Origin of the sequence: Kitasatospora sp. NPDC058190, from assembly GCF_042883685.1 — a bacterium.
Taxonomy (GTDB): Bacteria; Actinomycetota; Actinomycetes; order Streptomycetales; family Streptomycetaceae; genus Kitasatospora.
Genome location: NZ_JBHVVI010000005.1, coordinates 1 through 56437 on the forward strand (window position 1 = coordinate 1; position 56437 = coordinate 56437).

55 protein-coding genes (1 of these 55 cut by a window edge) are annotated in these 56437 nt (G+C 72.0%); 39 read left to right on the forward strand and 16 right to left on the reverse strand.

The window, feature by feature from the left end; translation table 11 throughout:
- Window positions 1-168: 168 nt before the first annotated feature.
- Complete coding sequence (locus tag ACFVWU_RS03255) at window positions 169-1470, reverse strand: ABC transporter substrate-binding protein (RefSeq protein WP_387614841.1); 1302 nt, start codon at window positions 1468-1470, stop codon at window positions 169-171.
- A gap of 173 nt (window positions 1471-1643) precedes the next feature.
- On the opposite strand from ACFVWU_RS03255, the gene ACFVWU_RS03260 reads away from it, so the two are divergent.
- Together ACFVWU_RS03260 and purU are read left to right on the forward strand one after the other, a co-directional pair.
- Window positions 1644-2159, forward strand: coding sequence for a hypothetical protein (locus ACFVWU_RS03260; protein WP_387614844.1), 516 nt, complete (start codon window positions 1644-1646; stop codon window positions 2157-2159).
- A 113-nt stretch (window positions 2160-2272) separates the two neighbouring features.
- On the forward strand, window positions 2273-3139 hold the full coding sequence (gene purU / locus ACFVWU_RS03265; RefSeq protein ID WP_387614847.1) for a formyltetrahydrofolate deformylase: 867 nt from the start codon (window positions 2273-2275) through the stop codon (window positions 3137-3139).
- Window positions 3140-3145: 6 nt separating this feature from the next.
- Here purU and ACFVWU_RS03270 read toward each other — a convergent pair whose 3' ends face one another.
- Together ACFVWU_RS03270 and ACFVWU_RS03275 are read right to left on the reverse strand one after the other, a co-directional pair.
- Window positions 3146-4339 carry a zf-HC2 domain-containing protein gene (locus ACFVWU_RS03270; protein ID WP_387614850.1) on the reverse strand — a complete coding sequence of 398 codons (1194 nt, stop codon included), beginning with the start codon at window positions 4337-4339 and terminating at the stop codon, window positions 3146-3148.
- A gap of 78 nt (window positions 4340-4417) precedes the next feature.
- Window positions 4418-4987, reverse strand: a complete 570-nt coding sequence (locus tag ACFVWU_RS03275) for a sigma-70 family RNA polymerase sigma factor (RefSeq protein WP_387614852.1) — start codon at window positions 4985-4987, stop codon at window positions 4418-4420.
- Window positions 4988-5542: 555 nt separating this feature from the next.
- On the opposite strand from ACFVWU_RS03275, the gene ACFVWU_RS03280 reads away from it, so the two are divergent.
- On the forward strand, window positions 5543-6016 hold the full coding sequence (locus ACFVWU_RS03280) for an ATP-binding protein (protein ID WP_387614855.1): 474 nt from the start codon (window positions 5543-5545) through the stop codon (window positions 6014-6016).
- Window positions 6017-6407: 391 nt separating this feature from the next.
- Here the strand turns inward: ACFVWU_RS03280 and ACFVWU_RS03285 are convergent, their stop codons facing one another.
- Window positions 6408-7409, reverse strand: coding sequence for a GlxA family transcriptional regulator (locus ACFVWU_RS03285; RefSeq protein ID WP_387614858.1), 1002 nt, complete (start codon window positions 7407-7409; stop codon window positions 6408-6410).
- Between the two features lie 123 nt (window positions 7410-7532).
- Here ACFVWU_RS03285 and ACFVWU_RS03290 point away from each other — a divergent pair, with 123 nt between their 5' ends.
- The 4 genes from ACFVWU_RS03290 (at window position 7533) to ACFVWU_RS03305 (ending at window position 11149) form a co-directional block, all read left to right on the forward strand.
- The gene (locus ACFVWU_RS03290) at window positions 7533-8864 is read left to right on the forward strand and encodes an MFS transporter (RefSeq protein WP_387614861.1); all 1332 of its coding nucleotides are present in this window, start codon (window positions 7533-7535) and stop codon (window positions 8862-8864) included.
- Window positions 8865-8967: 103 nt separating this feature from the next.
- A complete protein-coding gene (locus tag ACFVWU_RS03295; protein WP_387614864.1) occupies window positions 8968-9495 on the forward strand; it encodes a GNAT family N-acetyltransferase in 528 nt (175 codons plus the stop codon).
- Window positions 9496-9674: 179 nt separating this feature from the next.
- Window positions 9675-10019, forward strand: coding sequence for a DUF4229 domain-containing protein (locus tag ACFVWU_RS03300; protein WP_387614867.1), 345 nt, complete (start codon window positions 9675-9677; stop codon window positions 10017-10019).
- 128 nt (window positions 10020-10147) lie between these two features.
- The gene (locus tag ACFVWU_RS03305; RefSeq protein ID WP_387614870.1) at window positions 10148-11149 is read left to right on the forward strand and encodes a LacI family DNA-binding transcriptional regulator; all 1002 of its coding nucleotides are present in this window, start codon (window positions 10148-10150) and stop codon (window positions 11147-11149) included.
- A gap of 106 nt (window positions 11150-11255) precedes the next feature.
- Here the strand turns inward: ACFVWU_RS03305 and ACFVWU_RS03310 are convergent, their stop codons facing one another.
- Window positions 11256-12464 carry an MFS transporter gene (locus ACFVWU_RS03310; RefSeq protein ID WP_387614873.1) on the reverse strand — a complete coding sequence of 403 codons (1209 nt, stop codon included), beginning with the start codon at window positions 12462-12464 and terminating at the stop codon, window positions 11256-11258.
- A gap of 449 nt (window positions 12465-12913) precedes the next feature.
- On the opposite strand from ACFVWU_RS03310, the gene ACFVWU_RS03315 reads away from it, so the two are divergent.
- Window positions 12914-14263, forward strand: coding sequence for a dicarboxylate/amino acid:cation symporter (locus ACFVWU_RS03315; protein ID WP_387614876.1), 1350 nt, complete (start codon window positions 12914-12916; stop codon window positions 14261-14263).
- 217 nt (window positions 14264-14480) lie between these two features.
- Here ACFVWU_RS03315 and ACFVWU_RS03320 read toward each other — a convergent pair whose 3' ends face one another.
- Window positions 14481-14684, reverse strand: coding sequence for a cold-shock protein (locus ACFVWU_RS03320; RefSeq protein WP_188301247.1), 204 nt, complete (start codon window positions 14682-14684; stop codon window positions 14481-14483).
- Between the two features lie 375 nt (window positions 14685-15059).
- Here ACFVWU_RS03320 and ACFVWU_RS03325 point away from each other — a divergent pair, with 375 nt between their 5' ends.
- The 7 genes from ACFVWU_RS03325 to ACFVWU_RS03355 all read left to right on the forward strand — a co-directional run bounded on the left by ACFVWU_RS03325 (window position 15060) and on the right by ACFVWU_RS03355 (window position 22841).
- Window positions 15060-15962 carry a menaquinone biosynthetic enzyme MqnA/MqnD family protein gene (locus ACFVWU_RS03325; protein ID WP_387614879.1) on the forward strand — a complete coding sequence of 301 codons (903 nt, stop codon included), beginning with the start codon at window positions 15060-15062 and terminating at the stop codon, window positions 15960-15962.
- 212 nt (window positions 15963-16174) lie between these two features.
- Window positions 16175-17863 carry a serine/threonine-protein kinase gene (locus tag ACFVWU_RS03330; protein ID WP_387614882.1) on the forward strand — a complete coding sequence of 563 codons (1689 nt, stop codon included), beginning with the start codon at window positions 16175-16177 and terminating at the stop codon, window positions 17861-17863.
- A 74-nt stretch (window positions 17864-17937) separates the two neighbouring features.
- Window positions 17938-19158, forward strand: a complete 1221-nt coding sequence (gene mqnC, locus ACFVWU_RS03335) for a cyclic dehypoxanthinyl futalosine synthase (protein WP_380611238.1) — start codon at window positions 17938-17940, stop codon at window positions 19156-19158.
- A gap of 10 nt (window positions 19159-19168) precedes the next feature.
- Window positions 19169-19801 carry a hypothetical protein gene (locus ACFVWU_RS03340; RefSeq protein ID WP_387614886.1) on the forward strand — a complete coding sequence of 211 codons (633 nt, stop codon included), beginning with the start codon at window positions 19169-19171 and terminating at the stop codon, window positions 19799-19801.
- 254 nt (window positions 19802-20055) lie between these two features.
- Window positions 20056-20643, forward strand: a complete 588-nt coding sequence (locus ACFVWU_RS03345) for a hypothetical protein (RefSeq protein ID WP_387614889.1) — start codon at window positions 20056-20058, stop codon at window positions 20641-20643.
- Window positions 20644-20711: 68 nt separating this feature from the next.
- Window positions 20712-21407: a demethylmenaquinone methyltransferase gene (locus ACFVWU_RS03350; protein ID WP_387614891.1), complete on the forward strand. Its 696-nt coding sequence runs from the start codon at window positions 20712-20714 to the stop codon at window positions 21405-21407.
- 123 nt (window positions 21408-21530) lie between these two features.
- A complete protein-coding gene (locus ACFVWU_RS03355) occupies window positions 21531-22841 on the forward strand; it encodes a geranylgeranyl reductase family protein (RefSeq protein ID WP_387614894.1) in 1311 nt (436 codons plus the stop codon).
- On the opposite strand, the gene ACFVWU_RS03360 is transcribed toward ACFVWU_RS03355, so the two are convergent.
- The 3 genes from ACFVWU_RS03360 to ACFVWU_RS03370 all read right to left on the reverse strand — a co-directional run bounded on the left by ACFVWU_RS03360 (window position 22838) and on the right by ACFVWU_RS03370 (window position 24743).
- Complete coding sequence (locus ACFVWU_RS03360) at window positions 22838-23224, reverse strand: MazG-like family protein (protein ID WP_387614897.1); 387 nt, start codon at window positions 23222-23224, stop codon at window positions 22838-22840. The genes ACFVWU_RS03355 and ACFVWU_RS03360 overlap by 4 nt on opposite strands.
- A gap of 73 nt (window positions 23225-23297) precedes the next feature.
- Window positions 23298-24008, reverse strand: a complete 711-nt coding sequence (locus ACFVWU_RS03365) for a peptidylprolyl isomerase (protein ID WP_387614899.1) — start codon at window positions 24006-24008, stop codon at window positions 23298-23300.
- Between the two features lie 84 nt (window positions 24009-24092).
- A complete protein-coding gene (locus ACFVWU_RS03370) occupies window positions 24093-24743 on the reverse strand; it encodes a TetR/AcrR family transcriptional regulator (RefSeq protein ID WP_387614902.1) in 651 nt (216 codons plus the stop codon).
- A gap of 590 nt (window positions 24744-25333) precedes the next feature.
- Here ACFVWU_RS03370 and ACFVWU_RS03375 point away from each other — a divergent pair.
- The 18 genes from ACFVWU_RS03375 to ACFVWU_RS03460 all read left to right on the forward strand — a co-directional run bounded on the left by ACFVWU_RS03375 (window position 25334) and on the right by ACFVWU_RS03460 (window position 46702).
- A complete protein-coding gene (locus ACFVWU_RS03375) occupies window positions 25334-25693 on the forward strand; it encodes an NADH-quinone oxidoreductase subunit A (protein WP_030060100.1) in 360 nt (119 codons plus the stop codon).
- A 112-nt stretch (window positions 25694-25805) separates the two neighbouring features.
- On the forward strand, window positions 25806-26360 hold the full coding sequence (locus ACFVWU_RS03380; protein WP_031079294.1) for an NADH-quinone oxidoreductase subunit B family protein: 555 nt from the start codon (window positions 25806-25808) through the stop codon (window positions 26358-26360).
- Window positions 26357-27070 (forward strand): NADH-quinone oxidoreductase subunit C, encoded by a 714-nt coding sequence (locus ACFVWU_RS03385; protein WP_387614905.1) that lies wholly within the window; start codon window positions 26357-26359, stop codon window positions 27068-27070. Before ACFVWU_RS03380 ends, ACFVWU_RS03385 begins: the two co-directional genes overlap by 4 nt.
- Window positions 27070-28434, forward strand: a complete 1365-nt coding sequence (locus ACFVWU_RS03390; RefSeq protein ID WP_387614907.1) for an NADH-quinone oxidoreductase subunit D — start codon at window positions 27070-27072, stop codon at window positions 28432-28434. Before ACFVWU_RS03385 ends, ACFVWU_RS03390 begins: the two co-directional genes overlap by 1 nt.
- Window positions 28431-29186, forward strand: a complete 756-nt coding sequence (gene nuoE, locus ACFVWU_RS03395) for an NADH-quinone oxidoreductase subunit NuoE (protein WP_387614909.1) — start codon at window positions 28431-28433, stop codon at window positions 29184-29186. The genes ACFVWU_RS03390 and nuoE overlap by 4 nt, the downstream gene beginning before the upstream one ends.
- Complete coding sequence (nuoF, locus tag ACFVWU_RS03400; protein WP_387614911.1) at window positions 29186-30547, forward strand: NADH-quinone oxidoreductase subunit NuoF; 1362 nt, start codon at window positions 29186-29188, stop codon at window positions 30545-30547. Before nuoE ends, nuoF begins: the two co-directional genes overlap by 1 nt.
- Window positions 30544-33048 (forward strand): NADH-quinone oxidoreductase subunit G, encoded by a 2505-nt coding sequence (locus ACFVWU_RS03405; RefSeq protein ID WP_387614914.1) that lies wholly within the window; start codon window positions 30544-30546, stop codon window positions 33046-33048. Before nuoF ends, ACFVWU_RS03405 begins: the two co-directional genes overlap by 4 nt.
- Entirely contained in the window at window positions 33045-34388 is a 1344-nt protein-coding gene (nuoH, locus tag ACFVWU_RS03410; RefSeq protein WP_387614917.1) for an NADH-quinone oxidoreductase subunit NuoH, read from the forward strand. The genes ACFVWU_RS03405 and nuoH overlap by 4 nt, the downstream gene beginning before the upstream one ends.
- 6 nt (window positions 34389-34394) lie before the next feature.
- Window positions 34395-34997, forward strand: a complete 603-nt coding sequence (nuoI, locus tag ACFVWU_RS03415; protein ID WP_387614920.1) for an NADH-quinone oxidoreductase subunit NuoI — start codon at window positions 34395-34397, stop codon at window positions 34995-34997.
- Window positions 34997-35890 (forward strand): NADH-quinone oxidoreductase subunit J, encoded by an 894-nt coding sequence (locus ACFVWU_RS03420; protein WP_387615215.1) that lies wholly within the window; start codon window positions 34997-34999, stop codon window positions 35888-35890. Before nuoI ends, ACFVWU_RS03420 begins: the two co-directional genes overlap by 1 nt.
- Window positions 35887-36186, forward strand: coding sequence for an NADH-quinone oxidoreductase subunit NuoK (gene nuoK / locus ACFVWU_RS03425; RefSeq protein ID WP_188309222.1), 300 nt, complete (start codon window positions 35887-35889; stop codon window positions 36184-36186). The genes ACFVWU_RS03420 and nuoK overlap by 4 nt, the downstream gene beginning before the upstream one ends.
- Before the next feature lie 14 nt (window positions 36187-36200).
- Window positions 36201-38096 carry an NADH-quinone oxidoreductase subunit L gene (gene nuoL / locus ACFVWU_RS03430; RefSeq protein WP_387614924.1) on the forward strand — a complete coding sequence of 632 codons (1896 nt, stop codon included), beginning with the start codon at window positions 36201-36203 and terminating at the stop codon, window positions 38094-38096.
- A gap of 34 nt (window positions 38097-38130) precedes the next feature.
- On the forward strand, window positions 38131-39765 hold the full coding sequence (locus tag ACFVWU_RS03435; protein ID WP_387614927.1) for an NADH-quinone oxidoreductase subunit M: 1635 nt from the start codon (window positions 38131-38133) through the stop codon (window positions 39763-39765).
- Window positions 39762-41399, forward strand: a complete 1638-nt coding sequence (nuoN, locus tag ACFVWU_RS03440; protein WP_387614930.1) for an NADH-quinone oxidoreductase subunit NuoN — start codon at window positions 39762-39764, stop codon at window positions 41397-41399. The genes ACFVWU_RS03435 and nuoN overlap by 4 nt, the downstream gene beginning before the upstream one ends.
- A 252-nt stretch (window positions 41400-41651) precedes the next feature.
- Complete coding sequence (locus ACFVWU_RS03445) at window positions 41652-42662, forward strand: polyprenyl synthetase family protein (protein WP_387614932.1); 1011 nt, start codon at window positions 41652-41654, stop codon at window positions 42660-42662.
- A 90-nt stretch (window positions 42663-42752) separates the two neighbouring features.
- Window positions 42753-43415, forward strand: coding sequence for a response regulator (locus ACFVWU_RS03450; protein ID WP_387614935.1), 663 nt, complete (start codon window positions 42753-42755; stop codon window positions 43413-43415).
- 222 nt (window positions 43416-43637) lie between these two features.
- A complete protein-coding gene (locus ACFVWU_RS03455; RefSeq protein WP_387614938.1) occupies window positions 43638-45635 on the forward strand; it encodes a 2-oxoacid:acceptor oxidoreductase subunit alpha in 1998 nt (665 codons plus the stop codon).
- Complete coding sequence (locus tag ACFVWU_RS03460) at window positions 45632-46702, forward strand: 2-oxoacid:ferredoxin oxidoreductase subunit beta (RefSeq protein WP_387614941.1); 1071 nt, start codon at window positions 45632-45634, stop codon at window positions 46700-46702. Before ACFVWU_RS03455 ends, ACFVWU_RS03460 begins: the two co-directional genes overlap by 4 nt.
- A gap of 62 nt (window positions 46703-46764) precedes the next feature.
- Here ACFVWU_RS03460 and ACFVWU_RS03465 read toward each other — a convergent pair whose 3' ends face one another.
- The gene (locus ACFVWU_RS03465; protein WP_387614944.1) at window positions 46765-47145 is read right to left on the reverse strand and encodes a VOC family protein; all 381 of its coding nucleotides are present in this window, start codon (window positions 47143-47145) and stop codon (window positions 46765-46767) included.
- Between the two features lie 179 nt (window positions 47146-47324).
- Here ACFVWU_RS03465 and ACFVWU_RS03470 point away from each other — a divergent pair, with 179 nt between their 5' ends.
- The 4 genes from ACFVWU_RS03470 to ACFVWU_RS03485 are packed head-to-tail and all read left to right on the forward strand — an operon-like array spanning window position 47325 to window position 50361.
- Window positions 47325-47621, forward strand: a complete 297-nt coding sequence (locus tag ACFVWU_RS03470) for a hypothetical protein (protein WP_387614947.1) — start codon at window positions 47325-47327, stop codon at window positions 47619-47621.
- Between the two features lie 26 nt (window positions 47622-47647).
- Complete coding sequence (locus tag ACFVWU_RS03475) at window positions 47648-49243, forward strand: WXG100 family type VII secretion target (protein WP_387614950.1); 1596 nt, start codon at window positions 47648-47650, stop codon at window positions 49241-49243.
- Window positions 49240-49866 (forward strand): hypothetical protein, encoded by a 627-nt coding sequence (locus ACFVWU_RS03480; protein ID WP_387614953.1) that lies wholly within the window; start codon window positions 49240-49242, stop codon window positions 49864-49866. Before ACFVWU_RS03475 ends, ACFVWU_RS03480 begins: the two co-directional genes overlap by 4 nt.
- 12 nt (window positions 49867-49878) lie before the next feature.
- The gene (locus ACFVWU_RS03485) at window positions 49879-50361 is read left to right on the forward strand and encodes a hypothetical protein (protein ID WP_387614956.1); all 483 of its coding nucleotides are present in this window, start codon (window positions 49879-49881) and stop codon (window positions 50359-50361) included.
- 49 nt (window positions 50362-50410) lie between these two features.
- Here ACFVWU_RS03485 and ACFVWU_RS03490 read toward each other — a convergent pair whose 3' ends face one another.
- Window positions 50411-52066: an LCP family protein gene (locus ACFVWU_RS03490; RefSeq protein ID WP_387614959.1), complete on the reverse strand. Its 1656-nt coding sequence runs from the start codon at window positions 52064-52066 to the stop codon at window positions 50411-50413.
- Window positions 52059-52409, reverse strand: coding sequence for a DUF6542 domain-containing protein (locus ACFVWU_RS03495; protein ID WP_387614962.1), 351 nt, complete (start codon window positions 52407-52409; stop codon window positions 52059-52061). Before ACFVWU_RS03495 ends, ACFVWU_RS03490 begins: the two co-directional genes overlap by 8 nt.
- A 418-nt stretch (window positions 52410-52827) precedes the next feature.
- Between ACFVWU_RS03495 and ACFVWU_RS03500 the strand changes: the two genes are divergently transcribed.
- Entirely contained in the window at window positions 52828-53457 is a 630-nt protein-coding gene (locus ACFVWU_RS03500) for a TetR/AcrR family transcriptional regulator (protein WP_387614965.1), read from the forward strand.
- Between the two features lie 66 nt (window positions 53458-53523).
- Here the strand turns inward: ACFVWU_RS03500 and ACFVWU_RS03505 are convergent, their stop codons facing one another.
- Together ACFVWU_RS03505 and ACFVWU_RS03510 are read right to left on the reverse strand one after the other, a co-directional pair.
- Entirely contained in the window at window positions 53524-54228 is a 705-nt protein-coding gene (locus ACFVWU_RS03505; RefSeq protein ID WP_387614968.1) for a hypothetical protein, read from the reverse strand.
- Between the two features lie 194 nt (window positions 54229-54422).
- Entirely contained in the window at window positions 54423-54920 is a 498-nt protein-coding gene (locus ACFVWU_RS03510; protein ID WP_387614971.1) for a hypothetical protein, read from the reverse strand.
- 103 nt (window positions 54921-55023) lie between these two features.
- Between ACFVWU_RS03510 and ACFVWU_RS03515 the strand changes: the two genes are divergently transcribed.
- On the forward strand, window positions 55024-55515 hold the full coding sequence (locus tag ACFVWU_RS03515; protein ID WP_387614974.1) for a winged helix-turn-helix transcriptional regulator: 492 nt from the start codon (window positions 55024-55026) through the stop codon (window positions 55513-55515).
- Between the two features lie 108 nt (window positions 55516-55623).
- On the opposite strand, the gene ACFVWU_RS03520 is transcribed toward ACFVWU_RS03515, so the two are convergent.
- Together ACFVWU_RS03520 and ACFVWU_RS03525 are read right to left on the reverse strand one after the other, a co-directional pair.
- Entirely contained in the window at window positions 55624-56103 is a 480-nt protein-coding gene (locus tag ACFVWU_RS03520; RefSeq protein ID WP_387614977.1) for a CAP domain-containing protein, read from the reverse strand.
- A gap of 151 nt (window positions 56104-56254) precedes the next feature.
- Window positions 56255-56437 carry the 3' portion of a BTAD domain-containing putative transcriptional regulator gene (locus tag ACFVWU_RS03525; RefSeq protein ID WP_387614980.1) on the reverse strand. The gene runs 2742 nt beyond the window's last position, so 183 of the gene's 2925 nt are visible here — the last part of the coding sequence; its start codon lies beyond the right edge, outside the window; it ends in the stop codon at window positions 56255-56257.

A 56437-nucleotide genomic window follows, 5' to 3' on the forward strand; every position in this document is an offset into this window, starting at 1 on the left:
GCCCCGAGCGCCAAGGCGAGCGGGCGAGTCCCGCCCCGAGCCAAAGGGCCGCGCCGGTGCCGAAAGGGAGAAGCGACCAGCGAGGCACGAGCGCCGGAGCGCCGACCGTCGGCATCGGGTCGGAGCGGCCCGGAGGCGAGCGGGCGAGTCAACAGCCGGGTTCGCTGGTCAGGCCGGGGGGCGGCCCCCGGTGAGCACCCAGCGGACGTCGACGAAGCCCGGCTGCTGCAGGGTCATCCGGCCGTTCTTGACCACCTGGTAGGTGACCCAGGTGTTCACCAGCCGCGGCGACTCGGTGCTGGGCAGCATGTTGGTGGTGCCCCAGTTCAGCGGCGGGGTGAGGCCCACGTCGATGCCCTCGCCGCTGTCCAGCAGCGCGGTGATCGACTTCGCGGTGACCGGCTTGCCGGCCGCCGACAGCTTCTCGGACACCGACCGGAACACCTCGTAGGCGACCCAGGTGGTCTGCACGCCGGGGTCGGAGACGTCGATGGGCCGCCCGCCGGTGGTGTCGGAGCGCACCACCCCGCGCAGCCCGTCCCAGACCTTGGCCGACTCCGGCGGGTACCAGCTGGTGACGAACGCGCCGGACAGCGGGCCGGAGTCGCCGCCGGTGGAGTCGACCACCGACTGCTGGACGCTGCCGATCACCGAGGCGATCCGGGTGTTCTTCGGGTTCTGCCGCCGGTAGGAGTCCAGCAGGTTGCCGGTCGGCTCGGCGGCCAGGGCGCTGGTGATGCAGTTGCCCGGCTCGTCCCTGCCGATCGCCTTGCGGACCCACTGGCTGTAGTCCGAGGACTGCTCGGGCGTCTTGACGTCCAGCAGCTTGATCCCGGCCGGCTTGAGCGCGTTGCCCAGGTAGCCGAGCAGGTTGTCACCGGCCGGGGTGTCCGGGCGGACCAGCGAGACGGCCTTGCAGCCGGCGTCGACCAGCTGGCGGCCGCTGCCGGCGATCAGCGCGGGCATCCCGCCGTCCACCGGGTAGGACAGTGGGCTGGAGAACTCGGGCTGGGAGAGGCCGTACCCGCCGATCAGCGGGATGCCGGCGCGCTCCAGCACCGGCATGAAGGCGTCGCCCCACTGGCTGTAGGAGCCGATCACGGCGACCGCCTTGGCGTCCACCGCCTGCTGGGCGCAGGCCTTGGCGCCGTCCGCCCGGTTGTGCTCGTTGCAGGTGATCACGTGCAGCCGGTGGCCGTTTAACCCGCCCTTGATGTTGACGTCCTGGCCGATCGCCTCGGCGAGCGCGGTCATGCCGGGCCGGTCCGCCGAGCCGGTGTCGGACGGGGCCCAGGTCATCACGGTCAACTCGTCGGCACTGCTGGAGGCGTCCGCCGATCCGCCGCACGCGGAGGCCGAGAAGAGAGTGGGGAGCAGCACCGCGGCGGTCACCGCGGCGGCGATCGGGCGCCGACGGCGACGTCGGGCGATCGGGGGACGGGCCCGGAACGAGTCCCTTCGGCTGGTCATCGGTCTTCCCTCTCTGGGCGCCATCCGGCGCACCGGAACCAGCCAAGCCCCGGAGCCACAAGCCGAGAGGGCCGAAATGCGAACGTTCGGCAAACGGGAGCTGAAATCCGAAGAGGTACGCGTGTAGATCGCGAGTGGAGCACGAACAGACGGGGAACGTACGATCGTTCACCATGTCCGCCAGCACAGATTCTTCGCACAGGTCTGCCCGAAACCCTTCTCGTCCGGGCCACCGCTCCAGCACGATGGGCGGCATGCCCCTCAACGACCTGCCCTGGTGGCGCTGGCGAGCGCGACTGCGCTCGGCGCTGCACATGCTGTCCGACCCCGGCTTCCAGCAGGAGACCTGGCTGGCCGGCCGCGAGGGGTACGGGGACGTGACCGACGCCGTCTACCGGCTGGTCGAGGACACCTGGCTGGACCGCTGGTCGGCCGAGAAGTACGTGGGCACGATGTTCCGCGACTCCGCCGAGGCCGCCCTGGTCGACGTCGCGGTGCTGCGCGCGGTGCAGATGCTGCACGAGGTCGGCGCGGACGCCCCGGCCTCCGCCTACCTCGGCCACCCCGGCTGGCCGGAGACCGTCCGGGCCGCCCGGGAGGCGCACGTCGCGCTGGCCGTCGGCGACGGGGACGACCCGGACGCGGCGCCCAAGTCGCTGGACGTGCTGCGCATCCTCACCCAGGTCTGAGGCCGTCCGTCGGGCAGCGCCGTCCCGCAGTTCGGGCAGCGGGGCGGCGACTGTCCAGGATGTGACACGCTGGACCATTCACCCACGTACGACATCAGGACGGGATATCCCCAGTGGAACAGCAGCCGGTCAGCGCCCAGTACGTCCTCACGCTGTCCTGCCCCGACAAGCAGGGCATCGTCCACGCTGTCTCCAGCTACCTCTTCATGACCGGCTGCAACATCATCGACAGCCAGCAGTTCGGGAACGGGGACAGCGGCCTGTTCTTCATGCGGGTGCACTTCTCCGCCCCCGAGCCGGTCACCGCCGACAAGCTGCGGGCCAGCTTCGCCGCGATCGGCGCCTCCTTCGGGATGGACTGGCAGATCCACCCGACCGAGCAGCGGATGCGGATCATCCTGATGGTCAGCAAGTTCGGGCACTGCCTGAACGACCTGCTCTACCGCACCCGGATCGGCGCGCTGCCGGTGGAGATCGCCGCGGTGGTCTCCAACCACACCGACCTGCGGGACCTGACCGAGAGCTACGGCATCCCGTTCCACCACATCCCGGTCACCAGGGACACCAAGGCCGAGGCCGAGCAGCAGCTGCTGGACCTGGTCGCCAAGGAGGACGTCGAACTGGTCGTGCTGGCCCGCTACATGCAGGTGCTCTCCGACCAGCTGTGCACCGAGCTGTCCGGCCGGGTGATCAACATCCACCACTCCTTCCTGCCGAGCTTCAAGGGCGCCAAGCCGTACCACCAGGCGCACGCCCGCGGCGTGAAGCTGATCGGCGCCACCGCGCACTACGTCACCGCCGACCTCGACGAGGGCCCGATCATCGAGCAGGAGGTGGCCCGGGTCACCCACGACGTCAGCCCGGACCAGCTGGTCGCGCTCGGCCGGGACGTCGAGTGCCAGGCGCTGGCCCGCGCGGTCAAGTGGCACAGCGAGCACCGGGTGCTGCTGGACGGCACCCGTACGGTCGTCTTCGCGTAGTCCCGGCTACGGCCGCGAGAGCAGCGGCAGCGCGTGCAGCACCTCGCGCACCGCGGCCCGGTCGCCGTGCTCGCCCACCGGCAGCCGGTCCGGATCGCGGTGCGCGGCGGCCAACTGGCACAGCTCCAGGCCGTCCAGCACCATCGAGGCCACCGGCTCCCCGCCGGGCGGCCCGGCCTCCGGACCGTCCAGCGGCACCAGCCACTCGCCGGCCGCCGGACCGTCCACCACCAGCCGCAGCCGTCGGCCGCCCACCGCGCCGTCGGTCGTCGGGCTCCCGGCCGGCGCACCCGGCCTCCCGGCGTGCTCGGGGCGCGCCGCGCGCAGCCCGGCCAGCGCCCGGGGGAGCAGCCGGACCACCAGCTCCACCATCTGCCGCAGGTGCTGCGGGGCCGGCGGGTCGTACGGGTAGGCGACCGCGCGGGCCACGTCCTCGCCGTGCACGTAGCACTCCAGGGCACGGTCCACGAAGGCGTCGCGCAGCGGCAGCACCGCGAAGCCGAGGTCGACCGGGGCGCTGCCCTGCGGGGCGAGCGCGGCACCGCGCACCAGGTCGTGGGTCTGCCGCCGCCACCTGGAGCGCACCGACTGCGGCGGCAGGCCGGACTGGTCGGCGAGCAGCCGTGCGGCGCGCGCGGTGAGCGCGGTGTACGGGCCGCCCTGCGGCGGGACCCGCGGCGCCGGGACGGCCGTCTCCTGCGGCGGCACCCGGCGCTCGGCGGGCGGGACGGGCGCAGCCGCGGTGGCCGGCACCGGGTCGGGCAGGCCGAGCGCGAGCGCCAGCACGCCGTCCACGGCGGTCAGCCGGCCCAGCACCTCGGCCGGGCGCAGCCGCTCGGTGCCGCCGTGCCACGGCAGTTCGGCCACCTCCTGCCACTCCTCCGGGCCGAGGTCGCGCAGCAGCGCGTCGAGCTTGGCGGTCTCCGCGGTGTACGGCATCCCCCAGGCGGGGACGGGGAGTTCGGCCGGGCGGCGGGCCAGGCACCAGTCCAGCACCTGCTGGCGCAGTGAGCCCGGCTGGTCCAGCGGCTCGTCCAGGGAGAGCCAGCCGGCCGCGTCGCGCAGCCGGGCCGCCTCCCGGGCGCACTCCGGGCAGTCGCGCAGGTGCTGCTCCAACTCGGCGGCCTCGCGCGGCGGGCAGGCACCGAGGGCCCAGGCGCCGAGCAGCGAGCGCTGGGCGTCGTGCTGCTCCTCGCTCATGCCCCCACCTCGCTGCGCTCGGCGGTCGCTTCGCGAGACGGGCACCTTTTGATGGTTCGCTCGCTCCGCTCGCTCACGTCACCTGTTCCCGTCCTCGTCCTGGCGGGCGCGCTCGTCGGCCAGTTCGGTGGCCAGCAGCTCCAGGCCGAGCCGCATCCGCTGCTTGGCGGCCTGCTCGCCGATGCCGAGCATCCGGGCCGTCTCCTGGTAGGTGCGCCCGTCGTAGTACGTCACCGCGATGGTCTCACGCAGGGGTTGCGGCAGGGAGTCGACCACGTACTGCACGCGTGCGGCGGTGGCCACGGCGCGGATCTCCTCCTCGGCCGCGCCGGAGCCGCCGCCCCCGGTCCACTCGGCGGCGCGCCGCGCCCGCAGCCGCTCGACCGCGCGGCGGTGGGTGAGCGCGCCGAGCCAGGAGCGCAGCGAGCCCTGGGCGGGGTCGAAGTCCTCGGGGTGTTCCCAGACGTGGGCGAATATCTCCCGGGTGAGCTGGGCGGCGGCCGCCTGGTCGGCGAGTACCCGCCCGGCCAGGCCGTGCACCATCGGCGCGAGCTGGTCGTAGAGTTCGCCGAGCGCGGTCTCCTCGCCGCGGGCGAGGCGCCGCTGCAACTGCTCGTCCCAGCGCGGAGTGCGGTCAGGGGTGGCCATCGGGAACCACCCTCCTGCCCGGTTCGCTGGCGTTACCCAACGGTATCCCGTGGCCGGTTCGTGGCGGGAGGGAATCCGGCAACGTCCGGTGGATCGTCACATGGTGGGACGGTCCGCTCGTGGGACGGTCCGCCGACGGCGCCGTTCGAGATCAGCTGGACATATGTCGCACGGGTGGTTCGCGAGTGGCGGGCGGGGTGCGGGGGGTGTCCGGCGGTAGGTTCCCGCCTGGAGGACCGGCAGGCCGGCCCGGGTCGGACGAGTGCCGGTGCGAGGCTCGCGAGAGTGAACGGGACAGTATGCACTGCCCTGTCCCCCGATCGCCGGAATATGCCCGAAGCGCTTGCTGCGGTCCGCCCGCCCACCCATCCTGAGGCGTATTCGTGTCGCGGCCGGTGCGCGACCGACGAGTTGGCGCGGACGAGTCGGTGCCGGGCGGACGGGGCGGCGAGCGCCCGGGTGAGCCTCGGGTGGCACCGGGCGATGTGCGAGGGCCGCAGGCCGATCCGGCCCGATCGGGACGATGGCCGAACTGCGAGTGCGGGTGGTGGAGCGGTGCAGGTTCTTCAGGTACAGCTTGCGGTGCAGGCGGACCCCGCCGAGGTCGGCCGGGCCCGTCGGTGGGTGCGCTCGCGGCTGCTGAACCACGGCGTGGACCCGGACGAGCCGATCGCCGAGACGGTGGTGCTGGTGGTCTCGGAGCTGGTGACCAACGCCGTGGTGCACACCGGCTGTCCGGCCGTGCTGAGACTCTGTCTGCCGCTGGCCGACGACGCGGCGCAGGACGGTCCGGCCGGCCCGCTACGGGTGGAGGTGGCCGACGCGAGTCAGGCCGCCCCGGCCCCGCGGCACGCCGGGGCGGACGAGGACGCCACCAACGGGCGGGGCCTGGAACTGGTCGAGCTGCTCTGCGAGCGCTGGGGCTGGTACCCGGACGGCTCGGGCAAGCGGGTCTGGTGCGAGATCGGCGCGGACGCCCGCCCGGCCGATCCGCTGGAGGGCGCGGACTGGGCGGCTTTGGCGCAATAGCGGCTTTCGGTGCGGTCCCCGGCCGGTGCCGATCACCGGCCGAAAGGTGACGCAACCATTCCGAATTTCGGACTACCCATTGACGTGACGTATCCGACTGATCACGCTTGGGTGCGGCTCTCCGTTGCGAGGGGACGCCGAGGGGATGTCCGTCCGCCGCCACGGTGCTGCTGTTCAGGGGGATCGCGCCAGCAGGGGGGACCGTGGACCGCCGGTCGCGGGCCTTTCCTCGGCGAGTGCGGAGGCCGCGGCGCGGGTTCAGGGCCCGCGCGTCGCGATCGGATGGCGGCCTGCCACGCTGCGCTCGGGGTGCGCGCGGTCGGCCGCCGTCCGTGGCGCCCTCCGGGAACGGCGAATTCAGGCCAGCCGCCAGTCTTCTCCCAGGCTTCACTCAGGATGCGCGCCGCACCTCCGGTCCCGCCTCGGCCGGGATGGTCCGGAAGGTGCGCCGGTAGGTGCTCGGGGCCACGTCCAGGCGGCCGCGCAGCTGCAGCCGCAGCGAGGCGGCGGTGCCGAATCCGGACTCCCGGGCGACCTGGTCGATCGTCAGGTCGGTGCGCTCCAGCAGCTGACGGGCCCGCTCGGTGCGCTGGGTGGTGATCCACTGGCCGGGGCTGGCGCCGGTCTCCTCGCGGAAGCGCCGGGTGAAGGTCCGTACGCTCATGCCCGCCCGGTCGGCGAGTTGGCGCAGCGGCAGCGGCTCGTCCAGGTGCTCCAGCACCCAGGCGCGGACGGCGGTGGTGCTGAAGCCGCCGGTCTCCACCGGGCTCGGGGCCTCCACGTACTGCTTCTGGCCGCCGTCGCGCCACGGCGGCACCAGGCAGGCCCGGGCCACCGCGTTGGCCACCGCGCTGCCGTGGTCGCGGCGCACCACGTGCAGGCACAGGTCCACCCCGGCGGCCACCCCGCCGGAGGTGAGGAGGTCGCCGTCGTCGGTGTAGAGCACGTCCGGGTCGAGCCTCACCTGCGGGTACATCCGGGCGAAGCGGTCGGTGTAGCTCCAGTGGGTGGTCGCCGGACGGCCGTCCAGCAGGCCGGCGGCGGCCAGCAGGAACGAGCCGGTGCAGATCGACATCAGCCGGGTGCCGGGCCGGATCCGGCGCAGCGCGGCGGCCAGTTCGGGGGTGAGGGCGGCGTCGACGCCGTCCGGGCCGGCGTCGTGGGAGGCCGGGATCACCACCGTGTCGGCCCGCTCCAGCAGTTCGGGGCCGTGGTCGACCGCGATCCGGAAGTCCGTGCTGGTGCCGACCGGCCCGCCGTCCACCGTGCAGGTGGCCACCTGGTAGTACGGCCGCCCCTCGCCGTCCCTGGCGGTGCCGAAGATCCGGGCGGGGATGCCGAGTTCGAAGGCGATCACGCCCTCCAGCGCCAGTACCGCGACCAGGTGCGCCATGCCGTTTCCTTCCGCCGGTCGATGGGTCCGGGCCAGGGTACGCCGGACCGGTGGCCCGATTCTTGCGAAAGCTGTCATTCAGGCCACTCGTTCGGGAACCGGAGGCTCGGGAAACTCTTCCGCGTGACCGAACGCAGCGCCCTCGCCCCCACTCCCGCCGCCGCATCCGATCCCGACCGGCCCACCCCCGCCCAGCGCCCCCGGGTGCACTACGCCTGGGTGGTGGCCGGCGTCGCCCTGCTCGTCCTGCTCGGCTCGGCGGGCTTCCGCTCCACGCCCAGCCTGATGATGGACGCCCTGCACAACGAGTTCGGGTGGTCGCTCGGGACGATCTCCAGCGCCACCTCCGTCAACCTCACCCTGTACGGCCTCACGGCTCCCTTCGCCGCCGCCCTGATGGACCGTTTCGGCGTGCGCCTGGTGGTGGTCTGCGCCCTGCTGACCATCTCGGTCGGCGCCGGACTCACCATGCTGATGCGCCAGCCCTGGCAACTGGTGCTCTGCTGGGGCGTGCTGGTCGGCCTCGGCAGCGGCTCGATGGCCGGAGCCTTCGCCACCACCATCACCGGCCGCTGGTTCCAGGCCCGCCAGGGCCTGGTCACCGGGGTGCTCACCGCCGCCGGCGCCGCGGGCAACCTGGTCTTCCTGCCGGTCGGCGCCTGGCTGGTCGAGCGGCACGGCTGGCGCGCGGCCGTGGTCGTGGTCTCGCTCGCCGCCTGCGCCGTCGCCGTGCCCGTCCTGCTGCTGATGCGCGAGCGGCCCGCCGACATCGGCCTGCTCCCGTACGGCGCGACCGAGGCCCCGCCCGCCCCCGTCAACGACGGCCGCGCGCTGGCCCGTTCGCTGAGGGTGCTGCGCGACGCCGCCCGGACCCGGCCGTTCTGGCTGCTGGCCGGCTCCTTCGCGATCTGCGGCGCCACCACCGCAGGACTGGTCGGCACCCACTTCATCCCGGCCGCGCACGACCACGGCATGCCGGTCACCACCGCCGCGAGCCTGCTCGCCCTGATCGGCCTGTTCGACGTGGCCGGCACCGTGTTCAGCGGCTGGCTCACCGACCGGGTCGACTCCCGGCTGCTGCTCACCGTCTACTACGGGCTGCGCGGCCTGTCCCTGCTCCTGCTGCCGCAGCTGCTCGCCGGCTCGCTCCAGCCGCCGATCCTCGCCTTCGTGGTCTTCTACGGCCTGGACTGGGTGGCCACCGTGCCGCCGACCGTCGCGCTGTGCCGCCGGCACTTCGGCGAGGACGCCCCGATCGTCTTCGGCTGGGTGCTCGCCGCCCACCAGATCGGCGCGGCCGTCGTCGCCGGGCTGGCCGGCCTGGCCCGCGACGCGCTCGGGAACTACGACCTCACCTGGTACGGCGCCGGCGCGCTGTGCGCGATCGCGGTCGGGCTCTGCCTGGCGCTGCGCACCGGGCGGCCGACGGAGCGGGCGGTGCCGGCCCTGTCGTAAGGGGCCGGTCCGCGGCGGCGTGTCCGCGGCGGTCCGTTCGCCGCGGCTCGTTCCCGGAAGCCTGTTCGCTGGTGTGTTCGAGTGGAGGTCTAGGCTCCGCATCATGGCGCTCACCTTCACCCTGGACCCGAAGCTCGACCCCGACCTGCGCACCGCCGTGGTGCGGCTGTGGACGGACGTGACCAACGCCGGCGGCGCGGTCGGCTTCGTGGCGCCGGTCACCGAGGACGAGGTCTGGGACACCGCCGAACGCCAGTTCGCCGGGGTCGCCCCGGAGGGCCCCGACCGGCTGCTGGTCGCGCACGAGAGCGCGACCGGGCGGCTGGTCGGGGTGCTGTTCTTCGCGTCGATGCGCTTCGAGCTGATGGAGCACTGGCGGATGCTCAAGCGGGTCATGGTGCATCCCGACTTCCAGGGCCTCGGCCACGGTGCCCGGCTGCTCGCCGAGGCCGAGCGGGTCGCCCGGGAGTGGGGCCTGCAGTCGCTGCGGCTGACCGCGCGCGGCGGCCAGGGGTTGGAGGGTTTCTACGGCCGCAGCGGCTACCGCGAGGTCGGCCGGGTGCCGGCCGCGATCCGGGTCGCCCCCGGCGACGACCGCGACGACATCACCATGTGGCTCGATCTGCGCTGACCCGGCCCCGGGCGGGGCGCGACGGCCGTGGACGGCGGACCCGCCCTCCTTGCCCGCCTTCGGGCGGGAGGGGCCCAGCCTTGCCCGCCTTCGGGCAGGAGGGGCCCAGCCCGCGCCGGCCGTCAGGCATGCTTGACTGGAAGACCCGCCCCGGCCCGAACCCAGAAGGATGTGTCCCAGTGAGCAGCAACGGCCCGCAGAAGTCGCACGCCACGCTCCGCTACACCTCCATGCGGGTCAGCATCTTCCTGGGCTGCCTGCTGGTGGCCCTGCTGCTCGGGCACTTCCAGATCATCCCGGTCAGCGGGCAGGCCGGGACGATCTTCCTGTTCCTGCTGGCCGCGGTGGCCTCCGCGCCGCTGAGCTACGTGCTGCTGAGCAAGCAGCGCGACGAGATGTCCACCCAGATCACCACCAAGGTCGCCGGGATGCGCAGCCGTACCGCCGAGCGGATCGCCGTGCAGAACGCCGAGGAGGACGCCGCGGACGAGGCCGCCCGCGCGGCCGCCGCCGGCAAGAACTGACCCCCGCCCTGAGACCGCCGTCCGCCGTGCCCGCCGATCCCCGCGCCGCCGCCGACCGGCCCGCTGACGCCGATCGGCCTGACGCCGATCGGCCCGCCGGGAGTGGGAGCGGGACCTGGCCGGCCCCCGTGCGCCGACCCACCGGGCGGGACGTGGCCCGGCTCGCCGGGGTCTCGCAGGCCACCGTCTCACTGGTCTTCTCCGGAGCGGAGGCCGGCCGCCGGGTCTCCGAGGCCACCCGGGCGCGGGTCCGGGAGGCCGCCCGCAGCCTCGGCTACCGCCCGCAGGCGGCCGGCCGCCAGCTGCGGCTGGGCCGCAGCGGGATGATCATGCTGGCCGTGCCCAATCTGCAGGGGCCGTTCTTCGGCCGGGTGCTGGAGGGCGTCCACCACGAGGCCGGCCGGCACGGCCTGGCGGTCGTGGTCAGCTCCGGCTGGGGCAGCGCCACCCTCGCCGAGGCCGCCACCGCCGGCCGCTTCGACGGCCTGCTGATCTGCTCCCCGGACGACAGCCAGCTCGGCGAGCTGCCCGCCGACACCCCCGCCGTCTTCCTGGACGCCGACCCCGGTACCGACCGGGCGCGCCCGACCGTGGAGCTCGACGTGGCCGGCGGGATGCGCGCGGCCGTGGAGCACCTGGCCGCCCTCGGCCACCGCCGGATCGGTCACCTGCGCTCCACCCACGCCGCGTACACCTTCCGGGTCCGGCAGGCCGCCTTCGAGCAGGCGGTGCGCGAACTGGGGCTGGACGTCGTGGAGTTGGGCGTGAGCCTGAACGAGGGGTATGCCGCCGCGCGGAGCGTGGCCGGTGAGCTGCTGGAGCGGGCGGACCGTCCGCGCGCGGTGATCTGCGACGACGACGTGGTCGCCTCCGGGGTCTACCAGGCCGCCGCCGAGCGGGGGTTGCGGGTGCCGGACGACCTGTCCGTGGTCGGCATGGACAACGTCGCGGTCTCCGGACTGCTCGCCCCGCCGCTGACCACCGTCGACCTGCCCGGCGAGGAACTGGGCCGGGTGGGCGCGGCCGCGCTGGCCGGACTGCTGCGCGGGGAGCGGGCGGAGCCGGTCGCGCCGCTGGCCACCTCGCTGGTGCTGCGTTCCTCGACCGCCCCCGTGCCCGCCGCGTCCTGACGCGACGTCGGGGCCCTGGTCGTACCGGGCCGATCGGGTACGCCTGCGGCGAAAGGACTGCGCCCGCCGGCCAGACCCCGGCGGGCGCAGTCGTTCGTGGGGTGGGTCAGCCCACCGGGACGGGCTGCGGGGGTGCGGCGACCGGGGTGGTGCGGAACCAGCCCCGGGCGCCGAAGAGCAGCAGGCCGCCGAGGGCGATGCCGCCGGCCGCGCAGAGGGCCACGGAGCGGAGGGAGTCTTCGGCGAGGTGGCCGGAGACGGCGTAGCCGAGTGAGTTGCCGGTGGCGAAGAGGGTCACCAGCCAGGCGAAGGCCTCGGTCACGGTGCCGGTCGGTGCCAGTTCGGCGACCAGGACGAAGGCGGCCGCGAGCAGCGGGGCGAGCACGATCCCGGAGAGGAAGGCCAGGGCGGCCATCGGGTACGGGCCGGGCAGTGTCACCAGCGGGAGGTAGGAGGCGGCCATCGCGAGGGCCATCATCCAGGTGCGGGTCGCGGTGGTCCGGCGCCAGTCGATCACGCCGTAGGCGAGCGCGCCGAGCAGGCCGCCGAGGGCGGCCAGTGCCAGCAGGGTGCCGCCGCCGCCCGGCAGTTCGCCGGTGTGCTGTTCGGCGTAGGCGATGAAGAGCACGTTCTGCGCGCCGACCGCCCAGCCGGCGCCGGCCAGGCCGATCAGCAGCAGGACCAGGCCGGGGGAGCGGAGCGGTCCGAGCAGTCCGGCGGACTGTTCGCGGGCGGGGGCGCGCCAGGCGCGGGCCGGTGCGGCGGTGGCGACGATCAGCGCGCCGGCCAGTCCGAGTCCGGCGGCGACCCAGAGTGCGGCGACTGGGCTGAACAGGCCGGCGATGCCGGCGACGGCCAGCGGTCCGGCCACGTAGAGGATCTGCTGGGAGGCGGAGTCGAAGGCGTACGCGGTGTCGAGCTGTTCCTCCTCGACCACGTCCGGCCAGAGCGAGCGCAGGCAGGGCTCCAGCGGGGGCATGGCGAGGCCGGCTATGGCGGCGCCGAGGGGCGCGGCGACCGGGGAGCCGGGGTCGAGGGCGAGCAGCGCGTACCCGCCGCCGGCCACCACGGCGGAGGCGAGCAGGACGCGGGGCTGTCCGGTGCGGTCCACGATCCGCCCGAGCACCGGTCCGCCGACGGCGGCGGAGATCGCGTAGGCGGCGGTGGCCAGGCCGATCCGGCTGTACGGGACTCCGGCGTCGCGCAGGGCGAGGGCGATCACCAGGGCGGTCATTCCGGCGGGCATGCGGCCGAGCAGGGTGCCGAGCAGGAGTCGGGTGACGTGCGGGGCTCGAAGCAGGGCGAGGTAGCCCATCGGTGCTCTTCTCCGGTCAGGGCAGGGGAGGGCGGGGACGCTGTCAAAGTTATACGTATAACTGCCGTGCGGTCAATCCGGCCGGAGGGTGCGCCTGATGGGGTGTCAGCGTCGTTCGTGTCCGGAGCTCGTCCTCGCGGCATGTCGAGGGGTGGCCCGATCTCAAACAACTACTTTGAACATCTCAAACCTTTACTGCTAACGTGTCGACCGTGACCACCTCAGACGCACTGCGGATGCACGGCCCGGGCCCGCTGCCCGGCGCCGCCCGCCCGTGCGCTCTGACCGGTGCTGTGGACAGCCCGCGCCGTTGTCGCGCCATGAGCTGTATTCCGGCGGCACGCCCCTGAACGGGGTCCGTGACCTCCTCACATCCGGCCCCGTGTCGTGCCGCCTCCTCCGCCCCACACCCCACCGTCAGCAACGCCCTCCCCCGGAGCCGCACCCCCATGTCCACAGCGCCCGAGGCGACCTCGTCGCCGTCCGTGCTCGCCCGCATCCGCAAGACACCGTTCTGGGTGCAGATCGTCGCCGGCCTCGTGCTCGGCGTCGGCCTCGGCTACCTGGCCCGTGCCGCCGACATCTCCTGGCTGGCCACCACCCTGGAGACGATCGGCAAGATCTTCGTCCAGCTGCTCAAGCTGGCCGTCCCGCCGCTGGTGTTCACCGCGATCGTGGTGAGCGTCGCCAACCTGCGGGGCGTCACCAACGCGGCCCGGCTGGCCACCCGCACGCTGCTCTGGTTCATGATCACCTCGCTGATCGCGGTCGCCATCGGCCTGGGCCTGGGCCTGCTGACCAACCCCGGCCAGGGCACCAACCTGAAGACCGAGGGCCTCAAGGCGCTCGACTCCAAGGGCACCTGGGTCGACTTCCTGACCGGGATCTTCCCGACCAACATCGTCGACGCCTTCGCCAAGGTGAACGTGCTGCAGATCGTCTTCATGGCGGTCGTGGTCGGCGCCGCGATCATCAAGCTCGGCGCCAAGGCGGAGCCGGTCCTCAAGCTCAGCGAGTCCGTGCTGGAGCTGACCCAGACCGCCCTGTGGTGGGTCATCCGGCTCTCGCCGCTCGGCACCCTCGGCCTGATCGGCAAGTCCGTCGCCAAGTACGGCTGGGACCTGCTCAAGCCCTTCGCCACGCTGACCCTGGACATCTACGTCGGCTGCGCGCTGGTGCTGTTCGTCGTCTACTCGCTGCTGCTGCGCTTCGCCGCCGGCCTCAACCCGCTGCACTTCTTCAAGGGCGCCTGGCCCGCGATCCAGCTGGCCTTCGTCTCGCGCTCCTCGGTCGGCACCCTGCCGGTCACCCGCCGCGTCACCGAGCGCCTCGGCGTCCCCGGCGAGTACGCCTCCTTCGCCGTCCCGTTCGGCGCCACCACCAAGATGGACGGCTGCGCCGCGATCTACCCGGCGGTCGCCGCGATCTTCGTCGCCCAGGTCTACAACATCGAGCTCGGCATCAAGGACTACGTCCTGATCGCCTTCGTCTCGGTGGTCGGCTCGGCCGCGACCGCGGGCCTCACCGGTGCGATCGTCATGCTGACGCTGACCCTGTCCACCCTGGGCCTGCCGCTGGAGGGCGTCGGCCTGCTGCTCGCCATCGACCCGATCCTGGACATGATGCGCACCGCGACGAACGTCGCCGGGCAGGCGCTGGTGCCGGTGCTGGTCGCGGCGCGGGAGAAGATCCTGGACACCGACGCGTACAACAACCCCTCCGGTGACCTGTACGGGGAGGACGCGCCGTCGGCCGCCGCCCCGGCGCAGGCCGGCGCGAAGGCTCCGGTCGCGGCCTGACCGCAGTCGTACGAAAAGGGCCTGCCCCCGCACCGGAAGGTGTGGGGGCAGGCCCTTCGCCGTGCTCTCCCGGCGGGGGAGGGTGCGGGGAAAAGGCAGGGGGCCCGCCGCGATGGGCAGGCCCCCTTGGGTGTTGCTCTTGTGCTCATGGTGACGGCTGTCGGGAGCCGCCGGCGGACCCGTAGGGGTCCCGAGCGATCAGAACATCAGAGGATGCTCAGACAGCGGTGACGTTCTCTGCCTGCGGACCCTTCGGGCCCTGGGTGACGTCGAAGGTGACCGTCTGGTTCTCCTCCAGCGAACGGAAGCCGTTCGCGTTGATGGCGGAGTAGTGGACGAAGACGTCGGGGCCGCCGCCATCCTGGGCGATGAAACCGAAGCCCTTCTCAGCGTTGAACCACTTGACGGTTCCCTGAGCCATGCCGTTCTCCTTGCGATGCGTGTCGGGGGCCACACCGTGTGGCACCCGGTCCGCTGCGCTGATCGCCCTGCCTCCGGACGAGTCCGAAGTTTTTCGATATTGCTGAAAAACTACAAAAAGCCCGCGGTTACATGCTCCGCAGGCTTCAAGTACTGCAAGGGGAATCAAACTGCAACTGAGGGCAACGCTAGCATGCGGTCGCTGTGACGACCAGGGGTCGCTTGCGGTGCGGACGGGGCGTGTCGTGAGGGCTGCGAGCGGGCGCGCGAAGGCCTGTTGAGGGCGCGAGTGCGCGTGTCGGGTGGCCGGTGCGAACCGTCGTGAACAGCGGGCATACGCTGCGGGGAAGCGCACGAACAGCAAGGGAGCGGCGCAGTGGCAGCGGACGCGCAAACGCGGGAGCCCCAGGAGAACACGCCGGTCAGGCCGCGGGTCGGCCATATTCAGTTCCTGAACTGCGTTCCCCTCTACTGGGGTCTCGCCAGGACCGGCAATCTGCTCGATCTCGACCTCACCAAGGACACCCCGGAGAAGCTGAGCGACCAGCTCGTCGGGGGTTCCCTGGACATCGGGCCGATCACCTGCGTGGAGTACCTGCGCAACGCCGCCGACCTGCTGGTCCTGCCCGACATCGCGGTCGGCAGCGACGGCCCGGTGATGTCCTGCCTGATCGTGAGCAAGGTGCCGCTCGCCGACCTCGACGGCCGCCGGGTCGCCCTCGGCTCCACCAGCCGCACCTCCGTCCGGCTGGCCCGGCTGCTCCTGGAGGAGCGCGAGGGCGTCCGCCCGGACTACTTCAGCTGCCCGCCCGACCTCAGCGCGATGCTGGCCGAGGCCGACGCCGCCGTCCTGATCGGCGACCCGGCGCTGCGTGCCTACCTCGGGCAGGCCGCCGACCTCGGGCTGACCGTCCACGACCTGGGCGCGATGTGGAAGGAGTGGACCGGCCTGCCGTTCGTCTTCGCGGTCTGGGCGGTGCGCCGGGAGTTCGCCGAGCGCTGCCCCGAGCTGACCGCGGCCGTCCACCGGGCCTTCCTGGAGTCCCGCGACCTGTCGTTGGTGGAGGCCGCCAAGGTCGCCGAGCAGGCCGCCCGCTGGGAGGCCTTCGGACCGGACGTGCTGGAGCGGTACTTCAGCGAGGCGCTGGACTTCTCGCTCGGCGAGCGGCAGTTGGCCGGGGTCGCCGAGTTCGCCCGGCGGGTCGCGCACGACAGCGGCTTCACGCCGGACGTGGCGGTGGAGCTGCTGGAGCCGGTGGCACTGCCGGTCGGGCAGTAGCTCCCCGGGCCCCGGGAGCCGGGCCGAGAGAGACGGGCCCCGGAGAGGAGCCCCGGAGACGGGCCGACCCCCGGGGGTCGGCCCGGCCCGGTACGGTCTGCTCCCGAGGCGCGTCCGGCGGGTGGCCCCGCGGGAGGCGCCCCGGAAGCGGCGTACGCGGCCGGGCACCCGCCCGGGGCCGTGCGTGCGAGTGCGAGGGGAGCGTGCGGGGCATGCGGGCACTGGGGTCGGACGACCCGCGCCAGGTGGGCGCCTACCGGCTGCTGCGGCGGCTCGGTTCGGGCGGGATGGGCCGGGTCTACCTCGGTCGGACGGCCGGCGGGCGGACCGTGGCCGTCAAGGTGGTGCGCTCGGAGCTGGCGGACGACGCCGAGTTCCGCGCCCGGTTCCGGCAGGAGGTGGCCGCCGCCCGGCGGGTCGGCGGCAGCTGGACGGCGCCCGTGCTGGACGCCGACACCGAGGGCGAGCAGCCCTGGGTCGCCACCGGCTACGTGGCGGGCCCCGCGCTCACCGTCGCCGTCCAGGAGTACGGGCCGCTGCCCGAGCCGGCCGTCCGCGCGCTCGGGGTCGGGCTCGCCGAGGCGCTCGTCCACGTGCACGGGCTCGGCCTGGTGCACCGCGATGTCAAACCGTCCAACGTCCTGCTGACCCTGGACGGGCCGCGGCTGATCGACTTCGGGATCGCCCGGGCGCTGGACGCGACCAGCGGGTTCACCCGATCGGGTTATGTGGTCGGCTCGCCGGGCTTCATGGCGCCGGAGCAGGCGAACGGGCGGCCGGTCGGACCGGCCGGGGACGTCTTCTCGCTGGGCGCCGTCCTGGCCTTCGCCGCCACCGGCGTGCACCCCTTCGGCGAGGGGGTCAGCGCCGCCGTCCTGCTCTACCGGGTGCTGCACGAGGAGCCGGACGTCGCCGGGCTGGCCGAGCCGCTGCGGGCGATCGTGCTCGACTGCCTGGCCAAGGACCCGGCCGCGCGGCCCACCCCGCAGCAGCTGGCCGCCCGGCTGGACCCGGACGGGGTGGGCACCGCCCGGCTCTGGGGCTTCCTGCCGCCGGCGCTGGCGGCGGGGGTGGGGCGCAGCGCGGTGCGGCTGCTGGACCTGGAGGGCGAGCCGGAGGAGCCGACGGAAGCGGCCGCGGCCGCACCGGAGGCGGCCGGGGACGAGGACCGGGCCGAGGTGCTGCCGACTCCGACCCTCCCCCCGTGGGTCCACCCGCCCGGGGGATTCGGGCCGGCCGTGACGCCCGCCAAGCCGTGGTGGCGGCGACGGGTCGGGCTCGCGACGGTGGCGGTGCTGACGGCCGCGGTGCTCGGGGGCGTGGGGTACGGGCTGTACGAGGGGCTGCACCGCGACGACCCGGTGGTGCCGGCCGTGGGGCCGCTGCCGGTTCCGTCCGTCGATCCGAGCGACGCGATCGCCTCGCCGGGGGCCTTCGTGCCGGGCGGGACGGACACCCCGTCGGCGTCCCCGTCGACGGCGCCGTCCGCCTCCGCGTCGTCCCCGGCGCCCGCGACGGGCGGGCCGAACGCGGTGCCGGCCGCCTTCCTGGGCACCTGGAGCGGGGACATGGTCACCGACAAGGGCCTGCCCGGCGGCACCACCACGCTCACCGTCCGCCCGGCCGCGATCGGCCAGGAGAGCACCAGCAGCCGCAACGCCCTCTCCGGGCTGATCTCGATCAGCTGCGAGGGCGCCTGGACGCTCAGGTCGGTCTCCGACACCAAGCTGGTGTTCCAGTCCCGGCTGGTGCACTCCTCGATCCCCGGCGCCTGCACCGGCGGCGCCGACGCGGAGACGCTCACCCTGCAGGCCGACGGGACGATCAGGTTCAGCTCCGCCGACCCGGCGGCCGGCAACCCGGTCGGGACGATGCGCAAGGTGAACGGGGCGGCGGGCTGAGGGTGCCCGAAACGCCTGGCGTAGGCTGGTTCGGCCGTACCCGAGTAGCACTTGAGAAGAGAGAAGGCCGCCAGGTGACCGAGCTCGCAGCGACCACCCTCGATGCGTCCAGCACCGACCTGCAGGCCGTGCTCGACCGGGCCGCCGCCGGCGGCCGGATCACTCCGGAGGAGGCGCTGGAGCTGTACCGCTCGGCGCCGCTGCACGCGCTCGGCTCCGCCGCCGACGCGGTGCGCCGCCGCCGCTACGCCGGTACCGAGCACATCGCGACGTACATCATCGAGCGCAACATCAACTACACCAACGTCTGCGTGACGGCGTGCAAGTTCTGCGCCTTCTACGTGCCGCCGAAGAGCGACAAGGGCTGGTCCCGCGAGCTCGACGAGATCCTGCGCCGCTGCGCCGAGACGGTCGAGCTGGGCGGCACCCAGATCATGTTCCAGGGCGGCCACCACCCGGACTACGGCGTGGAGTACTACGAGCGCGCGTTCTCGGCGATCAAGGCGGAGTTCCCGCAGCTGGTGATCCACTCGCTGGGCGCCTCCGAGGTCGAGCACATGTCCCGGATCTCGGGCGTCTCCGTCGAGGAGGCGATCACCCGGATCCACAAGGCCGGCCTGGACTCCTTCGCGGGCGCCGGCGCCGAGCTGCTGCCGGAGCGGCCGCGCAAGGCGATCGCCCCGCTGAAGGAGTCGGGCGAGCGCTGGCTGGAGATCATGGAGATCGCCCACGGCCTCGGCGTGGAGTCCACCTCCACCATGCTGATGGGCACCGGCGAGACCAACGCCGAGCGGATCGAGCACCTGCGGATGATCCGCGAGGTGCAGGACCGCACCGGCGGGTTCCGGGCGTTCATCCCGTACACCTACCAGCCGCAGAACAACCACCTGAAGGGCTCGACCCAGGCCACCGTCTTCGAGTACCTGCGGATGATCGCGATCGCCCGCCTGTTCCTCGACAACGTCGCCCACATCCAGGGCTCCTGGCTCACCACCGGCAAGGAGGCGGGCCAGCTGTCGCTGCACTACGGCGCGGACGACCTCGGCTCGGTCATGCTGGAGGAGAACGTCGTCTCGGCGGCCGGTGCCAAGCACCGCTCCAACCTCACCGAGCTGATCCACCTGATCCGGGCCGCCGACCGCGTCCCGGCGCAGCGCTCGACCACGTACGAGCACCTGCGGGTGCTGGACGACCCGGCGAACGACCCGGTCGACCCGCGGGTCGCCTCGCACATCGCCTCCACGGCGATCGAGGGCGGCACCGCGCACCCCGAGCTGAAGATCCTGGACAACTGAGCCCGCACCGGTGCTGACCCTCCACCGGGCGGCCCTCGTGCTGCCCGACCCGGCCGATCCCACCGCCCCGTCCTTCGCCGACGGGGCGGTGGTGGTGCGCGGCGAGCGGGTCGAGGCCGTCGGGCCGTACCCGGAGCTGGCGGCGGCGCACCCGGCGGCGCGGGTTCGGGACTGGGGCCCGGCGGTGCTCACGCCCGGGCTGCGCAACCCGTACGGGCAGCGGGCGCTGGAGCGGGACTACCACCCGGATCCGCGGGAGGGGATCGGCTCCGAGCCGCTCACGGACGAACTGGTGGGCTGCGCCGACGAGACCCGGTTCGGGGCGAGTGCCCGGCGGGGGCTGCAGCGGATGCTCGGCTTCGGGGTGACGGCGGTGGCCGGGCCCTTCGAGCGGGCCTCGGTGCGGACGGCGGTGGCGCGTTCGGGGCTGGTGGTGCTGCCGGGGCCGGTGGAGCCCGGGGCGGGGCCGCTGGACCCGCTGGCGGTGCTGCCGTTGGCGCGGGCCGTGCACGGGCGGCTGGCGGCCGGTGGCCGGGCCGACTTCGCGGTGTTCGCGGTCGACGACGAGGGGAACTCCGGGCCGCTGCCGGGTGGCGCCCTGGCGACCGTGCTGGGCGGGCGGTTGGTGTACCGGCGGCGCTGAGGCCGCTGTGGCCGCGGGCCGGTGTGACGTACTCATCAGTAGGCGGATCGCCTTGCCGCGTACGGGACTTCCTTCGTGTGCAGTCGAACTCCGGCGTCCACCGTGGGGGGTGATTCCCCCTTCGCCGTGACCTGAGGGCCCGCCAGCGGATACGATCCCGGACAGCTCACTCCGTACCCTCACCACACCACCACCCGTGCCCGCGGGCGGCGGGGCCGTGTCCCAGGCCCCGGAGGCAAGCCAGGACAGGAACCATGCGAACCGCGACCGTCCCCCCGCCGCGCACCCCGCGGTTGGGCCGTGGTTGGTACCTCGCCGCCGTGCTCAGCGCAGTGCTGGCCGTCGGCATGTGCCTGCTCGGTTGGCGCCAGGCCGAACAGGCCGACCGGATCGGGGCCCACCCGGTGAGAGTCGAGGGCGTCGTCACCCAGCTGCCGACCGGCGGCGGCACGTACAGCGCCGTCAGCTACAAGGTGAGCGGCCAGCCGCACACCGCGGCCGCGCTGCCGCTGGCCGACGGCACCAGGCTCGGCGACGCGGTCTGCCTGGAGCACGCGGCCGACGACCCGGGCGCGGTACGGATCTGCGGCGACACCTACCCGCAGCCGGTCGGCGTGGGGCTGGCCCGGTTCAGCGTGCCGGTGGCCGTGGTGCTCTTCATGATCTGCGTGCTGCGCATCCGGCGGCACCGGCGGGCCGTCGCGGTCCGCGCCGGGCAGGGGCGGCTCGCCGCCAACCTCGCGCTGGCCACCGAGGCGCTGGCCGACGGGATGCCCGCGATCACCCACGGCAAGCGCTCCCGCCGCCGACGGCGCGCGGGCGGGCGGCGCGGGTCGCACTGACGCCGGTGGACGGCGCACGGTGTGCCCCGTTGACCGGCGCGTCCGTTCCAGGGTGAACAATGGGGTTCGTGACCCGAGCCTCTCTGGACAAGCAGCCGCACGAAGTCGCCGCCATGTTCGACGACGTCGCGGCCAAGTACGACCTCACCAACGACGTGCTCTCCCTCGGCCAGGCCCGCGCCTGGCGCCGGGCGGTGGCCGAGGCGGTGGCCGCCGGACCGGGGGACCTCGTGCTCGACCTCGGGGCCGGCACCGGCACCTCCTCGCTGCCCTTCGTCGAGGCCGGGGCCAAGGTCGTCCCGTGTGACTTCTCGGTCGGCATGCTCGCCGAGGGCAAGCGCCGTCACCCCGAGCTGGCGCTCACCGCCGGCGACGCCACCCGGCTGCCGTTCGCGGACGACACCTTCGACGCGGTGACGATCTCCTTCGCGCTGCGCAACGTCCACGACACCGAGGCGGCGCTGCGCGAGATGCACCGGGTCACCAAGCCCGGCGGCAAGGTGGTGATCTGTGAGTTCTCCACGCCGACCTGGACGCCGTTCCGCACTGTCTACACCGAGTACCTGATGCGCGCGCTGCCGCCGGTCGCGACCGCCGTCAGCAGCAACCCGGACGCGTACGTCTACCTCGCCGAGTCCATCCGGGTCTGGCCGGACCAGCCCGCGCTGGCCACCAAGCTGCAGCAGAGCGGCTGGTCGAAGGTCGCCTGGCGCAACCTCACCGGCGGGATCGTGGCGCTGCACCGGGGCTACAAGCTCGTCTAGCGGGCGCGGCAGGGCGCGGGCGGGCGCGGCAGGGCGCGGGGGGTCTCCGGCGGTGTGAGCGGAACTAGACTGCCGGAGACAAAAGCCGCCGTTCCCCCGCCGCAGCACCAGGAGTGTGTCCACGTGTCCGAGACCGCAGCCGATCTGACGAAGCCGGACAGCACGGTCGAGAGCACCGCCGACGTCATCGTGGTCGGCGCGGGCCCGGCCGGCTCCACCACCGCGTACTACCTGGCCCAGGCCGGGCTGGACGTGCTGCTGCTGGAGAAGACCGCCTTCCCGCGCGAGAAGGTCTGCGGCGACGGCCTGACCCCGCGCGCCACCAAGCAGCTGGTGGACATGGGCATCGACGTCTCCACCGAGAACGGCTGGCTGCACAACAAGGGCCTGCGCATCATCGGCGGCGGCGTCCGGCTGGAGCTGGACTGGCCCGAGCTGTCCTCGTTCCCGGACTACGGCCTGGTCCGCAAGCGCGCCGACTTCGACGAGCTGCTGGCCCGTCAGGCCGAGAAGGCCGGCGCCCGGCTCTACGAGCGCTGCAACGTCAGCGGGCCGGTCCTGGACGACCGCACCGGCCGGATCGTCGGCGTCACCGCCAAGCTCGGCGAGGAGAAGCGGCCGGTCACCTTCCGCGCCCCGCTGGTGGTCGCCGCCGACGGCAACTCCACCCGGCTCTCGCTGGCCATGGGCCTGCACCGGCGTGAGGACCGCCCGATGGGCGTCGCCTACCGCACCTACTTCAACTCGCCCCGCCACGACGACGACTACCTGGAGTCCTGGCTGGAGCTGTGGGACACCCGCGACGGACAGCGCAAGCTGCTGCCCGGCTACGGCTGGGTGTTCGGCATGGGCGACGGCACCTCCAACGTCGGCCTCGGCATCCTCAACTCCTCCTCGGCGTTCGGCGAGCTGGACTGGCGCGAGGTGCTCAAGGCCTGGTGCGCGAGCATGCCGGAAGAGTGGGGCTACACCCCCGAGAACATGACCGGCCCGATCCGCGGCGCCGCCCTGCCGATGGCCTTCAACCGGCAGCCGCACTACACCCGCGGTCTGCTGCTGGTCGGCGACGCGGGCGGCATGGTCAACCCGTTCAACGGCGAGGGCATCGCCTACGCGATGGAATCCGGCCAGATCGCCGCCGGGGTCATCACCCAGGCCCTGGCCCGGGTCACCGTCGGTGGCCGCGAGCGCGCCCTGCAGGCCTACCCGCGCATCCTCAAGGACGTGTACGGCGGCTACTACACGCTGGGCCGCGCCTTCGTGAAGCTCATCGGCAACCCCAAGGTGATGCAGCTGGCCGCCCAGCACGGCCTGCCCCGGCCGCTGCTGATGCGCTTCACCCTCAAGCTGCTCGCCAACCTCACCGACCCGCAGGGCGGCGACGCGATGGACCGCGTGATCAACGGCCTGACCCGGGTCGCGCCCAACGCCTAACGCGCGTCCGGCTCGGCGGTCTCGGCTGCCGTCGCCGCCTCCCGCTCCGCCGCCTCCGGGACGGAGCGGGAGGCGGCGGAGCGCTGTTCGACGTAGGCGAGGCGCTCGGCGAACACCCGGGCCGCGTCCGGGGTGAGCGTCCGCAGGGCCACCAGGGCGCTGAAGACGACGTCGCAGAGCTCGTGCTGGACGTCCTCCCAGCTGTGGGTGACGCCCTTGCGCGGGTTCTGGCCGGTGGCGCCGATCACCGCCGCGCCGACCTCGCCGACCTCCTCGGAGAGCTTGAGCAGTCGCAGCAGGCGTTCCTCCTGCGGCGACTGGGTGCTCTGCTCGTCCAGCCATGCGACCAGGTGGTCGACGCTCTCCCAGATCCGGCTGTCCATGCGGTGCTGCTCCCCTTGGTCCCCTGCGGTGCGGTCGGTACCGCAACCGTACGGGAGCCGCACGGCGCCGGTGTCAGCGCTTGGTGATCTTCACGTGGCGGATGTTCACCGGGGCGTTCGGGAAGCCGTCGCCCGGGCTGTTCTGGTCGTCCTCGCCGGCGGCGGCGATCTTCTGCAGGACGTCCAGGCCCGAGGTGATCCGGCCGAAGGGCGTGTAGGCGGGGGAGAGCTTGGTGTCCTTCCAGACGAAGAAGAACTGGCTGCCGTTGGTGTTCGGACCGGCGTTGGCCATGGCCACGGTGCCGGCCGGGTAGGTGGCGCCGGTCAGGTTCTCGTCCGGGAACGAGTAGCCCGGACCGCCGCTGCCCGTGCCGGTCGGGTCGCCGCACTGCAGGACGTAGATCCGCTGGGTGGTGAGCCGGTGGCAGTGGGTGCGGTCGAAGTAGTCGTGCTCGGCGAGGAAGCGGAACGAGAAGGTGGTGCAGGGTGCCTTGTCGGTCAGTGCCTCGAAGGTGATCGGGCCCTGGTTGGTCCGCAGGGTCGCGCGGTAGGGCTTCGCGGCCTTCTCGGCGTCGAACACCGGGATGCCCTTGAAGTTGTCGGCCGGGACGGCCGGTGTGTAGGTGCAGCCGGCGGCGGGGGCGGCGCCGGTCGCCGGGGCGTCCGCGATGGCGGTGCCGGTGCTCGCCACGAGCGGGAGGACGGTCGCGGCGGCGACCAGCGCCCAGTGCTTGCGCTTCACGTGACGGGCCTTCCGGGGGGTGGTGGACGGCTGGATTGTCATGGAGGAATCATCCACGGCCGGGTGGGGATGCGGTAGGGGGTGGGACGGCCGAGGGTCCTGGGGCCGCAACGTTGTGATGGTTTGTCAGTTCTGTTCCGGGGTGGTCGGGTTGGATGTGAACAGCCCGGCGCGGGCGGCGAGGGCGGCGGCGTCGGCGGCCCGCTCGGCGGTGCCGGCGTCCAGCGGCTCGCCGGAGACGAACAGCCGGTAGTAGAGCGGCGCGGTGGCGGCCCGGACCACCTCGGCGCCGTCCGTTCCGGCGGGCAACTCACCCCGGGCGGCGGCCCGTTCGGCGACTTCGGCGGCCTGGCGGTGGCGGGCCGCGAAGAAGGCCCGCAGGGCGGCCGCGCCGGTGTCGGAGCGTTGGGCGGCGGAGATCAGCGCGGTGGGCGTGGGGCCGAGCTCCGGGTCGGTGAAGACGCTGAACACCTCCCGCGTGATCCGGCGGAGGTCCTCTCGGAGGTCTCCGGTGTCGGGCAGGGGCCAGGGCCGGTCGGCGGAGGCCGCCAGGGCGTCGGCGACCAGGCCGTCCACCCCGCCCCAGCGCCGGTAGAGGGTGGCCTTGTGGGCGCCGGAGCGGGTGGCGACCGCCTCGACGGTGAGGTTGTCGTACCCCTTCTCGGTGACCTCGGCGAGGGTGGCGGCGACCACCTCCGCCCGGACCCGGGCGCTACGGCCGCCCGGGCGCGGGGTGGGGGTGCGGGGCTCCGGCGCGGGGTGGGTGGCTCCGGTCAAAGTCGACTCCAGTCGCGTCAAGGCTTGCTGCGGGATGGCGGTCGCGCCATGCTCATCGTAATGCGACATAAGTCGCATTACGAGCGGATGCCGAGGCGGACATGGGGACCGGGGAGCAGGCTCACCCGGGACGGCGGGGAACCCCGCCCGGTGCCGACCTCGCGCGCTTGTGAACGAAGGGTCAAGCGGACGTTCAAGCCTCCGCCACCCCTGCGAGTGAGCCGCCATAACACGTCAACATGGCGCCCGGAAATTTGCCTCACGAGACGCATAGTTGATATAGGAACCTGCCGCTGACCAGCCACTTCAAAGGTGAATGCGACTGGTTGTGATCGTTTGACTCCTTTGTGTCGACAATTCTGGGCATGTTCACATTCGCCACCATTCACATGGTGTCGTAGATCACAAAGATGGCGACGAACTGCGTGTCGCAGATCACAAGCCGACGGGCATAGGATGCGCTCACTCCAAGGCTTTGTGAACTGCCTCACATGAGGTGGATCTCGGGAACTGGAGCGCGGGTTCACCTCAGCGTGACCCGCCGGTTCCGATCTGCAGTCAAGGACGACTGGACGGAGGGAGCGGGGGCTATGAATGCCTACGCGCCGATCCTCGTACTCGGTGCCATCGCGGCGGCGTTCGCGGTCGGCTCCGTCGTGATGGCCTCACTCACCGGCCCCAAGCGCTACAACCGGGCCAAGTTGGAGGCGTACGAGTGCGGCATCGAGCCGACCCCGCAGCCCGTGGGCGGCGGTCGGTTCCCGATCAAGTACTACCTGACGGCGATGCTCTTCATCGTCTTCGACATCGAGATCGTCTTCCTCTACCCCTGGGCGGTCACCTTCGACGCTCTGGGGATCTTCGGGCTGGTCGAGATGCTCCTGTTCATCGCCACCGTCTTCGTCGCGTACGCCTACGTGTGGCGCCGCGGCGGCCTGGAGTGGGACTGAGCGCGGAGTGGTCGCCCCACCCGTCGACCGGCGGTGCGACCGCTTGTGAACGAGCGGACAAGCCGGAACCGGCCGACCTTCCAGACGACTTGAGGGCATTGAGAGGGATCTGATGGGAATCGAGGAGAAGCTGCCGAGCGGCTTTCTGCTCACGACCGTGGAGACGGCCGCCGGCTGGGTGCGCAAGGCGTCACTCTTCCCGGCCACCTTCGGTCTGGCCTGCTGCGCGATCGAGATGATGACCACCGGCGCCGGCCGCTACGACCTGGCCCGGTTCGGCATGGAGGTCTTCCGGGGCTCCCCCCGGCAGGCCGATCTGATGATCGTCGCGGGCCGGGTGAGTCAGAAGATGGCCCCGGTGCTGCGCCAGGTGTACGACCAGATGGCCAACCCCAAGTGGGTCATCTCGATGGGCGTCTGCGCCTCCTCCGGCGGGATGTTCAACAACTACGCGATCGTCCAGGGCGTCGACCACATCGTCCCGGTGGACATCTACCTGCCCGGCTGCCCGCCCCGCCCGGAGATGCTGATGGACGCCATCCTGAAGCTGCACGACAAGATCCAGCACGAGCCGCTGGGCGTGAACCGGCGCCGCGCCGAGGAGCTCGGCGAGGCCCTCGCCCTCAAGGCCACCCCGATCAGCGAGATGCGGGGGCAGCTGCGATGAATGAGCAGGTACCCGAGACCCGCCGCGAGCAGCCGGTCCGCGAACTCCCGGTCGAGGTGGTCGGCCGCCGCCAGGGCATGTTCGGCGCCCAGGGCAGCGGCGACACGTCCGGCTTCGGCGGCCTGTCCGCCCCCGTCGCACTGCCCGGCCCGAGCGAACGCCCGTACGGCGGTTGGTTCGACGAGGTCGCCGACGAGCTCGAAGGCGCCCTGGAGGAACAGGGTCTCGACCCGGCCGAGGTGATCGGGAAGACCGTGGTCGACCGCGGCGAACTCACCTTCCACATCGAGCGCGACCACCTGCTGAGGACCGTCCGCATCCTGCGCGACGACCCGGCGCTGCGCTTCGAACTGTGCCTGGGCGTCAGCGGCGTGCACTACCCCGGCGACAAGGGCCGCGAACTGCACGCGGTCTACCACCTGCGCTCGATCACCCACGGCCGGCTGATCCGGCTGGAGGTCACCGCGCCGGACGCCGACCCCCGGATCCCCTCCGTGGTGAGCGTCTACCCGACCAACGACTGGCACGAGCGCGAGGCCTACGACTTCTTCGGTCTCGTCTTCGACGGCCACCCGGCGCTCACCCGGATCATGATGCCGGACGACTGGCTGGGCCACCCGCAGCGCAAGGACTACCCGCTCGGCGGCATCCCCGTCGAGTACAAGGGCGCCCAGATCCCGGCACCCGACCAGCGGAGGTCGTACAGCTGATGAACGCTCAGCACTACGAAGAGGCCCACGAGGAGACCCTCGGCTCGACCGAGGAGGCGCAGGCCCGCGAGACCACCGAAGGCCGGGTCTTCACCGTCACCGGCGGCGACTGGGGCGAGGTGGTCGAGGCGGTCGGCCGGGCCGACGACGAACGCATCATCGTCAACATGGGCCCCCAGCACCCGTCCACCCACGGCGTGCTGCGGCTGATCCTGGAGATCGACGGCGAAACGGTGAAGGAGGCCCGCTGCGGCATCGGCTACCTCCACACCGGCATCGAGAAGAACATGGAGTTCCGCAGCTGGGTCCAGGGCACCACCTTCGTGACCCGCATGGACTACCTGACCCCGCTGTTCAACGAGACCGCCTACTGCCTGGCGGTCGAGAAGCTGCTCGGCATCACCGACGACATCCCGGAGCGGGCCGACGTCATCCGGGTGATGATGATGGAGCTCAACCGGATCGCCTCGCACCTGGTCTGCCTGGCCACCGGCGGCATGGAGATCGGCTCCACCACCCTGATGATCTACGGCTTCCGGGACCGCGAACTGATCCTGGACGTCTTCGAGCTGGTCACCGGCCTGCGCATGAACCACGCGTACGTGCGCCCCGGCGGCCTCGCCCAGGACCTGCCGCCCGGTGCCGTCGACCAGATCCGCGAGGCGGTCAAGGTCTTCCGCTCCCGGATGCACGAGTACGACAAACTCGCCACCGGCAACCCGGTGTTCAAGGCCCGCCTGGTCGACGTCGGCTTCCTGGACCTGCCCGGCTGCCTGGCGCTCGGCGCCACCGGCCCGATCCTGCGCGCCACCGGCCTGCCGCACGACCTGCGCAAGACCGACCCCTACTGCGGCTACGAGAACTACGAGTTCGAGGTCGCCACGGCGGACAGCGCCGACTCCTACGGCCGCTTCCTGATCCGCCTGGAGGAGATGAAGCAGTCGCTGCGGATCGTCGAGCAGTGCCTGGACCGGCTGCGCCCGGGCCCGGTCATGGTGGCCGACAAGAAGATCGCCTGGCCCGCCCAACTCGCCCTCGGCCCCGACGGGATGGGCAACTCGCTCGACCACATCCGCAAGATCATGGGCACCTCGATGGAGGCCCTGATCCACCACTTCAAGCTGGTCACCGAGGGCTTCCGGGTCCCGGTCGGCCAGGCGTACGCGGCGGTCGAGTCGCCCAAGGGCGAGCTGGGCGTGCACGTGGTCAGCGACGGCGGGACGCGCCCGTACCGGGTCCACTTCCGGGATCCGTCGTTCACCAATCTGCAGACGATGGCGGCGATGTGCGAGGGCGGCCAGGTGGCCGACGTGATCGTCGCGGTGGCCGGGATCGACCCGGTGATGGGAGGCGTGGACCGGTGACCAACGTCGAACTCGGACTACCGGCGCTGCCGGCCCCGCCGTACCCCGAGGAGGTGCGCACCCGACTGGCCGCCGACGCCGCCGAGCTGATCGGCCGCTACCCGCAGGCCCGCTCGGCGCTGCTGCCGCTGCTGCACCTGGTCCAGGCCGAGGAGGGCTTCGTCAGCCCGACCGGGATCCGCTTCTGCGCCGAGCAGCTGGACCTCACCACCGCCGAGGTCACCGCCGTCGCCACCTTCTACACCATGTACCGGCGGCGCCCGGCCGGGACGTACCACGTCGGGGTCTGCACCAACACCCTGTGCGCGGTGCTCGGCGGCGACCAGATCTTCGCCGAACTCCAGCAGCACCTGGGCATCCGCAACAACGAGACCACCGAGGACGGCGAGGTCTCGATCGAGCACATCGAGTGCAACGCGGCCTGCGACTACGCCCCCGTGGTGATGGTCAACTGGGAGTTCTTCGACAACCAGACCCCGGAGAGCGCCAAGCAGCTGGTCGACGACCTGCGGGCCGGCCGGGAGGTGCGGCCCACCCGCGGCGCCCGGCTGTGCGGCTTCAAGGAGACCGCCCGGATCCTGGCCGGCTTCCCCGACGAGCGCCCCGGCGCCAACGACGAGTCCGGCGCCGGCGGCGCCCCCTCACTGGCCGGGCTGCGCCTGTCCAGGGGCGAGGCCCTGCCCGGCACAGGCGGCACCAAGGTGGTCTCCCCGCGCCACGAGGAGCCCGGCCAGGAAGGGACCGAAGCGTGATGACCTCCGCCGAGCCGGCCGAGAAACTGCTCACCCCCGTCCTGTCCGACTCCTGGGACGACAGCCGCCCCTGGACGCTCGCCACCTACCGCCGCCACCAGGGCTACGAGGGCCTCAAGGCGGCCCTGGCGATGCCCCCGGACGACGTGATCGCCCTGGTCAAGGACGCCGGCCTGCGCGGCCGCGGCGGCGCGGGCTTCCCCACCGGGATGAAGTGGCAGTTCATCCCGCAGAACGACGGCAAGCCGCACTACCTGGTGGTCAACGCGGACGAGTCCGAACCGGGCACCTGCAAGGACATCCCGCTGATGTTCGCCAACCCGCACGCGCTGATCGAGGGCATGGTCATCGCCTCCTACGCGATCCGCTGCGACCACGCGTTCATCTACCTGCGCGGCGAGGTCGTCCCGGTGCTGCGCCGGCTGCACGCGGCCGTCGCCGAGGCGTACCAGGCCGGGCTGCTGGGCCGGAACATCCTCGGCTCCGGCGTGGACCTCGACATCACCGTGCACGCCGGCGCCGGCGCGTACATCTGCGGCGAGGAGACGGCGCTGCTGGACTCGCTGGAGGGCCGCCGCGGCCAGCCGAGGCTGCGGCCGCCGTTCCCGGCGATCGCCGGCCTGTACGCCTGCCCGACGGTGGTCAACAACGTCGAGTCGATCGCCTCGGTGCCGCCGATCCTGACCCGGGGCAAGGAGTGGTTCAAGGGCCTGGGCACCGAGAAGTCCCCCGGCTTCACGCTCTACTCGCTCTCCGGCCACGTCACCAACCCCGGCCAGTACGAGGCCCCGCTCGGCGTCACCCTGCGCCAGCTGCTGGACCTCAGCGGCGGCATCCGCGCCGGGCACCGGCTGAAGTTCTGGACCCCGGGCGGCTCCTCCACCCCGATGTTCACCGACGAGCACCTCGACGTCCCGCTGGACTACGAGGGTGTCGGCGCGGCCGGCTCGATGCTCGGCACCAAGGCGCTGCAGGTCTTCGACGAGACCACCTGCGTGGTGCGGGCGGTCACCCGCTGGACCGAGTTCTACGCCCACGAGTCCTGCGGCAAGTGCACCCCCTGCCGCGAGGGCACCTACTGGCTGGTCCAGCTGCTCGAGCGGATCGAGGCGGGCGAGGGCGTCGAGGGGGACCTGGAGAAGCTCCTCGACATCGCCGACAACATCAACGGCAAGTCCTTCTGCGCGCTGGGCGACGGCGCGGCCAGCCCGATCGTCTCCTCGCTCCAGCACTTCCGGGCCGAGTACGAGCAGCACCTCGCCGAACGCCGCTGCCCGTTCGACCCGGCCGCCTCCACCGTCTGGGCCGACGGCCCCCGCCCCGGCCACCAGTCCGCCACCGAAAGGGAGGTGCACGCGTGACGATCACGGAGCCAACCGCCTCCGACACGGCGGTCGAACTGGTCACGCTCACCATCGACGGCGTCGAAGTGCAGGTCCCCAAGGGCACCCTGGTGATCCGGGCCGCCGAGACCATCGGCACCCAGATCCCGCGCTTCTGCGACCACCCGCTGCTCGACCCGGCCGGCGCCTGCCGGCAGTGCATCGTCGAGATCGAGGGCCAGCGCAAGCCGGTCGCCTCCTGCACCATCCCGGTCGCCGAGGGCATGGTGGTGCGCACCCAGCTCAGCTCGCCGGTGGCCGAGAAGGCCCAGCGCGGCGTGATGGAGCTGCTGCTGATCAACCACCCGCTGGACTGCCCGATCTGCGACAAGGGCGGCGAGTGCCCGCTGCAGAACCAGGCGATGTCCGCCGGTGGCGCGGACTCCCGCTTCGAGGGCATGAAGCGCACCTACGAGAAGCCGGTGCCGATCAGCAGCCAGGTGCTGCTGGACCGGGAGCGCTGCGTGCTGTGCGCGCGCTGCACCCGCTTCTCCCAGCAGATCGCCGGGGACCCGTTCATCGACCTGGTCGAGCGCGGCGCGCTGCAGCAGGTCGGCACCGGCGAGGGGGACGACTTCGAGTCGTACTTCTCCGGGAACACCATCCAGATCTGCCCGGTGGGCGCGCTGACCTCGGCGGCTTACCGTTTCCGCTCGCGCCCCTTCGACCTGGTCTCCTCGCCGAGCGTGTGCGAGCACTGCTCGGCGGGCTGCGCCCAGCGCACCGACCACCGGCGCGGCAAGGTGCTGCGCCGGCTGGCGGGCGAGGATCCGGCGGTGAACGAGGAGTGGAACTGCGACAAGGGCCGGTTCGCCTTCCGCTACGCCCAACTGCGGGACCGGCTGACCACCCCGCTGGTGCGGGAGGACGGCGAACTGGTGCCCGTCTCCTGGCCGGAGGCGCTGGCCCGGGCGGCCGAGGGGCTGCGCAGGGCCCGTACCGGGGTGCTGGCCGGCGGCCGGGTGACGGTCGAGGACGCGTACGCCTACGCCAAGTTCGCCCGGGTGGTGCTCGGCACCAACGACGTGGACTTCCGGGCCCGCCCGCACACCGGTGAGGAGGCGGACTTCCTGGCCGCGGCGGTCGCCGGGCGCGGGGTGGACGTGACCGGCGACGGGGTGACGTACGAGCGGCTGGAACAGGCCCCGGCGGTGCTGCTGGCCGGCCTCGAACCGGAGGAGGAGTCGCCGATCGTCTTCCTGCGGCTGCGCAAGGCCACCCGCGGCCACGGGCTGAAGGTGTACTCGGTGGCGGCCTTCGCCTCCCGGGGCCTGGCCAAGCTGCGCGGCGCGCTGCTGCCGGCCGCCCCCGGCACCGAGCCGGAGTGGTTCGCGGCGCTGGCGGCGGACGAGCCGCTGAACGACGAGGCCGGGCAGGCGGCCGAACTGCTGCGCCGGCCGGGCGCGGTGATCCTGGCGGGCGAGCGGCTGGCCGCGGTCCCGGGCGCGCTGACGGCGCTGCTGCGGCTGGCGCACGCGACCGGCGCCGAGCTGGCCTGGGTGCCGCGCCGGGCGGGGGAGCGCGGTGCGGTGGAGGCCGGTGCGCTGCCGGGCCTGCTGCCCGGCGGCCGCCCGGTGGCCGCTGCGGCGGCCCGGGCGGAGGCGGCCGAGGTGTGGGGGGTGGCCGAGCTGCCCTCGCGGCCGGGCCGGGACACCGACCAGATCCTGACCGCGGCCGCCCAGGGCGACCTGGACGCGCTGCTGGTCGGCGGGGTCGACCCGGACGACCTGCCGGACCCGGCGCTGGCCGACGAGGCCCTGGCCGCGGTGCCGTTCGTGGTGTCGCTGGAGCTGCGGCCCTCCGCGGTGACGGCCCGGGCGGACGTGGTGCTGCCGGTGGCGGCGGTGGCCGAGAAGGCGGGCACCTTCCTGGACTGGGAGGGCCGGGTGCGAATGTTCGAGGCCGCGCTCAAGCCGGACCAGCAGATGGGCCGCCACCTCCAGTCCGACCTGCGGGTGTTGACCATGCTGGCCGACGCGCTGGGCCACCGGCTGGGCCTGACGGACGTCCGGGCGGCCCGGCTGGAGCTGGACCGCTTCGAGCCGTGGCAGGGCGACCGCGCGGCCGACCCGGCGGCGCACCCGGGCGTGCTGCCCCGCCCGGCCACCGGCCAGGCGGTGCTGGCGGGTTGGCGCCAGCTGCTGGACAACGGCGTGCTGCAGCAGGGCGATCCGCACCTGGCGGGCACCCGGCACCGGGCGGTGGCCCGGATCTCGGCCGCCACCGCGAAGGAGATCGACGCCGAGGCGGCGGCCGCGCTGCGGCTGACCGGCCCGGCCGGCTCGCTGATCCTGCCGCTGGAGGTCACCGACTCGATCCCGGACCGCACGGTCTGGATCCCGCTCAACTCCACGCCGGGCGGCGCCCACCGCACGCTCGGCACCACCGTCGGCCACCTGGTCACGATCGCCGCGGCCACGCTGGAGCCGGTCGCCGTCGAGGACGAGGCCGGGGCCGGCCGCGAAGGGGATGGCCGATGACTCCGCAGCCGTACGAGACGCTCCACTTCTTCGGGCAGGACCCGTGGTGGCTGGTGCTGCTGAAGGCGGTGTTCTGCTTCGCGTTCCTGGTCCTGACGGTGCTGATCGCGATCGTCTGGGAGCGCAAGGTGGTGGCCTGGATGCAGCTGCGCATCGGGCCGAACCGGCACGGCCCGTGGGGCATGCTGCAGTCGCTGGCGGACGGTGTGAAGCTGGCGCTGAAGGAAGACCTGGTGGTCAAGGGCTCGGACAAGGTGGTCTACATCCTGGCCCCGATCGTCTGCGCCATCCCCGCCTTCATGGCCTTCGCGGTGATCCCGTTCGGTCCGGCCGGCAACGAGGTGTCGATCTTCGGCACCCGGACGCCGCTGCAGCTGACCGACCTCCCGGTGGCGCTGCTGTACATCCTGGCGACGGCCTCGGTGGGCATCTACGGGATCGTGCTGGCCGGTTGGTCCTCCGGCTCGACCTACCCGCTGCTGGGCGGGCTGCGCTCCTCCGCGCAGATGATCAGCTACGAGATCGCGATGGGCCTGTCCTTCGCGGCGGTGTTCATCTACTCGGGCTCGATGTCGACCTCGGAGATCGTGGCGCACCAGCAGCCGACCTGGTTCGCGGCGCTGCTGCCGGTGTCGTTCATCGTCTACATCATCTCGATGGTCGGTGAGACCAACCGGGCGCCGTTCGACCTCCCGGAGGCCGAGGGCGAGCTGGTCGGCGGCTTCAACACCGAGTACTCCTCGCTGAAGTTCGCGATGTTCATGCTGGCCGAGTACGTCAACATGGTGACCGTCTCGGCGGTGGCCTCGACCCTGTTCCTGGGCGGCTGGCGGGCCCCCTGGCCGGTGTCGACCTTCTGGGAGGGCGCCAACCACGGCTGGTGGCCGATGCTGTGGATCACGCTGAAGATCCAGCTGCTGCTGTTCTTCTTCATCTGGCTGCGCGGCACGCTGCCCCGGTTCCGCTACGACCAGTTCATGAAGCTGGGCTGGAAGGTGCTGATTCCGGTCTCGCTGGTGTGGCTGGTGCTGATCGCGAGCGTGCGGGCGCTGCGCAACGAGGGCTACGGCTTCGCCGACGTGCTGCTGTACGTGGGCGCGCCGATCGGCGTGATCCTGCTGCTGGCGCTGCTGCGGGACTACCTGAAGAAGCAGCCCGAGGAAGCCGCGGCGGCCGAGGACGGGCCGTACCCCAAGGGCGAGTTCGACCCGATGGCGGGCGGGTACCCGGTGCCGCCGCTGCCCGGCCAGGAGCTCCCGCCGGTGCCGCGTCGGCGCAGCCGCGCCCCGAAGCAACTGCAGGACGCCCTCAACGGGGCCGACCATTCCGAAGGGAGCTGATCCGAGATGTCGTCCGACCAGACGGGCAGGGACGAGCGGGCCGACCGGCCGTCGATCCTCGGCCCGGCCGCAGGCTTCGGCGTGACCTTCAAGGCCATGTTCAAGAAGCGGCTCACCGAGCAGTACCCGGAGCAGAAGAAGCCCACCGCTCCGCGCTTCCACGGTCGCCACCAGCTGAACCGGCACCCGGACGGCCTGGAGAAGTGCGTCGGCTGCGAGCTGTGCGCGTGGGCCTGCCCGGCCGACGCGATCTACGTGGAGGGTGCGGACAACCGGGACGAGGAGCGCTACTCGCCCGGTGAGCGCTACGGCGCGGTGTACCAGATCAACTACGCCCGCTGCATCCTGTGCGGGCTGTGCATCGAGGCCTGCCCGACCCGGGCGCTGACCATGACCAACGAGTACGAACTCGCCGACTCCTCCCGCCGGGACCTGATCTTCACCAAGGAGCAGCTGCTGGTCGGCCTGTCCGAGGGCATGGTCGACACCCCGCACGCGATCTTCCCGGGCGCCGACGAGGGCGCGTACTACCGGGGCGAGATCACCGCGGCGGCGCCCGGGACGGTCCAGCAGGAGCGCACCGACCGGGAGAAGGAGGCGCAGCAGTGATCGCACATCTCGCGGCCGCGACCGGGACGACCTCCACGGGCGAGGCCGTCCAGTTCTGGGTGCTCGCGGTGATCGCGGTCGGCGGCGCGCTCGGCATGCTGCTGATGCGCAAGGCCGTGCACAGCGCGCTCTGCCTGGCGGCCACCATGATGGCGCTGGCGGTCTGTTACATGGCCCAGGGCGCGGTGTTCCTGGGCGTGGTGCAGATCGTGGTCTACACCGGCGCGATCATGATGCTGTTCCTGTTCGTGGTGATGCTGGTCGGCGTCACCAGCGAGGACTCTCTGAAGGAGCAGCTGAAGGGCCAGCGGTTCGCCGCGGTGCTGTGCGGGCTGGGCTTCGGCGTGCTGCTGATCGCCGGGATCGCCAACGCGAAGCTGAACCACTTCACCGGGCTGGCCGAGGCGAACGCCGAGGGCAACGTGCCGGGCCTGGCCCGGCTGATCTTCACCCGCTACGTCTGGGCCTTCGAGGTCACCGGCGCGCTGCTGATCACCGCGGCGGTCGGCGCGATGGTGCTGACCCACCGGGAGCACGTGAAGGCCCCGAAGACCCAGCGCGAGCTGGCGGAGCAGCGGGTCAGGGACAACATCCAGGTGCCGCCGCTGCCGGCCCCGGGCGTGTACGCCCGGCACAACGCGGTGGACGTCCCGGCGCTGCTGCCGGACGGCACCGTCGCCGAGGACTCGGTGATGGCGACGCTGCGCGAGCGCGGCCAGATCCGGGACGTCAGCCAGGCGATGCTGCAGCGGATGGCGGAGCTGGAGAACACCACGGCGGACTGGCTGGGCCGGCCCTCCTCGGAGCGGCCGGCGGTGGCCCCGCCGCGCAAGTCGCTGGAGCCGGCGGGTGCCAACAACGCGAACGGGGCGGACGAGGAGGGCGAGCGGTGAACCCGGTCAACTACCTGTACCTGTCGGCCCTGTTGTTCACCATCGGCGCCTCCGGGGTGCTGATCCGGCGCAACGCGATCGTGCTGTTCATGTGCGTCGAGCTGATGCTGAACGCCTCGAACCTCGCGCTGGTGACCTTCTCCCGGCTGCACGGGACCCTGGACGGCCAGATCATCGCGTTCTTCACGATGGTGGTCGCGGCGGCCGAGGTCGTGGTCGGCCTCGCCATCATCGTCTCCATCTTCCGGACCAGGCACTCCGCTTCGGTCGACGACAGCAACCTGATGAAGCTGTAGGCGGAGGGCCTTCGGTGAACTCTCTCATTCCGCTGCTGGTGGCGGCCCCGCTGGCCGGCTCCGCCCTGCTGCTGCTCGGCGGCCGGGCACTCGACCGGTTCGGCCACTGGCTGGCCACCGCGCTCGCCGCGCTCTCGTTCGGCTTCGGCCTGGCGCTGTTCTCGGACATGCTCGGCCGCGACGCCGAGCACCGGGCGGTGACCAGTCACCTGTTCAGCTGGATCCCGGTGAACGGCTTCCAGGCCGACATCTCGTTCCGGCTCGACCAGTTGTCGATGACCTTCGTCCTGCTGATCACCGGTGTCGGCACCCTGATCCACCTGTACTCGGTGGGCTACATGGCGCACGACGAGCGCCGGCGCCGCTTCTTCGCGTACCTGAACCTGTTCCTGGCGGCCATGCTGCTGCTGGTGGTGGCCGACAACTACCTGCTGCTGTACTTCGGTTGGGAGGGCGTGGGCCTGGCCTCGTACCTGCTGATCGGCTTCTGGCAGCACAAGCCGAGCGCGGCGACGGCGGCGAAGAAGGCCTTCATCGTCAACCGGGTCGGCGACATGGGCCTGTCGATCGCGATCATGCTGATGTTCGCCGAGTTCGGCTCCTTCGCCTTCGACCCGGTCTTCGGCGGGGCGTCCCGGGCGAGCGAGGGCAAGCTGACCGCGATCGGCCTGATGCTGCTGCTGGCGGCCTGCGGCAAGTCGGCCCAGGTGCCGCTGCAGTCCTGGCTCGGGGACGCGATGGAGGGCCCGACCCCGGTCTCGGCCCTGATCCACGCGGCCACCATGGTGACCGCGGGCGTCTACCTGATCACCCGCTCCTCGGTGATCTTCAACCTGGCGCCGGACGCCCAGACCGCCGTGGTGGTGGTCGGCGCGGTCACGCTGCTGTTCGGTGCGATCGTCGGTTGCGCCAAGGACGACATCAAGAAGGCGCTGGCCGGCTCGACCATGTCGCAGATCGGCTACATGGTGCTGGCGGCCGGACTGGGCCCGATCGGCTACGCCTTCGCGATCATGCACCTGGTGACCCACGGCTTCTTCAAGGCCGGGCTGTTCCTCGGCGCCGGGTCGGTCATGCACGGCATGAACGACGAGGTGGACATGCGTCACTACGGCGGCCTGTGGCGGCACATGAAGGTCACCTTCGTCACCTTCGGCCTCGGCTACCTGGCGATCATCGGCTTCCCGGGCCTGTCCGGCTTCTTCTCCAAGGACAAGATCATCGAGGCCGCCTTCGCCAAGGGCGGCACCGAGGGCTGGATCCTCGGCCTGTGCGCGCTGGTCGGCGCGGCCGTCACCGCGTTCTACATGACCCGGGTGATGCTGCTGACCTTCTTCGGTGAGAAGCGCTGGCAGCCGGACGAGGAGGGCAACCTCCCGCACCCGCACGAGTCGCCGAGGACCATGACCGTCCCGATGATCCTGCTGGCCGTCGGCTCGGTGTTCGCGGGCGGGTTGTTCGCCTTCAACGACTCCTTCCTGAAGTGGCTGGAGCCGGTCACCGGACACAGCGAGGGCAACTCGCCGCTCGGCTCCCTGACCGTCACCGGGCTGACCACGGCCTGCATGCTGGCCGGCGTCGGCCTGTCGTACCTGATGTACGGGCGCTCGCCCGTCCCGGTGGTCCCGCCGGTCGGCTCCCCGCTCACCCGGGCCGCCCGCCGCGACCTGCTGCAGGACGACTTCAACCACGCCGTGCTGGTGCGGCCGGGCTCGGCGCTGACCGCGACGCTGGTCTACTTCGACAGCCGCGGCCTGGACGGCTTCGTCAACGGTCTGGCCGCCGCCATCGGGGGCCTGTCCAGTCGGATGCGGCGGGTCCAGAACGGCTTCGTCCGCTCGTACGCGCTCTCCATGTTCGGCGGCACGCTGGTGCTGGTCGCCTCGACTCTCCTGATGAGGTCCGTGTAATGACTCGTCCTGAAAAACATCGGGAGGTCAGGCCGTGAGTGCTCTACTGACCGCCACCTGCGTCGTCCCGGCAGTCGGTGCGGTGGTGACCGCCGCCCTGCCGGCCGGGACGAGCGAGGCCCGGCGCACCAACGCCAAGGCCGTCTCCCTGGTCTTCTCCGCCGCCGCCCTGGTGCTGGCCGCCGTGGTGGCCGCCCGGTTCGACCCGCACGGCGCCCGCTACCAGCTGACCGAGTCGTACAGCTGGATCCGCTCCTTCGGCATCACCTTCTCGCTCGGCGTGGACGGCATCGGCGCGGTACTGGCCCTGCTGACGGCCGTCCTGGTGCCGATCATCATGCTGGCCTCCTGGCACGACGCCGATCCGGGTCCGACCGACCCCGACGGCACCGTCGACCCCGGCACCTTCGAGCGGCGCCGCCGGACCCAGGGCTTCTTCGCCCTGATCCTGGCGGTGGAGGCGATGGTGATCGTCTCCTTCTACGCCACCGACCTCTTCCTGTTCTACGTGTTCTTCGAAGCCATGCTGATCCCGATGTACTTCCTGATCGGCGGCTTCGGCGACCGGGCCGGCGGCCCCGAGTCGGCGCGCCAGCGCTCCTACGCGGCCGTCAAGTTCCTGCTGTACAACCTGCTCGGCGGCCTGGTGATGCTGGCCGCCGTGATCGGGCTGTACGTGATCGCGCAGGACCAGGGCCTCGGCACCTTCGACCTGCCGACCCTCACCGGCGCGATCGCCGACGGCAAGCTGCAGCTGACCGGCGCCGCCGAGAAGGCGCTGTTCCTCGGCTTCTTCTTCGCCTTCGCGGTGAAGGCCCCGCTGTGGCCGCTGCACACCTGGCTGCCGAACGCGATGGGCGAGGCCACCGCCGGCACCGCCGTGCTGATCACGGCGGTGGTGGACAAGGTCGGCACCTTCGCGATGCTGCGGTTCTGCCTCGGGCTGTTCCCGCACGCCTCGAAGACCTTCGCCCCGGTGATCCTGGTCCTCTCGCTGATCGGGATCGTCTACGGCGCGCTGCTGGCGGTCGGCCAGAAGGACATCAAGCGGCTGGTCGCCTACGCCTCGATCTCGCACTTCGGCTTCATCATCATGGGCATCTTCGCCCTGACCAGCCAGGGCCAGAGCGGCGCGACCCTCTACATGGTCAACCACGGCATCTCCACCGCCGCGTGGATGCTGGTGGCCGGCTTCCTGATCTCCCGCCGCGGCTCGCGGCTGATCGCCGACTACGGCGGCGTGCAGAAGGTCGCCCCGGTGCTCGCCGGGACCTTCCTGATCGGCGGTCTGGCCACCCTGTCGCTGCCGGGGCTGGCCCCGTTCGTCAGTGAGTTCCTCGTGCTGGTGGGCACCTTCACCCGCTACCCGGTGATCGGCATCGTCGCCACCCTCGGCATCGTGCTGGCCGCCCTGTACGCCCTGCTGCTGTACCAGCGCACCATGACCGGCCCGGTGAAGGACGGGGTGCGCACGATGCCCGACCTCAAGGCCCGCGAACTCGCCGTGGTGGCGCCGCTGGTGGCGCTGACGATCCTGCTGGGCGTCTACCCCAAGCCGCTCACCGACCTGGTCAACCCCTCGGTGAACGCGACGCTCTCGCAGGTCCACCAGACCGACCCGGCGCCGGCCCACCCGGTCGCCGCCACCTCAGGAGGTGAGCAGAAGTGAGCGTCACCGCAGTGCTCGCCGCCGCCGGCGGCAGCACCCCCAGCATTCCGGCGCCGCACATCGAGTACGGCCAACTCTCCCCGATGCTGGTGGTGTTCGGCGCCGCCGTGGCCGGCATCCTGGTCGAGGCCTTCGTGCCCCGGCGGCTGCGGCACTGGACCCAGGTCTCGCTCGCCCTGGTGGCCCTGACCGGCGCGTTCGTCGCCGTGGTGGTGCTGGCCGCGCAGGGCCACGGCTCGCCGCGGATCGACCTGCTGGCCATGGAGTCGGTCGCCCTGGACGGCCCGGCGCTGTTCCTGCAGGGCGTGATCCTGCTGGTCGCCGTGGTCGCGGTGCTCACCTACGCCGAGCGCAGGCTGGAGCCCAAGGCCGGCGGCCTGCCCGCCGACGCCTTCGCCGCCCAGGCCGCCGCCACCCCCGGCGGCGAGCAGGAGCGGGCCGCGATCCGAGCCGGCTTCACCACCACCGAGGTCTTCCCGCTGACCATGTTCGCGGTCGGCGGCATGCTGCTCTTCCCCGCCGCCAACGACCTGCTGACGATGTTCGTGGCGCTGGAGGTCTTCTCCCTCCCGCTCTACCTGCTGTGCGCGCTGGCCCGCCGCCGTCGGCTGCTCTCCCAGGAGGCGGCGGTCAAGTACTTCCTGCTCGGCGCCTTCGCCTCGGCCTTCTTCCTGTTCGGCACCGCGCTGCTGTACGGCTACGCCGGCAGCGTGCGGCTCGGCGACATCGCGGACGTCATCTCCGGCAAGGCGATGACCACCCCGGCGCAGCTGAGCACCACCCAGAGCGACGCGCTGCTGCTGACGGGCCTGGCGATGCTGGCGGTCGGTCTGCTGTTCAAGGTCGGCGCGGTGCCGTTCCACGCCTGGATCCCGGACGTCTACCAGGGCGCGCCGACCCCGGTGACCGGCTTCATGGCGGCGGCCACCAAGGTCGCGGCCTTCGGGGCGTTCCTGCGGCTGTTCTACGTGGCCTTCCCGGGCCTGCGGCTGGACTGGCGCCCGGTGCTGTGGGGCGTGGCGATCCTCACCATGGTGGTGGGCGCGGTGCTGGCGGTGACTCAGCAGGACGTCAAGCGACTGTTGGCGTACTCCTCCGTCGCGCACGCCGGGTTCATCCTGACCGGCGTGATCGCCGTCAACAAGCAGGGACTGTCCTCGGTGCTGTTCTACCTGTTGGCGTACTCCTTCGTGACGCTCGGCGCCTTCGCCGTGGTCACCCTGGTGCGCGACTCCAAGGGCGAGGCGACCCACCTGTCCAGCTGGGCGGGGCTGGGGCGGCGCTCGCCGCTGGTGGCGGCGGTGTTCGCGCTGTTCCTGCTGGCCTTCGCCGGGATTCCGCTGACCTCCGGTTTCACCGGGAAGTTCGCGGTGTTCCAGGCGGCCGCGGCCGGTGGGGCGACGCCGCTGGTGGTGGTCGGTGTGCTGAGCTCGGCGGTGGCCGCGTTCTTCTACATCCGGGTGATCGTGCTGATGTTCTTCTCCGACCCGAAGCCGGGCGGCCCGACGGTGGCGATCCCGAGCGCCTTCACCGCGACCGCGATCGGGCTGGGCGTACTGGTGACGCTGGTTCTCGGCCTGCTGCCCCAGTACTTCCTTGACCTCGCGTCCAAGGCCGCGCTGTTCGCGTACTGACCGTCACCGGTCGGTTTGCTGGAGATCGGTCCGGAAGTGCGGGCCGATCTCCAGCCTTTATTTCCAGACGAATTCGCCCCCACCGCCGCAATGTCCGGAGAGCCGTTCTGACCAGGCCTTCCGGCCCGATCATGACAGGATCCGCACGCCCGTGCAGTGATCCACTCACGACCGGATACCCTGCCTGTATGGCCAGCGGCGGCACTCAGGGACCAGGCCGCTAGATCGACCAGGGACAGAGGAGTGGTCTTCGTGACCGTCGTGGAACCCTTCGGGCTCAGCGTGCAGGACCGCGACCTGACCCGGGACGTCCAGGCCGGACTGGACGCGGTGGAGGCGGCGCTCACCGCCGCCGTCAAGAGCGACGTCCCCTTCATCACCGTCACCGCCAGTCACCTCCTGCAGGCCGGCGGCAAGCGCTTCCGTCCGCTGCTCCTGCTGCTGGCCGCCCAGTTCGGCGACTCGGGCGCGCCCGGCGTGGTGCCCGCCGCGGTGGTGGTCGAGCTGACCCACCTCGCCACGCTGTACCACGACGACGTCATGGACGAGGCCCCGGTGCGCCGCGGCGCCGAGAGCGCCAACTCCCGCTGGGACAACTCGGTCGCCATCCTCACCGGCGACTTCCTCTTCTCCCGTGCCTCCCAGGTCCTGGCCGACCTCGGCCCGGAGGCCGTGCGGATGCAGGCCGAGGCCTTCGAGCGGCTGGTCACCGGCCAGATCATGGAGACCCGTGGCCCCGGCCCGGAGGCCGACCCGCTGCAGCACTACCTGGACGTGCTGGAGGGCAAGACCGGATCGCTGATCGCCGTCTCCTGCCGGATAGGAGCACAGATGGCCGGCGCCGAGCCCTGGCAGGTGGACACCCTGGGCGAGTTCGGCGAGCGGATCGGCATCGCGTTCCAGCTGGCCGACGACGTGCTGGACATCGCCAGCGACGGCCACGAGTCCGGCAAGACCCCCGGCACCGACCTGCGCGAGGGCGTGCCCACCCTGCCGACCCTGCTGCTGCAGCAGATGCCGGCCGACCCGGCCGACCCGGACGACGCGCGGCTGCGCGAGCTGCTCACCCAGGACCTCGCCGACGACGGGCTGCACGCCGAGGCGCTGCGCCTGCTGCGCCGCCACCCCGCGCTGGAGCGCGCCCGCCGGGAGACCCTGCGGCACGCCGAGGAGGCCCGGGCGCTGCTCGCCCCGCTGCCGGACTGCGCGGCGAAGGCGGCCCTGGAGGGGCTCTGCGACGCGGTGGCGATCCGCACCATGTGAGACCGGGCCGATCCGGTCCTCGGCCTCCGGCGGCGTGCGCGGATGGGGGAGACTGACTCCCGTCAGCTCACGCCTGCCCGGAAGGTCACCATGCGTCGCGTCGTCATCGCCGAGGACTCCGTACTGCTGCGGGAGGGTCTGACCCGGCTGCTCACCGACCGGGGCCTGGAGGTCGTGGCGGGCGTCGGGGACGGCGAAGCCCTGGTGAAGACCATCCACGACCTGGCGGCGGCCGACGCCCTGCCGGACGTGGTGGTCTCCGACGTGCGGATGCCCCCGACCCACACCGACGAGGGCCTGCGCGCCTGTGTGGAGCTGCGCGGCCGCTATCCGCAGCTGAACGTACTGGTGCTGTCGCAGTTCGTGGAGGAGCGTTACGCCTCCGAGCTGCTGGCCGGCTCCACCCGGGGCGTCGGCTACCTGCTGAAGGACCGGGTCGCCGAGGTGCGCGAGTTCGCCGACGCGGTGGTCCGGGTCGCCGAGGGCGGCACCGCGCTGGACCCGGAGGTGGTGCAGCAGCTGCTCAGCCGCAGCCGCAAGGGCGACGTTCTGGCCAATCTCACCCCGCGCGAGCGCGAGGTGCTCGGGCTGATGGCGGAGGGCCGCACCAACGCGGCGGTGGCCAAGCAGCTGGTGGTCTCCGACGGCGCGGTGGAGAAGCACGTCAGCAACATCTTCCTCAAGCTGGGCCTGGCCCAGAGCCCGGCGGACCACCGTCGGGTGCTCGCGGTCCTCACCTACCTGAACTCCTGACCCGCGGCCCGAGGGGCCTCGCGGCACCGGCCGTCGGAGCGCGGAATGATCTCCGGCGGCCGCGCGTTGTGGCTAAGTGCGGCACGGACGCGGGCGGGTGCAACTTCCTGTCAGAGTTCCGGCCGGGCTCAAGGTCGCACGCATAGGATGCGAGCGGTGCACCAGGCGGACGGGGCACGGGGCCGCGCCCGCGGTGGTGTGCCCACGAGGAGGTCCGCGGCAGTGACCAGTCAGGTCGATCAGTCAGAGGCAGTGGACGGATCGGGCGGCGGCGAGGGTCGTACCGGCAACGGTGACGGGCACCCCGGCGCGAACGGGCCCGCCGGTCCGCCCGGCCCGGGTGGCCCGCCGGCGAAGCGCGCCAAGCCCATCCGCAGACTCGACCGGGTGATCATCCGCTTCGCCGGTGACTCCGGTGACGGCATGCAGCTCACCGGTGACCGGTTCACTTCGGAGACGGCCACCTTCGGCAACGACCTCTCCACGCTGCCGAACTTCCCGGCCGAGATCCGGGCCCCCGCCGGCACCCTGCCGGGCGTCTCGTCCTTCCAACTGCACTTCGCCGACCACGACATCCTCACCCCGGGTGACGCCCCGAACGTACTGGTGGCGATGAACCCGGCGGCCCTGAAGGCGAACGTGCCCGACCTGCCGCGCGGCGCGGAGATCATCGTCAACACCGACGAGTTCACCAAGCGCGCGCTGTCCAAGGTCGGCTACGCGGCCGACCCGCTGGGTGACGGCTCGCTGGACGGCTTCCACCTGCACAAGGTGCCGCTCACCACGCTGACCCTGGAGGCGCTCAAGGACAGCGGGCTGGCCCGCAAGGACGCCGAGCGGGCGAAGAACATGTTCGCCCTGGGCCTGCTGTCCTGGATGTACCACCGGCCCACCCACGGCACCGAGACCTTCCTGCGCAGCAAGTTCGCCAAGAAGCCGGAGATCGCCGAGGCCAACATCAGCGCCTTCCGGGCGGGCTGGAACTTCGGCGAGACCACCGAGTCCTTCGCGGTCTCCTACGAGGTGCCGCCGGCCAAGCTCCCCTCCGGGCGCTACCGCAACATCTCCGGCAACCTCGCCCTGTCGTACGGGCTGGTGGCCGCCGCGCAGCGCGCCGGCCTGCCGCTCTACCTGGGCTCGTACCCGATCACCCCGGCCTCGGACATCCTGCACGAGCTGTCCAAGCACAAGAACTTCGGGGTGCGCACCTTCCAGGCCGAGGACGAGATCGCCGGCATCGGCGCGGCGCTCGGCGCGGCCTTCGGCGGGGCGCTCGGCGTGACCACCACCTCCGGGCCCGGTGTCGCGCTGAAGTCCGAGACCATCGGCCTGGCCGTCTCGCTCGAACTGCCGCTGCTGGTCGTGGACATCCAGCGCGGCGGCCCGTCCACCGGCCTGCCGACCAAGACCGAGCAGGCCGACCTGCTGCAGGCCATGTTCGGCCGCAACGGCGAGGCCCCGGTGCCGATCGTCGCCCCGGCCACGCCCGCCGAGTGCTTCGACGCCGCACTGGAGGCGGCCCGGATCGCGGTGACCTACCGCACCCCGGTGTTCCTGCTCTCGGACGGCTACCTGGCCAACGGCTCCGAGCCCTGGCGGATCCCGGCCGTCGACGAACTGCCGGAGATCGACCCGCGGTTCGCGACCGGCCCGAACCGCGAGGACGGCGCCTTCTGGCCCTACCTGCGCGACCCGCACACCCTCGCCCGGCCGTGGGCGGTACCCGGCACGGCCGGTCTGGAGCACCGGATCGGCGGCATCGAGAAGCAGGACGGCACCGGCAACATCTCCTACGACCCGGCCAACCACGACTTCATGGTCCGCACCCGGCAGGCCAAGGTCGACGGCATCACGGTCAAGCCGGTGGAGGTCGACGACCCGACCGGTGACGCCCGGGTGCTGGTCGTCGGCTGGGGCTCGACGTACGGCCCGATCACCGCGGCGGTGCGCCGGGTGCGCGCGGACGGCGGCGAGATCGCCCAGGCGCACCTGCGCAACCTCAACCCCTTCCCGGCGAACCTGGGCTCGGTGCTGCGCAGTTACGAGAAGGTCATCGTGCCCGAGATGAACCTCGGGCAGCTCGCGCTGCTGCTGCGGGCGAAGTACCTGGTGGACGCCGAGTCCTACAACCAGGTGCGCGGACTGCCGTTCAAGGCGGCGCAGTTGGCGGACGTGCTGTGGGCGGCGATCGGCACCCTGGACGAGGAGGACCACCGATGAGCGACGTTGACTCCGAGAAGCGTGGCTTCCCGTCGCTGCGACTGGTGCCCAAGGCCGAAGGGCCGCAGAGCGCCCGGGACTTCAAGACCGACCAGGAGGTGCGCTGGTGCCCCGGCTGCGGGGACTACGCGATCCTGGCGGCGGTGCAGGGCTTCATGCCGGAGCTCGGCATCAAGCGCGAGAACACCGTGTTCGTCTCCGGCATCGGCTGCTCCTCGCGCTTCCCGTACTACATGAACACCTACGGGGTGCACTCGATCCACGGCCGGGCGCCGGCGATCGCGACCGGGCTGGCCTCCTCCCGGCGGGACCTGAGCGTCTGGGTGGTGACCGGTGACGGCGACGCGCTGTCGATCGGCGGCAACCACCTGATCCACGCCCTGCGACGGAACGTCAATCTGAAGATCCTGCTGTTCAACAACCGTATCTACGGCCTCACCAAGGGCCAGTACTCGCCGACCAGTGAACTCGGCAAGATCACCAAGTCCACCCCGATGGGCTCGCTGGACGCGCCGTTCAACCCGCTGTCGCTGGCGATCGGCGCGGAGGCCTCCTTCGTGGCGCGCACCATCGACTCGGACCGCCAGCACCTGCAGTCGGTGCTGCGGGCGGCGGCCGAGCACGAGGGCACGGCGCTGGTGGAGATCTACCAGAACTGCAACATCTTCAACGACGGCGCCTTCGAGGTGCTGAAGGAGCCCGGCACGCGTGACGAGGCGCTGATCCGGCTGGAGCACGGCCGGCCGATCCGCTTCGGCGCCGAGGCGGCCAACGGCGTCTTCCGGGGGCCGGACGGCGAGCTGTTCACCGCCCCGGTCACCGCGGACAACGAGGCGGACCTGCTGGTGCACGACGCCCACGCCGCGAGCCCCGCCACCGCCTTCGCGCTCTCCCGGATCGCCGACGCGGACACCCTGCACCACACGCCGATCGGCGTGCTGCGGAGCGTCCTGCGGCCGGTCTACGACGATCTGATGGAGAGCCAGCTGGCCACCGCCGCGGCCCACCGGGGCCCCGGCGACCTGGCGACCCTGCTGGCGGGCAACGACACCTGGATGGTGGACTGACCGTCCCCGCTCGCGAGTTGGCGCCCCCGTCCGGTACCGGACGGGGGCGCCTCCCGTTGCGGTTACTGCTTGACCCACTCGACCAGTTCGACCGCGACCCCGTTCGGGTCGGTGACCTGGAACAGCTTCTCGCCCCACGGCTCCTCGCGCAGCGGCAGGGTGATCGCGACCCCCTCGCCGCGCAGCCGCTCCTCCTCCGCGGCGATGTCCTCGACGGTGAACGCGAGGATCACCCCGTCCGCGATCCGGTGCCGCTGGTCCTCGGGCAGGACCTCCAGGCCGCGCCGCAGGTAGACGACGCCGACCCCGCCGCCCGGGTGGACCAGCGAGACGAAGCCGTCGGCGGACATGTGTTCGGTGTAGCCGAAGTGCCGCTGGAGGAAGGCGGCTGAGGTGGTGACGTCCTCGACGGTCAGGGAGACGGCGGTGCTGGTGATGTGCATGGGCGGAGCCCTCTCGTCAGTGTGCGCAGTTATCCCGTACGCAGTACACTATACATAGTACGGAGAATCTCGCCAAGGGGATCCCACTTCGTTCGCGCCCATGTTCGAGAAAGTCCGGCGGCGAACCGCATGCCCCCGCTAGAGTCGGAAGATCGCATCGAGCATGGGGGGTCGATCCGATGTCGGACGCCGGATTCGAGGTCTCACCGGAGCAGTTGAGGTCCTCGGCGGCCAACGCTTCGTCCATCACCGCAGGGCTGGCCAAGCCGGTCCAGACCGCGAGCACCGCCTCGGGGAACGCCGAGACGGCCCTGGAGGGCTGGCAGGTGTCCGGGCAGCTGGCCGCCGTGGTGACCGCGTGGACCCAGGGCGTGGAGAAGGTCCGTACCGCGCTGGGCGCGGACGAGGAGGCGCTCCGTACGGCTGCCGACAACTACGGCAAGACCGAGCACGGGTCTGCCAAGGCCCTCGAATAGGACGACAGGGGAAGAGGGGGGCTCCCGTGGTGGACTTCGCGCGCCTGCGTGACATGAAACCGGAGTCGGTGACGGAGGCCGGCAAGGACTGGCAGGCCGTGGCCAAGGCGTTCGACCAGGCGCGGCAGCACATCGAGGAGTCGGTGCTGAAGCCGCTAGGGACCTGGACGGGCCCCGCCGCGACCAGCGCCCGGCACTCCTTCGGCCAGCAGGAGTTGCAGCTGCAGGTGGCCGCGCTGGAACTCCAGGCGGTCCAACAGGTGTTGGACGGCTTCGTCCAGGCGGTGACCGCCGCCCAGCAGGAACTGCAGTGGGCGCTGACGGAGGCGAGCAAGCGCGGCCTCACGGTCGACGCGAACGGCACCGTCACGGCGACGCCGACGCCGGTGGACCAGCTGCCCAAGAACGCGGCGCTCCGCCAGGATGCCGCCGACTCCTACCGGGCCGAGGTCGCCGCCGCCACCGCCCTCACCGCCGACATCGCCGCCGCCGTCCAGGCCGCCACCCAGGCGGACGCCAAGTGCGCGGCCGAACTTGGCAAGCTGGCCGGGGAGTCCAAGCTCCTCGACGGCAGCGGGCGCACCGGCCTGGCGGGTGCGCTCCAGCTCGCCGCCAAGGACCTCGGCGAGGCCACCCGGCTCGCCGGAACCGTCGAGGGGGACGCGGTACCCACCGACCCGACAGCCCGGGCCGCCTGGTGGGGCGCGCTGTCGCCGGACCAGCGGAACCTCTTCCTGGACGCGGCGCCGTGGAAGGTCCAGGGGCTGCCCGGGGTGCCGAAGCTGGAGGACTACTACAAGCAGCTCGCCCTGCGGAAGGCCGGGATCGACCCCTCCAAGTGGGACCCGGAGAAGGGCCTGGACTTCAACGACGAGACCGTGCAGAAGGTCTACGCCTGGTACCAGAAGCTGTGGGACGAGAACCCGGACCTCCAGTGGGCCGGCATGGCCAAGCTGGCCGGCGCGCCGGTGTACGGGGGGATCCACGACCTCAACGAGTTCATCAAGGGCGCGAACGTCGGCGGGCTGGTCACCCCCGTCCCCGGAGTGGGGCTGCTGTCCACCATGAGCACCGACGAGGTGCAGTGGTTCGAGAACAAGTTCCTGCACATGCAGAAGGACATCTTCGACGACGTCGGCTCCATGCACGCCGCGTACCAGCAGTACGGCATGGCCGGCATCGAGGCACTGCAGCAGCAGGACGTGAACAAGTACCCGAAGGAACTGGTCGATGCCTGGCGGGACATCGACTCGGGTGACCCGAAGCGGGTGGCGGCGGGGAACGCCGCCCTGCTGGAGCGTGAGCAGACCAAGGTGCTGCCGAACTCGTACCGGGATGTGGAGAACTACCACGGTCCGGTCGGGGAGACGTTCGCCGAGGTGCTGTCGGGCATGACCAAGTCGCCGATTCCAGGCGGCAAGTCCTTCAACGGTTACTACGGTGGCGAATGGTCGACCTGGTGGGACGATCGGTACGTGACCGACACGGATGATCGGATGGACTGGATCCGCAAGGACATGCTGCCCAAGTACCAGAAGCTCCTGACGAATCCGGTGGAGGCGAAGACGCTCATCGACACTCCGCTGCTCGACCGGGCCGACCAGTACGAGATCCTGCCGTGACGGGGGTGCGGCGGATTCGGAGCCTGGTGGCTCTGCTGTGCGCGGGTCTGCTGGTGGCCGGGTGCTCTCTCGTGGGTGGAAGGACGCGTCCCGTCCACTGGGATCTGCGGAACTCGCACCGGGGCGCTGATCTCGGGGTCAAGCTGAATCCGCACAGCGGCCACGACTTCGAAGACCTGGGCCCAGTCGACATCGACCTGCCGGGTGGCCAGCGCTTCCACGCCGACAAGATGTTCCTCATCGTTGCGGCCACCCACGACGACGCTGAGAACATCGACGAGCTCGTCTGCTGGTATCCCGCGCTCCCGCTGGACGAGGCGTACAAGAAAGCCATGGAACTCACCCGGCAGTTCGGCCTGAAGTCCGACCGGATCACCGAGTTCCGGCGGACGGTCCTCGACGGCCTGGCAGCGGGTGACCGGAAGGATCTCGACGGACAGGAGGCTGGGTCCGACTTCCCGCTGCTGACTCCGGCCGGACCGCTGTTCGGGCTCAGCCTCAAGTACTCAACCGTCAAGAACGAGCAGCCCGTGACGCTGCAGGTCAATATCGCCTGGGGCGACAACCTGAGACTCACCCTCCAGGACCAGGCCACCCAGTCCGCCACCCCGACCGCGCCCTGATCCGGAGCCCCTGTGTCCCACGAGCAACCCGTCCACCCGGAGACCGTCACCTGGAACCTCCGCACCAGCCACCGCCGCGGCGACGTCGGCTGGCCCGGGGCCGTCCGGCGCCGCTGGCGCATCCCCACGGTGGCGGCGACCATCGCGCTGCCGGGCGGGCGCTGGTTCACCGGGCGGGTCGAGCTGCTCGCCACCGCCAAGGGGGAGGCGCTCGACCTGGTCAGCGCGACCTTCCCGGCCGCCACGGTGGACGACGCCTACCGGCTGTCGGGCGAGTTGGCCGGGTACTGGGGGCTGCCGGTGGAGCCGCTGGAGGCCTGGTACCGCGAGGTGCGGGCGGGGCTGGCGGCCGGGAGGCCGATCAACGGGTTCGGGTTGAGCATCCGCGGCCCGCGGCTGGAGGAGCCGTCCGGGCCCACCGTGAACCTGGTGTTCCTGTTCGCGCCGGGCAGCCCGCGGCCGGTGCGGCCGGCGCTGTACTTCGAGTGGTCCTGAGCCGGTGCCCCGTCTGGACGGCGGGGCACCGGCTACCTGACGGAAGGCGTCAGAAGACGCAGGGGATGCCGCCGTCGGACTCGGCGTCGACGCCGGGGCCCTGCACGGGGAGGTTGGCGGCCGGGTCGCCGGTGGCGGGGGCGGAGGGGGCGGCGGGCTTGTCGCCGGCGACGCCGGTGAAGGAGGTGCCCAGGGTGACCGTGACGTGGTCGGCGGAGACGGACGCGGACTCGGTCGCGGTGACGCCGTAGCGGGCGGCGATCTGGTCGGCGGCGTCCTTGGCGCCCTTGCCGTAGGTGACGGTGGTGGCCTTGGGCTTGGTGCGCGCGGGGCCGGTCGTCCCCTCCTTGAATCCCATCCCGACCAGGGCCTTGGCCTCGGCGGTGGAGGAGACCCCGGCGGCCGGGGAGGCGTTGAACACGTCCACGGTGGCCGGGGAGGCGGGCTTGGTGGCCGTCGGGGTCGGCGAGGGCTGGGCGGGGGCCGAGGGCGCGGGGGTGTCGGTGGCGCCGTCGGCCGGGGCGGCGGGGGCGGCGGCGTCGGCGTAGCCGAACAGCTGCTTGACCACCTTCTGGATCTTCGCCGGGGTGACGATGTTGACGTCCTGGCCGTTGCGGGTGTCGAACTTGTCGAAGGTGAGGGTGTTGAACTCGACGTTGCCGCCGGTCAGGGCGGGGGCCTGCTGGGCGAAGTCGAGGACGTTCCACTCGTTGTCGATGACCAGGTCCTTCTGGACGACGCCGAACAGGTCCTTGAGCTTGCCGATGTCGCTGATGATGCCGTCCTGCTTGAGCTTGTGCACGACGGAGGAGATGAAGGCCTGCTGGCGGTGGGTGCGGGCGAAGTCGCCGCTGTTGCCTTTGCCGTCGTCCAGGTTGTGGCGCTGGCGGACGAAGGCGAGCGCCTGGGAGGCGTTGAGGGTGTTGATGCCCTTGTGGAAGTCGGCGCCGGAGCCCTGGCCCTCGATGGCCGGGTCCTTGGTGTCGTGGGTGAGGCACACCTGGATCGGTTCGACGGCCTTGGCGATGTCGTAGAAGCCCATCAGGTTGACCTCGGCCACGTGGTCGACCGGCTGGTTCACGAAGGTCTGGACGGTGCGGATGGTGGCGGCCCGCCCGGCGTCGCGGCCGGCCTTCTCCAGGTCCGCGCCCTTGAGGCCCTTGGCCTTCGGGCTGCCGTCGAACTTCTCCTTGGCGATCCCGTAGGCCTCCTTGATCTTGTGCATGCCCTGCTGGGAGCCGTCCCCGTTGTAGGTCGCGACGTAGTCGTCGCGGGGGATGGAGATCGCCTGCACCTTGCCGCCGCCCGCCGGTATGTGCAGCAGGATTAGCGAGTTGGTGTTGTAGCCGCCGACGTCGGAGCTGTGGCCGGCGTGCAGCTCGTCCTGGACGAACTCCGGCGGCAGGTCCGTGCCGTCCATGTTCTTGCGGCTGTCCAGGCCGATCAGCAGCAGGTTGACCGAGTTGTCCAGGTGCTTGGGCGCGTCCTTCTTGGTCTCCGCGATCGCGTTGGACGTGGTCATCCCGTCGGTCAGCGAGGTGTACTCGTACCAGACCACCCCGCTCGCGGCGAACACCGCGAAGCCGACCGTGGAGGCCACCACCCGGGCCGCGATCAGCGCCGGGGAGCTCCGGCGCGCGGGGGGCTCAGCCGCCTTGCGGGCGCCGGCCCGGCCGCCGCCCTGCTGCTCGGGCTTCTCAGGCATGCTGCCTCCTCCGGTCCTGGACCACCCGGACCACGATCACCAGCAGGGTCGCGGCGACGGCCTGCGCCATCACCGGGAAGCCGTTCACGACCCACTTCGCGGAGCCGGTGGCCAGCTTGCTGCCCTGGTACTTCTCGCTGTCGGCCGCGTACTCGACCACGGCCGTCACCCCCAGCACGACCAGCGGGGAGGCCGCGACCACCCACCACCAGCCCCTGCGGGTGCTGAGCGCGGCCGCCAGGCCCATGCCGAGCACCGCGCACACGTCGAAGGCGGCGCCCATGCCGGGGCCGGAGAGCTCGTCGATCACCGCACCCACCAGCGGCAGTGCGACGGCCGCCACCGCGGGCAGGGCCGGGCCGCTCGAGAAGGGCCGCTGGGGACCGGCGGGTCTGCCGGCCGTCCGCCGCCGTGAACCCTGGTCGGACGACCGACCTCGCTGCCCCGCCACGTACTCACCCCCGGTGTTCCCGTGATTGGCGCGCCACGGCCGGCGCACGCGCCGGGCTGCTGTGGGAGAGCGGTTGCGGCGCTGCCTGTACGGGACGCTGGTGTTCGGCCGGCCGGTTCCCGTTCTCGGTTTCCCGCTGCTGCTCGGGGGCAGGCCCGTTTTCGGATTTGCTCTACAGAGGTGTAGAGATCGTACGCAGCATAGAGCACGCCTGTTCGGTGGCAAGTCCGCTTGTGAATGGGCCTGCATACACTACACCGAGCAGTTTTCGAGTTGGTCGGCGGGTGCGCCGGCGGAGAAGGAGCGGGTCGTGGCGACCACGGGCGGAGCGGGGCGGCCGGAGAAGCGGAAGGCGATCACCCGGGCTGCGACGACGGTGTTCGGGCGCGAAGGGTACGTCCGGGCCAGCATGGACGCGATCGCGGCCGAGGCCGGGGTGTCCAAGCGCACGGTCTACAACCACTTCGCCGACAAGGAGACCCTCTTCCTGTCGGTGGCGCTGCAGAATTCGGCGGAACTCACCGAGAAGATCCGGGAGTTGATGGCGAAGTACCTGGACCGGGTGGTGGACCTGCGCCAGGACCTGGCCGACTTCGCGGTCGAGCGGGCACTCGCCGTCCTCTCCGCGGGGGAGCACGGGGCGCTCGGCCGGGCGATCCGCGCCGAGGTCGCCAACATCCCGGCGGACGTCCTGGAGGCCTGGCTGGAGGCCGGCCCGGTGGCCTCCCAGCGTGACCTGGCGCAACGCTTCGCCGCGCTCGCGGAGCGCGGGCTGCTGGCGGTCGGCGAACCGGAGCTGGCCGCCGAGCAGTTCACGCTGCTGACCTTCCACGGCGTCGCGGAGCGCTCCTTCTGGGGCGCCCTGCCGGTGGCCGAGGAGGAGGTCGAGCGGATCGCCGGCGCGGGCGTGGACGCCTTCCTGAAGATCTACGGCGCCTAGCCGCGTGCGGGTCGGGGGGCGCCGCCCCCGACCCGCACGGATCACCGGCGGATCACTTCGGGCGGGTCACTTCCAGTTGACGCCCTTGCCCAGGGTGTACGGCTCGCCCCAGTACTCGGCGCCCGCCACCTTGGTCGCCTGCGGCGCCAGTGCCAGCACGCAGGAGGTGATGGACTGGCCGTTGGTGAAGCCCTTGGGGAACGACGGGTGCGGGCACTTGTCGAAGGTGCCGATCAGCATCACCTCGCTGGCCTCCGAGCCGTCCGGCAGCGTGCCCTTCATCTGGGTCAGGCTGGAGAAGGACAGGTCGGTGCTGCCGACGTTGGTGACCTTGAAGCGGACGTAGTACGGCACCATGCCCGCGGCCTTGTCGCCCAGCTTGAGCGGGGTGAGGTCGGCCGGGTCGCCCTTGTCGATCGAGGTGACCGTGAGCGAGACGGTGCCCTTGGTGCTGCCCGAGCTGAACGGGATGGTGGCGGCGTCGCCGATCTTCACCGTGGTCCCGGGCGCCGCGGTCGCACCGGCCGGGGCCGGCGCCGCCGCTGTGCCGGGCGCCGCGGCGGTCGGGGCGCCGGTCGGCGCCGCCGCCGTGATGGAGGGCGCCGCGGTGGTGGGCGCGGCCGACGGCGTGGCGGGCGCCTGGGTGGCGGGCGGGGTGGTCGCGGTGTCGGACGACGCGGCGTCGTCGTTGCAGGCGGTCAGGGTGAGCGCGCCGGCCGCGGCCAGGCCGACCAGGGCCAGGGTGTGGCGATTGCTGCGGATGGTCTTCATGTGACGTCCCCCGTCTTCGCGGACCACTGTGGCAGCGGTCCTCCTGAGGGACGTTCATAGCGCAGTGGGGAAGCGGGATGTGATGTGTTCGGTGGTGTCTTGACGCCGTCGTGACGAGTCCTGCGCGGGTCCGTGACAAGGGATGCCGAGTCGTGATCAGTCGTTCTCGAACGGCTCGGCCCCCCGTCGGCCGGTTACGGCAGGGCGGCGTGCTCGGCCCGACTGGCGGCGATGCGCCGCGTCGCGAGCGCGCGGGCCCGGTCGGGGTCGTTCCCGGTGATCCGGGCGAGGATCGCCGCGAGCGGCCTGATCTTCCCGAAGCTGCCCCAGTGGCCCTCGGGGATCTCGGTGGGGAACACCCACACCCGGCCGGGGTCGCGCGGCCAGGCGCCGCCCTCGGCGTCCAGGATCGCCTCGGTGACGTCGGCGACGACGGCCGCCCGGACCTTCTCGGCGAACTGGCCCTCGGGGACGGACGGGACGACCCGGTAGCGCGGCGCGTCGGCGGGCCTGCCGCCGACGTAGACGGCGGCGGGCCGGTGCAGGAACACCCAGGACACGGAGCGGACGGCCGGGTCGGTGGGGTCGAAGCCCTCGTGGCGGATCAGGATCCCGGTGATCCGGTCGAGCAGTTCCGCCTCGGCGTCGGGCTGGAGCGCGCCGTCGGGGATGTACACGTCGAGCATGGGCACGATCGGTTCTCCTGACTGGATTTACTTTCTCAACTCAGGTCGGGAGTGAGCCTGCCGCTGCTGGGTTGAGATTGTCAACCCAGGTGCCGGTATCATCGGAGCCATGGCAGAGCAGGGAAACCGGAGGATCGACCCGTCGAACTGTTCGATGGCGCGTGCCCTGTCGGTGGTCGGCGAGCGCTGGTCGCTGCTGATCGTCCGCGAGGCCGTCGACGGCGCCACCCGCTTCGGCGAGTTCCGGGCGCGGCTGGGGATCGCCAGCAACCTGCTGTCCACCCGGCTCGACGGCCTGGTCGCGACCGGCGTCATGCACCGCGTCCCGTACCAGGAGCCCGGCGACCGCCAGCGCTACGAGTACCGCCTCACCGAGCAGGGGTTGGCCCTTCGGCCGACCCTGATGGCCCTGCTGGAGTGGGGCGACACGTACCTCGCGGACGAGGCCGGGCCGCCGGTCGTGGTCCGGCACGGCGGCCCGGACGAGGAGCACCGCTGCGACGAGCCGGTCACCCTCGTCCTGGAGTGCGCGGCCGGGCACACCCACCTGCCGTCGAACGAGGTCTACCGGGCGCCGGGGCCGGGGGCGCGCTTCCTCTGAACGGCCTTGAGCGCCGGCTCGCCGCAGGTGGGGACGAACAGGCCGGGCCCGCGCGGGGGGGTGGAAGCGCGGGCCCGGCCCCGTGGCGGTGCGGCGCCCGTCGTGGCGTCAGACCTGGGCGAGGGTCAGGACGTAGCGGCCCCGGGTGCCGGGTCGGCCGGGTGCGTGGCCGACGCCGAGATGGTTGAAGCGCGGGTCGAGCACGGTGTCGCGGTGCCGGGGGCTGTTCATCCACAGCTGCACGGCCTGCGGCACGCTGTCGGCCGGGGCGACGATCTCGGCGGCGAAGCGGAAGGCGAAGCCGGCCGCCCGGACCCGGCGCCACGGTGTGCTGCCGTCGGTGCCGTCGTGCTGGATGAGGCCGTGCGCGGCCAGGTCGTCGGCGTGGCGCTGGGCCGCGGCGTTCAACCGGTCGTGCAGGCACAGGAGTCGGGCGCCGGCGTGGACGCGCCGGAAGTTGAGGGAGGTCGTCATCTCGGTGCGGACGTCGACGCCGGTGGGCGCCCCGCCTTCCGCCGCCTCGAACGCCGCTTCCTCGAACGCCGCGCCGAGCGTCAGCACCCGGCCGTTCCGCACGAGCCTGGGCATGGTGTCGGGCCTCTCGTCTGTGGTGTCGCCCCGGACCGCGGGTGCCGCGGTCCGGGGCCGGACAGGTCATACGATGCCGGAGCGCGGTAGACGGCCGGTCAACGCGTACGCCGGTCAACGCGTGTGGCTGGTCAGCGCGCTCAGCGGACGGTCAGCCGAAACGCGCGAGCTGCTCCTCGACCTGCGCCGCGTCCTCGTCGAGCCCGAGCCGCCGGTACACCTCCAGCGCCTCCGTCAGGAGGGCCCGGGCCTGGCGCGGGCGGCCGAGGCCGGTGAGCGCGGTGCCGAGGGTGCGCAGCAGGGCGGCCTCCAGGGCGGCGCTGGTGCGGCGGGC

Coding starts and splice junctions, on each gene's coding strand:
- ACFVWU_RS03385 (WP_387614905.1), top strand. CDS start 26,357: ATGAATGAGCAGGTACCCGAGACCCGCCGCGAGCAGCCGGTCCGCGAA.
- ACFVWU_RS03450 (WP_387614935.1), top strand. CDS start 42,753: ATGCGTCGCGTCGTCATCGCCGAGGACTCCGTACTGCTGCGGGAGGGT.
- ACFVWU_RS03260 (WP_387614844.1), top strand. CDS start 1,644: ATGTCCGCCAGCACAGATTCTTCGCACAGGTCTGCCCGAAACCCTTCT.
- ACFVWU_RS03380 (WP_031079294.1), top strand. CDS start 25,806: ATGGGAATCGAGGAGAAGCTGCCGAGCGGCTTTCTGCTCACGACCGTG.
- ACFVWU_RS03390 (WP_387614907.1), top strand. CDS start 27,070: ATGAACGCTCAGCACTACGAAGAGGCCCACGAGGAGACCCTCGGCTCG.
- ACFVWU_RS03490 (WP_387614959.1), bottom strand. CDS start 52,066: ATGCCTGAGAAGCCCGAGCAGCAGGGCGGCGGCCGGGCCGGCGCCCGC.
- ACFVWU_RS03505 (WP_387614968.1), bottom strand. CDS start 54,228: ATGAAGACCATCCGCAGCAATCGCCACACCCTGGCCCTGGTCGGCCTG.
- ACFVWU_RS03315 (WP_387614876.1), top strand. CDS start 12,914: ATGTCCACAGCGCCCGAGGCGACCTCGTCGCCGTCCGTGCTCGCCCGC.
- ACFVWU_RS03470 (WP_387614947.1), top strand. CDS start 47,325: ATGTCGGACGCCGGATTCGAGGTCTCACCGGAGCAGTTGAGGTCCTCG.
- ACFVWU_RS03365 (WP_387614899.1), bottom strand. CDS start 24,008: ATGACAATCCAGCCGTCCACCACCCCCCGGAAGGCCCGTCACGTGAAG.
- ACFVWU_RS03515 (WP_387614974.1), top strand. CDS start 55,024: ATGGCAGAGCAGGGAAACCGGAGGATCGACCCGTCGAACTGTTCGATG.
- ACFVWU_RS03360 (WP_387614897.1), bottom strand. CDS start 23,224: ATGGACAGCCGGATCTGGGAGAGCGTCGACCACCTGGTCGCATGGCTG.
- ACFVWU_RS03375 (WP_030060100.1), top strand. CDS start 25,334: ATGAATGCCTACGCGCCGATCCTCGTACTCGGTGCCATCGCGGCGGCG.
- nuoF (WP_387614911.1), top strand. CDS start 29,186: ATGACCTCCGCCGAGCCGGCCGAGAAACTGCTCACCCCCGTCCTGTCC.
- nuoI (WP_387614920.1), top strand. CDS start 34,395: ATGTCGTCCGACCAGACGGGCAGGGACGAGCGGGCCGACCGGCCGTCG.
- ACFVWU_RS03465 (WP_387614944.1), bottom strand. CDS start 47,145: ATGCACATCACCAGCACCGCCGTCTCCCTGACCGTCGAGGACGTCACC.
- ACFVWU_RS03285 (WP_387614858.1), bottom strand. CDS start 7,409: ATGGCGCACCTGGTCGCGGTACTGGCGCTGGAGGGCGTGATCGCCTTC.
- ACFVWU_RS03275 (WP_387614852.1), bottom strand. CDS start 4,987: ATGGCCACCCCTGACCGCACTCCGCGCTGGGACGAGCAGTTGCAGCGG.
- ACFVWU_RS03310 (WP_387614873.1), bottom strand. CDS start 12,464: ATGGGCTACCTCGCCCTGCTTCGAGCCCCGCACGTCACCCGACTCCTG.
- ACFVWU_RS03295 (WP_387614864.1), top strand. CDS start 8,968: ATGGCGCTCACCTTCACCCTGGACCCGAAGCTCGACCCCGACCTGCGC.
- ACFVWU_RS03270 (WP_387614850.1), bottom strand. CDS start 4,339: ATGAGCGAGGAGCAGCACGACGCCCAGCGCTCGCTGCTCGGCGCCTGG.
- ACFVWU_RS03460 (WP_387614941.1), top strand. CDS start 45,632: ATGAGCGACGTTGACTCCGAGAAGCGTGGCTTCCCGTCGCTGCGACTG.
- ACFVWU_RS03255 (WP_387614841.1), bottom strand. CDS start 1,470: ATGACCAGCCGAAGGGACTCGTTCCGGGCCCGTCCCCCGATCGCCCGA.
- nuoH (WP_387614917.1), top strand. CDS start 33,045: ATGACTCCGCAGCCGTACGAGACGCTCCACTTCTTCGGGCAGGACCCG.
- ACFVWU_RS03330 (WP_387614882.1), top strand. CDS start 16,175: ATGCGGGCACTGGGGTCGGACGACCCGCGCCAGGTGGGCGCCTACCGG.
- ACFVWU_RS03520 (WP_387614977.1), bottom strand. CDS start 56,103: ATGCCCAGGCTCGTGCGGAACGGCCGGGTGCTGACGCTCGGCGCGGCG.
- ACFVWU_RS03320 (WP_188301247.1), bottom strand. CDS start 14,684: ATGGCTCAGGGAACCGTCAAGTGGTTCAACGCTGAGAAGGGCTTCGGT.
- ACFVWU_RS03345 (WP_387614889.1), top strand. CDS start 20,056: ATGCGAACCGCGACCGTCCCCCCGCCGCGCACCCCGCGGTTGGGCCGT.